Raw genomic sequence first — 57,671 nt, forward strand, 5'->3', positions numbered from 1 at the left:
CATTATAGAAGTGCGCACTTCATCTATGGCAGAATGAAGGGATACGGCCAATTTGAATTTCACCTCGTCATCGGCCATTTTTTTAATCATTTTAGGCACACCAGAAGTGGATACGGTAATTCGTCTTGGAGACATACCCAATCCTTCTGGAGAAGTGATTTTATCAATTGCCTTAAGCACGTTATTGTAGTTCATGAGTGGTTCTCCCATGCCCATAAATACAATATTGCTCAAAGGCCTATCAAAGTAAAGCTTGCTTTCATTATCAATGGCCACCACCTGATCGAAAATTTCATCAGGATTCAAGTTACGCATACGTTTTAACCTTGCGGTAGCACAAAACCTGCAATCCAAACTACACCCTACCTGGGAAGACACGCAAGCCGTGGTTCTGGTTGCCGTTGGAATCAACACCGACTCTACCACCAAACTGTCATGCAGTCTTACTGCATTTTTTATGGTCCCATCCGAACTACGTTGCATTTGGTCTACCTTCACATGGTTGATCACAAAATTTTCATGCAGCATGGCTCGGGTATCCTTGGCAATATTGGTCATGTCTTCAAACGTATGGGCGCCTTTATTCCACAGCCACTCATACACTTGGTTTCCTCTAAATGCCTTATCGCCCTGCTCCACAAAAAAATCACGTAATTGTTCTTTGGTGAGCGCTCGTATGTCTTTCTTCTTTACTTCCATAGATGCTGCAAAAATAGTGAAAGGAATATCGATTTACGATTTTTCGATTTAGTTTTATAGAATTCTTAGGATTTCCAAAAAAATAAAGCCTTGTAAATTACAAGGCTTTATTCGTATTATATTATTTGGATTTACTTTTTTGATTACAAAATCAACATAGCATCTCCATAAGTATAGAACTTGTATTCTTCTTTTACCGCTTCTTCATAAGCTCTTTTGATGAAATCGTGACCAGCAAAGGCAGATACCATCATCAATAAAGTAGATTTTGGCGTGTGGAAGTTCGTAATCATACAGTTGGCAATACTAAAATCGTATGGAGGGAAAATGAACTTATTGGTCCATCCAGCGAACTCATTCAAGGTACCATTGGAAGACACGGAACTTTCAATAGCTCTCATAGAGGTTGTTCCAACTGCACAAACGCGTCTCTTATTCATAATACCTTTGTTGATTACATCAACAGCCGCCTTATCGATAATGACCTCTTCACTGTCCATTTTGTGTTTAGACAAATCTTCAACCTCAACTGGATTAAAAGTTCCCAAACCAACGTGAAGTGTAATTTCCGGCAATTCTATACCTTTAATTTCCAAACGCTTTAATAAGTGCTTAGAGAAGTGCAATCCGGCAGTTGGAGCTGCCACGGCACCTTCATTTTTCGCAAAAATGGTTTGGTAACGCTCTTCATCTTCAGGCTCCACGTCTCTTTTGATGTATTTAGGAAGTGGTGTTTCTCCCAATTCGGTAAGCTTGTTTCTAAATTCGGCATATGATCCATCATAAAGGAAACGCAAAGTTCTTCCTCTTGAAGTGGTGTTGTCAATAACTTCTGCTACTAACGTTTCGTCATCACCAAAATACAGCTTGTTACCAATTCTTATTTTTCTTGCAGGATCTACCAAAACATCCCAAAGACGTTGCTCTTCATTCAATTCCCTTAAAAGGAATACTTCAATTCTTGCTCCTGTTTTTTCTTTATTTCCATACAATCTAGCAGGGAACACTTTGGTATTGTTAAGGATCATTACATCTCCTTCATCGAAGTAATCAATAACATCCTTAAACAATTTGTGCTCGATGGTTTGCTCTTTTCTGTTCAAAACCATCAATCGCGCTTCGTCTCTAATGTCCGAAGGACGGTCTGCCAATAATTCGTCTGGAAGTTTAAAGTTAAAATTTGATAATTTCATTTGTTATATTTTATGGGAAGTGGCAAATATACAATCTCAAGATAGGGGTTGTCAAGTAAATGGCAGATTATTATTGGTTTATTTGAAATCCAATAGCCGCCAAGTCCTCCCAAAACGTTGGAAAGGATTTTGAAACCACCATAGCATCGGCTACCTGCAGCTCTGTTTTTAGAGCTAAAGGCGCAAAGGCCATAGCCATTCTATGATCATTATAAGTAGCCACTGGAGGATTTGATTTTAAATTTGACACTGGAAACAATTTTAAAGAATCATTAGTGATGTGAACCTCTGCTCCAAATTTCTCCATTTCATTTTTTAATGCCACCAATCTATCGGTTTCCTTAATTTTCAAGGTGTGAAGTCCTGACAGCTCACACCCAATTCCCAAACCTAGACAGGTAACGGCAATAGTTTGTGCAATATCGGGTGCATTGACTAGATTGAATTGTTTTGGTTCTAGGTTTTCAGATTCCTTCCTTAGAATAATCTCGTTTACTTTATAGGTCGTAGTTACTCCAAATTGCGAATAAATCTCAGCAAGAACAGAATCCCCTTGTAGAGAATGTTCTTTATAGGAAGACAACTTGATTTCTGTACCAATGGTACTCAAAGCTACAATGCTGTAAAAATATGACGCCGAAGACCAATCGGATTCCACAGTCAAGTTTGTTGTATTTAAAGGGGATGTTTTTGGAGCGACTGTAATAAGGTTTCCTTCAAATTTGGTATCTACCCCAATTTGATTTAGTAAATCCAAAGTCATTTTAATGTAAGGCACCGAAGTAATCGTACCTTCTAATGTCAACTCCAAACCGTTTTCCAATTTTGGCGCTACAAGTAACAAGGCTGAAATATATTGACTGCTTACATTGGCCTTTAAACTCACTTTGGATTTGGTTAGCTTTTGTCCTTTGATTTTTAAAGGAGGGCAACCTTCTGTTTCTAAATAATTAATATCGGCACCTAAGATATTCAAAGCATCTACCAACACCTGAATGGGCCGCTCCTTCATTCTTTCAGATCCCGTCAACACAACGTCGATTCCTTCTTTGGTTGCAAAATAAGCCGTAAGAAAACGCATAGCTGTCCCAGCGTGATGGATATCGATGAGATTGGAATGAGATTCCAAGGCTTTTTGCATCACCTTGGAATCATCAGATTCTGATAAATTTTCTATTGATATTTCAGGAAATAAGGCCTGCAATAATAACAGCCTATTGGATTCGCTCTTAGACCCTGTAATGGTAACACTCGACGTTTGTTCAACAACCGATTTACGGAGTTGGATATTCATAGCAATGATTTGTAAATTACTTATTTGAGCAATTTACTTTAATTTTTCATTATTATGGTGCCTATCGTGGTCGCGTTTGGTTTTTTTGTCCATTTTTTTATCGAATGCCGCCTGCAAGTCAATACCTGTTTGATTAGCTAAACACAGCACCACGAACACCACATCGGCCAACTCTTCACCCAAATCTTTGTCCTTGTCACTTTCCTTTTCACTCTGCTCCCCATAACGTCTGGCAATAATGCGGGCCACTTCCCCAACTTCCTCTGTAAGCTGCGCCATATTGGTCAGCTCATTAAAATATCTTACCCCGTGCTCTTGGATCCAATTATCAACTACTTTTTGGGCATTTTCAATATTCATTATATTATTTTTTTAAGTACTACCTTTTCATTATGCTTTTCTATACTAGATTTAAAAAAGCCTTTAAAATACTCATAATCTTCTGGAAGCACTAAAGTAGTATTTAAATCAAGATTTACAAGTAACTGAAGATATTTACCACTTTTCTTTACGACATAAGTTAATTTTGCTCCTCCATTATTAAAATCTACAGCACTGCTTTCCGGAAGTGTTTCAACCTCATACCCTTCAGGGATCATAACATTTACCATATACTTTGTTGAAACTGGAAAATCCATGGTTATAGGGTAATTCCTCTTAATTTGTTTAAAAGGATTTTCAGATGTTGCCAAAAATAACATTGGTGTAAAATAAAGTTTCCCTGCTATCTCTTCAACTGCATCATTCGATTGAAATTCATAGGTAATTTGCAGTGGTTTCTCAACATCTTTTACATTATTAATTTCTAGATTTTCGATAACAATCTCACCTTTGTTTTTTTCGAATATCTTAATCAAATCATCAGGGCTTACATTGGCATATCTATTTCGATGCTGCATAGCCATATAATTGGTATAATTTTCACGTACTTTCCCTCCCACCGTTAAATCAGTATTAATTGCAATGTTTAAAAGCACTGTCTCCTCTGATTTAACCTTAGGTTGTAAATCAATCCACGCAGAACTTCCATTTTCCCTAATGACTCTTCCTTGCCAATTCAAAGCTCTTGTTGGTAATATATCTACAGTACTATAGTCATTTGTAGCATCCAATAAAACATTAAAATTCACATCTTCTATCATGCAAATAACATAGTTAAAGCCGTCCCTGGTAGGAAAGAGAGGTATTCCATTATTTTTAGTGCTTATCAAAACAGGATTTGCTTTAACACCTGCACTTCTAAGCATAGATACCAATATTAAATTTATATCTCCAACATTGCCTGTTCCCTCTTTATAAGCTTTACGTACGCCATTATCTGTTCGGTACCCATAATACCCATTCCACTTCACTTTTGATTTTACATGATTATAAATTAAGGTTATCTTATTTGAAACATTAGTCTCTCCTGCAATTAGGTACTCGAGATCCTCTTCATAATACCCTGTTTTATCCAACTGAATACCAAACTCATCACTATCATAAATCGTTTTGGTTACTTTCTCCCAACTAGAAGAAAAAGACTCCAAAGGTTTATTAGGATATTTAATAGCCGTTAATTCCAAAATTAGTTTTGCCCTGTAATTATCTATATTATCAACCAATGGTTCATCTTTTAATGCTGGAATATTTACCTCATTTATGGTTATAACGTTATCCATATAATCAGTCTTAGATTGGCTAAACTCAGTTTTAGTCGCAGTCAATCCCCCCGTAGTTGATCTTGCTTTACTATTGATAGTAAAACTATTATGTTCTTTTGTTAAATTGAGTTTTGGAATGTAACTAGATTTAGGGTTGAGTAATTTATTATAAATATAATATTCTGGAGTACTTATCTTTAAATCGTATTTCAGAATTGGAATGTTATATTGAAAATTAATATCATCAATTTGCAAATAAGGTGATTTAATTCGGTAGGCATATTCTATTACACAGCCATCTTTTACATTTGGCATCGTAAAAGACTCAAACTTCCAATACTTATTGGCCTCTTCTTCAAATATACTCTCCTTTTTCAACTTCTCTTTTTCTATCTTACCATCAATAAGGCTGAAAGTATACCCCTTTAAAGAAGATAAATTTTCTGAATTTGATGCTGAGCTATTATACAGTCTAATCTTTTTTGTTGCCCAATGAAAACCCTCTTTATTATAGATTTTAATACGTTCATGAACTTCCCTATTCTGCATAAATCCTTCACCTTGAACATACTCAAAACTTATTTTTTCATTCTTATATAACACTACAGCATTAGCTGAAGAGTCTTGAGGACAGATTTTCTCTTCAAGTTCTTGTTTTGAAACTTTTCCAAAATCATAATCTTGAGCATATTGCACATAGCCCAAGAATAAAATCAATAATGTTGTAAGAGCCTTTTTCATTACTTTTTAGAGTTTTAAAGTTAATGCTAGTTTAGCTTTATCATTTTTTGCCACAGAGGCCACAAAGTCTCTAAACCTGGCATATTCTTCTTTAGGATAATTTCCTTTATTTAAGCTATAAGTTCGCTTGTAAAGTATTTCATGCTCATTAAGCACCGTTATTGAAAATTGATAGAAACCATACTTAGTATCAATGCTTACCGCATCTGGTAACGCATCAAAACTTAGGGATTCGTCAATTTCAATTATAAACTCATCAGTATCAACAAAACCCCTTTCAATTTCAAAACCTAAAGTTCTATTGCTATATCGTGTAGGTATGTGAGTTACCCTATTGAATATATTAGGACTAACCAATAAAAGATTACCTGTTTTTGACGCATAATTCTGTGCGGAAACCTTAATGTTTTCAGTAAAAAGAATACTTTCTTTATCATTCTCAAACTCCATTTCGGTTATTGATAAATTATTGACATAATCCCAATAGTTTTTAAAATGTAAGTCCTGATTTCTGGGTTCTTCATTCTGAATTCCCTCATGCAGAGCATACTGATATCCTTGGGTTTTAATGGTTACTTCCCCATTTAACGATCCATCATTAAGCAGTTTTACTCTAGCTTTTGTAACCTGAGTGCTTTTCTCTTTAGGATATGTCGTTGTGTGGATTATTTCACCTCCTTCAGGTGTCACTATCAAAGCATCTCTATCATCTGTAAAACCTGCAATAAAACCAAAAGGATTTGTTTGACTCGTACATTCCAACCACACACCATTCTCCTGATTTGGAAGATATAACACTACATGATTTCCTTGTGTAGAAGAAAATTCTTTATCTATACTTCTTATATTTCTCCCCCCATAAATAACGGCATAATTAGCATCAACTCCTACCTCTTTCAGCAAAGCATAAGTGTAATTAGACAGGCCTTTACAATCTCCATAGCCCAAGCGATCAACATCGGTTGCCAACATAGGCTTCCAACCACCAATACCAACTTGTACACTTATATAGCGAGTTTTATCTTGCACATACTTATAGACAATTTTTGCCTTTTCCAAATCATTTGAACTATCTTTTGTCAATTCTTTTATCTCTTGTTTTACTTGATCTGGCAATTGATCAGTTCCATTTAATAAGTCCTCAAACATCCATTTACCAAAATCTGACCAATTATTATTAACACCTTTCACCCCAACCATATCAAACTCAACTAAAGCTGCCTTTAAAACAGGAGCGTAGGTTTTAAAAGGAGGACTATAAGCTTCTGGCTTTAATGAGCTTAAATCATTTGCTTTGTAATGAAAATTATTAAACTTTGTAATATTATAGTTTTCAAAATTTTGAGTCTTAATTTTAACTTCAACTTCAGAAGAATTTATAATTTCATACTCGCTATTTTCCGTACTTACATAAAAACCTTCAATGGGTCTCCAACCAGGCAAAAATGCTGTGGAATTATATTTTATTTCAGCATCCAACAGTACCGTATAGGGATAACTTATAGGAGTGTAGTCCAAATACTTAACCCGACTATCGGAATACAAAGTCCCTCCACTAACAGCACTTACATCCTGAAAATCCTTCTCCTTAATTTTTTTCAACTCTTTTCCATAAGCATCAAAAATCTTCACTTCCAAATTTTTAATATCAATCCCCCTTCCATAATGAAATACAGCATCAACATCAGAATTCCCTGCTTTACTTAAAACCGTCACAATTCTTTTTTGAGTAACCAAAATTTCATTATAGGCTTTAATTTCAATTTTTTGATCATTATATCTTACAACAGCATTTGCCTTATATTTCAATTCCGAGGGAATAGTCGCTGCTGAAAAAAGTTCTTCTTGAGAATACACAATAGAGGAAATGAAGAACACCCCTAAAAAGGATAATATTTTGGTAGTCATGGGTTGGTTTTTGGTCTTTAAATCTAATAAAATTCTCCAAATTAAAGGAGAAATCTATAAAGATTACGCCTGTTTATTCTTTAACCAATTGAACATCAAAACAATAAAACACGGCACAAAAATGTAAAGCAACTCACTCATTATCACTTTAGCACCCCATTCTGAAAAAAAGCGTTCCACACCAATTGGTGACACTTGGATAACCTTCCAAGAAAAAAAATATCGATGATTGTTGAATGGGATAAAAAAGCCCACACCTTTGCCGCCAGTAGTTAAAGCATCCAAAACACCATGAGACAAAGTGCTCAATAAAATTACAATGGCATAAATAGGCTTCTGCTTTTTACCAAAAGCCAAAGTCAAAAACATGGTCCAAATAATTGCAAATACAATGGAATGTGTAAAACCCCGGTGTCCCCAAGGGGACTCATATGGAACCCCCAATATAAATCCCAACACATCAGCGTCTGGAATTATGGCTGACAAAACTGCTAGAAATATTAAAGATTTTGACACTTTTTTGGAGGCAACTTTACCAATAGTAAAGGCTAGCATCCCATGGCCAAAGAGTGAAGCCATTACACTTTATCTTTTGTATCGATAATAATAGTTACGGGCCCATCATTTACCAAGGCGACTTTCATATCGGCACCAAACTCTCCCGTTCCAACGGTTTTACCTAAATCGGCTTCAAATTTAGACACAAAAGCTTCGTACAAAGGAATGGCAACATCTGGTTTCGCAGCATTAATATAACTAGGACGGTTTCCTTTTTTTGTACTGGCATGCAAAGTAAACTGGCTTACAACAATGGCATCCCCATCTACATCAATCAAAGATTTGTTCATCACCTCATTCTCATCTGGAAAAATGCGAAGGTTGGCAATCTTCTTGGAAAGCCAGTCTATGTCCTCTCGAGTATCCTCATCTACAATTCCCAATAATATCAAAAGGCCAGTTTTAATATTGGCTACTTGCTCACCTTCAATAGTGACACTGGATTGCGATACTCTTTGAATGACTGCTTTCATTGTCGTGCAAAATATTATTCTTTTGAGTAATTGTCGGTACGGTAAGATTCGTCTTCGCCTTCCAAAATTTGAAGGTAACTTCTATATCGTGAATAGGCAATTTCATCATTTTCCAAAGCTTCCTTCACAGCACACTTGGGCTCATCCACATGGATACAATTATTGAATTTGCAGTGTTGCTTTAGTTCAAAAAACTCAGGAAAATAGTCTCCCACTTCTTCTTTGTCCATATCTACCACCCCAAACCCTTTGATTCCTGGGGTATCAATAATTTTGGCACCAAACTCCAAATCGAACATTTCGGCAAAAGTTGTGGTATGTTGTCCCTGCATGTGCTGCATGGAAATTTCCTTGGTCTTTAAATCTAAAGTCGGCTCTATAGCGTTTACCAAAGTAGATTTCCCCACTCCTGAATGGCCTGCAAACATGCACACTTTGTCCTTCATTAATGACTTTACCTTATCGATATTTTTCCCAGTCGCTGCCGAAATACCAATACATTCGTACCCAATTTTTCTGTACACATGGGCCAAAAACCGTACCTCGTTCAATGTATCTTCATCGTAAGTATCAATTTTATTGAACAGAAGAACCGTAGGAACCGAATATGCTTCGGCAGTCACCAAAAAGCGATCGATAAATGTTGTGAAAGTTGGCGGATTATCAATGGTCACCAATAAGAATACCACATCAATATTGGCAGCAATTACGTGTGTTTGTTTTGAAAGGTTTACCGATTTCCTAACAATATAGTTTTTGCGATCCTTGATATGATGAATAACCCCTGTAGTTTCATCGTTGTTGGTCTCCAATTCAAAGTCCACCACATCACCCACGGCAATAGGGTTGGTACTCTTAATTCCCTTAATTCTAAACTTCCCTTTCATCCTACATTGATAGGATGCACCGAGCTCTGTTTTAACGGTGTACCAACTTCCTGTAGATTTATATACGATTCCTGTCATGCGGTACAAAGATGTGAATTATTCGCTTGTCAAACAACAAAAAGACCACCAAAGGCGGTCTTTCTAATTCATAATAAAAGGAATAATTCTATTCAAAAACTACTAAGAATTGATAATCTTCTCTTGATGGTTAATGGACTCTTGGTGAATGGCTTTAAATACACGCAAAATAAATTCTTCGCTTAAATTTTTCTCCTCACCTTGAAGAATCATTTTACCTAAAATCTCATTCCATCGTTTAGACTGTAATACAGCCACGTTTTTAGACTTCTTAAGTGCTCCAATATCATCGGCTATTTTCATGCGTTTACCCAAAATTTCAATCAATTGATGGTCAATAAGGTCAATTTGCGTACGCATCATATTAATTTTATTATTGAACTCAGCAGCATCGTCAAACTCCTTTCTTATCTTCAAATCTTTGGTAATTTGAATCAAGGTCTTTGGCGTGATTTGTTGCGCTGCATCGCTCCAAGCATTATCCGGATCGTAATGGGTTTCTATCATCAAACCATCATAATTTAAATCCAAGGCAGTCTGGCAAAGATCAAAAATGATGTCTCGCCTTCCTGCAATGTGCGAAGGATCTAAAATAAGTGGCAAATCTGGAAAACGGTTTTGCAAATCAACAGCAATTTGCCATTCAGGGTTGTTTCTATAATTTGTCTTTTCATAGGTTGAAAATCCTCTGTGGATTACCCCTAAGTTTTTAATATCGGCCGTATAGAATCGTTCAACAGCTCCCAACCACAAAGACAAGTCTGGGTTTACGGGGTTTTTTACCAACACCGTTTTATCCGTTCCCTTAAGGGCATCGGCAATATCCTGAACTATAAACGGGCTTACCGTAGTTCTGGCTCCAATCCATAAAATGTCTACATCATGCTCCAAGGCCAAATCTACGTGATGGGCATTGGCAACCTCGGTGGTGGTTAACATTCCTGTTTCTTCCTTTGCCTTTTGCAACCATTTAAGCCCTAAAGCTCCCACACCTTCAAAGTTGCCAGGTCTTGTTCTTGGCTTCCAAATTCCCGCTCGCAATACCGTAGCATCACTATCTTTTAATTCATGCGCAATTTTCAACAACTGCTCCTCTGTTTCCGCACTACATGGCCCTGCAATTACCAACGGATGCTCCAATCCGAAGTTGTCTAACCACGATCTAAGTTCTTTCTTGTTTTCCATAATGCTTGTTTTAAACGATTCCTTTTAATATGTCTTTAATATGGTTGGTACTTTTCATTTCATTGTAAATTTCATCAAACTCATCGGCCTTCATAAACTCTTTAAATCTTGTAAGATTCTCAATATACTCTTCTAAGGTTTCGATGACGTTAACTTTATTCTGTTTAAAAATTGGGGTCCACATCTCGGGTGAACTTTTAGCCAAACGCACCGTACTCTCAAATCCACTTCCTGCCAAGTCAAAAATATCCCGCTCGTTTTTTTCCTTTTCAATTACGGTTTTTCCCAACATAAAGGAACTGATATGCGACAAATGCGAAACATAAGCAATGTGTTTGTCGTGCGCCTCTGGATTCATATACCGAATCCTCATGCCCATAATTTTGAAAATATTTAATGCTAACTCCTGTAGTTTGAAGGCCGTTTTTTCCACCTCACAAATAATATTGGTTTTCCCAACAAACAAGCCTTCAATAGCAGCCGAAGGCCCAGAAAACTCAGTTCCCGCAATGGGATGGGTTGCCAAAAAATTTCTTCGTTTTGGATGATTTTCCACCACTTTACAAATGTCATTTTTGGTAGAACCGGCATCAATTACCAAGGCATCGTCATGTACCAAATCCAAGACTTCAGGCAAAAGTTTTACGGTCGCATCCACAGGGACAGTCACTATAACAATATCTGCTTTAGACAATGTTTCCATGGTGGACTTTTCATCTATAATTCCCAATTCCCTGGCCTGTTCCAAATGTTTTGGATTATGGTCAATACCATAAATCACCGAATCCGGAGTCAAACGCTTAATATCTTTGGCAATGCTTCCGCCAATCAATCCAATTCCTATGATGTAAATATTTTTCATACTACTTAACTCTAGCTATCGCTTCTTCTATATCTTCAATCGAGGCACACAATGAAAACCGAATATAGCCTTCTCCATTGGTTCCAAAAACAGTGCCTGGGGCAATAAAAATGGAATTGTTCTTCAACAATACATCTATAAATTCTTCGGCCTTTACAAAATCGGGCAACTTTGCCCAAACGAACATTCCTGTGGCAGTTCTATCAAATGTACAGTTAAGGGCTTCTGCCAATTTCCAAACCAGCTCCCTACGCTTTTCATAGACACTGTTAAGGCTTACATACCACATTTCAGAACATTTTAAGGCTTCAATGGCACCTTTCTGAATGCCGTAAAACATACCAGAATCCATATTGCTTTTCACCTTAACAATGGCATTAATGTAATCTGATTTTCCCAAAACCATTCCCACACGCCAACCGGCCATGTTAAAGGTTTTACTCAACGAATTCAATTCCAAACAGCAATCCTTCGCGCCTTTATATTTCAAGATGCTTCTAGGATGTTCATTCAAAATAAAACTATACGGATTGTCATTCACCAATAAAATGTTGTTGCGTTTGGCAAAAGCAATCACATCATCATAAAACTTGTTTGGCGCTACAGCTCCAGTTGGCATGTGCGGATAGCTTAGCCACATCAACTTCACCTTACTCAAATCCTGCTTTTCCAGTTCGATCAAGTCCGGCAACCATTTACCCTCTTCATTTAAATCGTAGAACACAGGCACAGCACCTACCAATTTGGTTACCGACGTATAGGTTGGATATCCCGGATTGGGAATCAACACCTCATCGCCTTCATTTAAAAAAGCCATGGAAATATGCATGATTCCTTCCTTACTTCCCATAAGCGGCAACACTTCTGTTGTCGGGCTTAAAGCCACTTCAAACCTCTCTCGGTAAAATACCGTAATGGCTTCCCGCAGCTCTGGCAAACCATAGTAGCTTTGATATTTATGCGCCGAAGGATCAGACAGACTATCTGTAATAGCTGCCAACACTTTCATGGGCGGCTCCAAATCTGGGCTTCCAATGCCTAAATTGATAATAGGCTTGCCATGTGCCTTTAGCAATGCCACTTCCTTCAGTTTTTTCGAGAAATAATATTCCTCCACTGTATGTAACCTGTCAGCTACTGTAATCATAGTTTAGCGTTTTTATATTCGCCCAATATTTTTAGGTCCTGAGACATGATTTTTAGAATGGATTTTGCCTTGTCATAATCGGCATAAGCTTCAAAAGTGACATCTACAAAAAAGGCATACTTCCAAGGGGTCTCAATTTTTGGCAAGGACTGTATCTTGGTTAAGTTCAATTTACAATCACTCATCACATTAAGCACTGTAGCTAAGCTACCACGTTTATGGTCCAATTCAAACTTTAAAGACGCTTTATTGATTTCCTCTTTAGGAATTTCAGAATTTTGCTTTTTCACAATCACAAAACGGGTCTCGTTATGAGAAATGGTTTGGATACTTTCCGCCAAGATTTGAAGCTCGAATAATTCCGCCGCCAACCTACTGGCAATAGCCGCCACATTTTTAAGCCCTTTGGTTTTGATTCGCTCAGCTACCTCTGCTGTATCCTTGTCTTCAATCAACTTGATGTGCGGATGTGTTTTAAAAAACTCCTTACACTGCAGCAAGGCCATAGGATGTGAATACACTTCGTGAATCTCCTCGATGGACTGATTTGGCAAGGCCATTAAATGATGCTGAATATCTAAATAATGTTCACCGATAACATGCAAGTTATGAGTATCAATCAAGGCGTAATTAGGAATAATAGAACCCGCTATGGAGTTTTCTATGGCCATAATCACGGCATCACTTTTACCGGTAAGCAAACTGTTTACCGCTGTATCAAAAGACAAACATTCATCAATGATGACATCATCATCAAAATACTGTTGGCAGACAATATGATGAAAAGAGCCCTTTATTCCCTGTATTGCAACTGACTTTATCATGTAAAAAAAAAGTCCCGATTTTCATCGAGACTTATATATTAAATTTATGGCTATAAATTATACATACAGAGTCTCGTTTCTTTTGCTAAAAAAGAAATAAAACCAGTTAAAATATGTATAATTATTTGTGTTCATTGTATTTACGAATTGCTAAAGTAATTAATATTTCCACAAATCAAAGTACTCGCCTCTATTTTTTTATTCATTTCCATTTTTTTTCACGAATTTACTTCCATAGAAGGTTTAAACTATATAATTACTATTTTTGGACAAACAATTCTCTATATGTCAATAGCAGTTGCCCACATATCCAAGGTTTACGGCACCCAAAAGGCCCTGAACGATGTTTCTTTCCAAGTGAAAAAAGGTGAAATTGTTGGTTTTTTAGGGCCCAATGGCGCTGGAAAATCAACCATGATGAAAATCTTGACCACATATATCGAAGCAAGCAGCGGCGAAGCTAAAGTGTGTGATTTTGATGTGAACTCCGCGTCTAAAGAGGTACAGAAACATGTAGGCTATTTACCGGAGCACAATCCACTTTATTTGGAAATGTATGTGAAGGAATATCTCCATTTTAATGCAGGAGTCTATAATGTAGCCAAAGAGCGAATTGCCGAAGTCATTGAACTTACGGGATTGACACCCGAAGCCCACAAAAAAATCGGTCAGCTCTCAAAGGGATATCGCCAACGTGTTGGATTGGCAAATGCACTCCTTCACAACCCAGATGTGTTGATTTTGGACGAGCCTACCACAGGATTGGATCCCAACCAATTGGTAGACATCAGGCAATTGATTAAAAATGTTGGAAAGGAAAAAACTGTGTTTCTATCTACGCATATCATGCAAGAAGTGGAAGCCATGTGCGACCGAGTAATCATTATCAACAAGGGTGAAATTGTAGCAGACAAAAGCCTTTCTGAACTTAGGGAAGGGAAAGACCAAACCGTGATTGTTGAATTTGATTATCGCGTGGAAGAAGCCTTTTTACAAAAATTGCCTCATGTGAAATCGGTAGTTAATGTTCATGATTTTGTGTATGAAATCACGTTTTCCACAACGAAGGACATGCGTTCTCATGTGTTTGATTTTGCCCATGACAATGAACTCAAAATCCTTCAACTGAACCAAAAGAATGAAAGTTTGGAAAGTCTGTTCAGGGAATTGACGAATAAATAAAGGAATGCTCTTCTAGTTCTGAAAAATCAAATTTCCAGTATATAGGGTTTCCAAAGTAACTTCTGAAGGTTGGTTTAGAGAAATCACATCTCCAGGACCAAGAATTTTTCCTGATAATGACTGTTGGGGATTTACAATCATATCATTGCTCCCTCGGTGATAAATATCCACATGTTGAGCAAGCAGGGCTTCACCTTCAAAACGTCCTGCTCCAGCATAAAAACCAATAAATAAATTTTCGGTTTGCCCTGTAATGTAGAAAGACGCCATGTTGTTGGCTACAATTTTCACTTCAGAAGCATTGACATCCAACCTAAAATCTCCTGTAGTAAAACTGTCAGGCGCATTGTAATCTTCAGACAGCAATTGTAAACTTGGGAAATTCAAGGTCCCTTCCGAAGAAATATCGTATTGGGTAGAACTTCTGATGGTATTAATATTCGGTGCCGTAACATACATCTTGGTCACACCATAGTCCCGCACATAGTTACAAGTATTATTGTCGGCTAATTGCAACTCTCCATCTACTACTTTTACAGATACATCATTGATAAGGTTCTCCCCTGTTTCAACCAAAACCTGAAAATCACCTTCGGCCAGAATCACTTCTATATCCCTGTTCACCAAAATCCGCTCAAATTGAAACACTTCAAATTCCTGCTGAATGATGCTTCCTGAAGTTTGAAAACAATCATTGGCATTTTCACTGTCGCAAGCAACCATCAATAATAAAACGAAAATGTAAATTAGCTTTCTCATACCTATAATCGAATTCCAACTCCTAGTTCCACGGCTTCTGCTTTGGCTCCATGCGACTTTAATGTTAAAGCGGCAAAAACTTTATCTCCAAAATAACGTTTTAAACCTACTCTAAAATAGGTGCGCCCCTCAAAATCGAAAGGATAATACACATAGTATCCTACTTGGGTTACCACCGACATTTTATTGATGAACAATTCATGTCCTGCAAAAATCCCCACCCGTTTCCAATCTTCATCTCCAGATACATTTTCCTCTGGAAATGCCACCGATTGGTAATAAATCAATTCCTTTAGGAACTTTGAGAAAAATGCATCAGCTCCCAACTGAATGGCACTTTTATACCCCAAACGTTTATCGGCATAGGCAGACAACACATAAAATGGAAATCTTCCACTGTCTATGACGTCGCTTTCATTGATTCCTGTTCGAAACACCACATTATATTTGATGGGTTCAGTAAATTTCTCCTTTGTTAAATTGTCGACATACTCAGAATCACTTTCCTCCAAACTGTAAACCACCCCTACATTTAACGTCATGGAATTCACGCTAGTATTGGGCGCCTTTACATTGGCATTGGAATAATGAATCAAACTCAAACCTCCCTGAATTCCAAATCTATCAAAAATTCGTTCTTTTTTATAATTCAGCATCAAATAAGTACTGCTCAACACATGCGACCCAAAGGCCACATTTTTAAAGTTATCATACTTATCATAAGGATTAGTAGCATAAGCCAATCCTTGACCAATACGCAACATTAAATTCCGCTTAAAAAAGTAAAAGTTATAATGGGCATACAAGGAATAGTTGTTCCCTAATACATCATTCTTTAAATTTTGATAGGCAAAGGACACACCATAATCTGGATAATTATAGCGCTGTTCCCAATCGTTGAACCCAAAGGTTTTCTTGTTCCAACTGACAATAAAACCCTCGGGATGTCCCTTGATTAAATGTAGAATGCTGTTGTTATGAAGCGTTATGTTCCCTTTAAAATAATTGACCTCTACAGTAGAAGACTTGGAATCAGTTTCTTGAGAAAAAAGAACTCCGATCCATAAAAAAAATAGGCAGGAAAATAGATGCTTCATAGGCTGGATTATGGGGCAAAAATAGCAGAATAATTAAAACAAGTGTTCTGCAATAGCCTTTATATTGTCACTTTTCCCCATAGAATAATAGTGCAACACAGGTACTCCTGCTTCCAATAATTCTCTGGATTGTTGAATGGCCCATTCTATTCCAACTTGACGTACCGCCTTATTGTCCTTACTGTTTTCGACTGCTGAAATCAGTTCTTCTGGCAAATCAATTTTAAACACATGTGGCAACAACTGTAAATGGCGCTTCACCGCAATAGGTTTAATCCCCGGAATGATTGGCACATCAATCCCTGCTTCTTTAGCAGCTTTCACAAATTCGAAATAACGCTTGTTATCGAAGAACATTTGCGTCACTACATAATCCGCACCGGCATCCACCTTTTCCTTTAAACGCTTCAAATCGGTTTGAAGGGATGGTGCTTCAATGTGCTTTTCTGGGTATCCCGCTACACCAATACAAAAATCAGCTCTATCGTCGGCTTCAATAACATCATGAAGGTATTTCCCCTCATTCAAATCCTGAATCTGTTTTACCAATTCACTGGCATAGGTATGTCCACCTTGGGCAGGCTCAAAATACTTTTGGTGACTCATCGCATCACCACGTAACGCCATCACATTTTCAATCCCCAGATAATGACAATCTACCAATACATATTCGGTTTCTTCCTTTGTAAACCCACCGCATAATACGTGAGGCACGGTATCTACATTGTACTTATGTTTTATCGATGCACAGATTCCAACTGTCCCCGGACGCATTCTTGTAATCTTTCTATCCAACAAGCCATTTCTATCAATATACACGTACTCTTCACGAGACGTCGTAACATCAATAAATGGCGGTTTAAACTCCATTAAAGGATCAATATTGTTATATAGCTCCTGAATATTGCTCCCCTTTTTTGGAGGTATGATTTCAAATGAAAACAATGTTTTGCCCTTGGCCTGCTTGATATGATCTGTTACTTTCATAATATTTCCCTCAGTTGGAAAAGTGTTTAATTACTATCTTTTTTTATTTAGTGTGGCTTCTAAATTAATCAGCCAAATTTGGATTCAGCCATTTTTCGGCCTCATCATTTGAAATCCCTCTACGCTTCGCATAATCCTTCAATTGGTCTTCGGTTATTTTACCCAACCCAAAATATTTGGCGTCTTTGTTGGCAAAATAATAACCACTTACACTAGCCGCTGGCCACATGGCCAAACTATCGGTTAATTCAACCCCGATGTTTTCCTTCACCTGTAACAATTTCCAAATGGTTTTCTTCTCCAAGTGGTCTGGACAGGCAGGGTATCCCGGCGCTGGACGAATGCCTTTATAGTTTTCTTTGATCAATTCTTCATTGGATAAATTCTCGCCTTGTGCATAGCCCCAAATATCCGTTCTAACTTCCTTATGCAAATATTCAGCGTAAGCTTCTGCCAAACGATCAGCAAGGGCTTTGATCATGATAGAACTATAATCGTCATGGTTATCCTCAAATTGTTTCGCTAATTCAGCCGTTCCAAAACCAGTACTCACACAAAAACAACCTATATAATCCTGTTTTCCTGTCTCTTTAGTTGCCACGAAATCCGACAAGGCAAAATTTGCCACGCCTTCACGCTTATCCAATTGCTGACGTAAGGTTAGGAATGTCGCCTTTACAGCACCAGATTCATCATACACTTCAATATCATCGTCATTCACCGTATTGGCAGGGAACAATCCAAAAACTGCTTTGGCCCCCAATAACTTCTCATCAAAAATGCGTTTTAGCAATACCTGTGCATCGGCATACAATTCGGACGCATGCTGTCCAACCACTTCATCTTTCAAGATTTCTGGGTATTTTCCATGCAAATCCCAACTTCTAAAAAATGGACTCCAATCTATATAGGCTTCCAATTTGGTGATATCGAAATCTTCTACTACCTGAACTCCCAGTTGCTTTGGCTTTACAATTTCAGCAGCATTCCAATCAATTTTGAATTTGCGCTTTCTAGCTTCTTCTATGTCGATATAATCCTTCTTTTTCCCGCGCTTTAAAAACTGTTCACGGAATTTTTCATACTCCTCACGAATTTGTTCTTTGTAGACCGCATTGTCCTTCTGCAATAAATTCCCAACCACAGTTACCGCTCTGGAGGCATCATTCACATGTACCACAGCATGAGTGTAATTAGGGGCAATTTTCACAGCGGAATGCGCTCTAGATGTAGTTGCTCCTCCAATAAGCAATGGAATGGTAAATTTCTGTTTTTCCATCTCTTTAGACAGATACACCATTTCATCTAAAGAAGGAGTAATCAATCCACTCAAACCAATAGCATCCACCTTTTCGGCTTTTGCCGTTTCTATAATTTTTTCTGGTGGTACCATTACTCCAAGGTCTACAATTTCATAATTGTTACACCCCAATACCACGCTAACAATATTTTTACCTATATCGTGGACATCCCCTTTTACGGTCGCCATCAAAATCTTTCCGGCATACTCTTGCTTTCCATCCTTTTCGGCTTCAATAAATGGTTGCAAATAGGCCACGGCCTTCTTCATCACCCTAGCCGATTTCACCACCTGAGGCAAGAACATTTTTCCGCTTCCGAACAAATCTCCAACCACATTCATCCCAATCATTAAGTGGCCTTCAATAACCTCTATAGGTCTTTCGACCGTCAATCTTGCTTCCTCAACATCCTCGATGATAAAGGTATCAATTCCCTTCACCAAACTATGAGTGATACGGTCTTGCAAGCTATCACTTCGCCATTCCAAAACTTTGGCTACATCTTCCTTTTTATCACCTTTTACGGTTTCTGCGAAATCCAATAAACGCTCCGTAGCATCATCTCTTCTATCCAACAACACATCTTCGACGTGCTCCAATAAATCCTTTGGGATTTCGTCATATACCTCCAACATCGTTGGGTTAACAATACCCAAATTCATTCCGTGCTTGATGGCATGAAACAAAAATGCTGAATTGATAGCTTCACGCACTACATTATTTCCTCTGAAAGAGAATGACACGTTACTCACCCCTCCCGAAACATTAGCATAAGGCAAGTTTTCACGAATCCATTTTGTGGCATTGAAAAAATCCAACGCATTTAACCTGTGCTCTTCCATTCCAGTTGCCACTGGAAAAATATTAGGATCGAAAATGATATCTTCTGGCGGGAAATTCACCTCATTCACCAAAATATCATAAGAACGCTTACAGATATCGATACGTCTTTGGTAAGTATCAGCCTGCCCTTCCTCATCAAATGCCATCACAATCACCGCAGCTCCGTAACGTTTTACCAATTTGGCATGATTCACGAAAGTTTCTTTTCCTTCTTTTAAACTGATGGAATTCACCACAGATTTCCCTTGTACCACCTGCAAGCCCGCTTCGATAATTTCCCATTTGGAACTATCGATCATAATTGGCACTCGTGCAATATCCGGCTCCGAAGCAATTAAATTCAAGAAAGTTACCATAGCTTCTTTACCATCCAACATTCCTTCATCCATATTCACATCGATGATTTGGGCTCCACCTTCCACCTGGTCTCTGGCCACATCTAGAGCCTCCTCGAATTTCTCTTCCTTTATCAACCTTAAAAACTTGCGAGACCCGGTTACATTGGTTCGCTCCCCTACATTGATAAAATTACTTTCAGGAGTGACTATTAAAGGTTCTAAACCTGAAAGCTTTAAATATTTTGTATGTTTTTCTGACATTGTAATTCTTTTCAAAAACTGTCCCTATTCAGACACTTCAATTTTGCGTGGTTTATATTTGGAAGCCACCTCAGCAATTGCCGTAATATGCTCTGGAGTTGTTCCACAACAGCCTCCAATAATATTGATTAAACCATCTTTAAGATAGTTTTCAATTAGTACTTGCATTTGCGCCGGAGTTTGGTCATATTCCCCAAAGGCATTTGGAAGTCCTGCATTTGGATGGGCAGAGGTAAAAAATTCGGTTTCATTTGCCAAACGTCTCAAATAAGGTTGCAACTGATCGGCTCCAAGCGCACAATTAAACCCAACACTTAGCAATGGAATATGCGAAATGGAAGTTAAAAATGCTTCCACAGTTTGCCCAGAAAGGGTTCTTCCTGAAGCATCCGTAATCGTTCCAGACACCATGACCGGAATATCGATACCTCTCTCCTCTTTTACTTCTTCAATAGCAAATAATGCCGCCTTGGCATTCAAAGTGTCAAATACAGTTTCCACCAACAATAAATCTACGCCACCATCAATTAAAGCCTCTACCTGTTGCTTATAAGCAACACGCAATTCCTCAAAAGTTACGGCTCGAAATTCGGGACGGTTCACATCTGGAGATAAGCTGGCTGTTCTGTTAGTCGGCCCAATACTTCCAGCAATAAAACGGGGTTTATCAGGATTGGCAGCTGTAAATTCATCAGCTACTTTTTTTGCAATTTTAGCTGATTCAAAATTCAGTTCATACACCAAATCTTCCATATCATAATCAGCCATACCAATAGTAGTTCCCGAAAACGTATTGGTCTCCACGATATCGGCACCAGCTTCGAAGTATTTACGATGTACTTCGGCAATGGCTTGGGGCTGCGTAAGCGACAACAAGTCGTTGTTCCCCTTTAACGGAGACGGATAATCTTTAAAACGCTCCCCACGAAAATCCTCTTCAGAAAAATTATACCGTTGCAGCATGGTCCCCATGGCCCCATCCAGAACTAAAATTCGGTCTTGTAAAACCTGATTAATATTTGACATTTTATTGTGTTTATATTAAAATGTCATCAAGAAAGTAAAAGAAATTACTCGAGGTTATCTGTCCAATTGAGTAGTATTCAACTAGTAGAATTTAGCACCTTCTTTAAAGTTAAAGGGTTGCTAAGGCTTCAACGGGTCTATTCCCTCTGCCTTTCGTGATAACATTTTATATGTTTATGAACTAGGCTGCGAAATTACAGGATAAATAGTTTATAACCAATTTTTATTGAAACAAATCTGAAGAAAGGTAACGATCTCCTATATCGCAAATTACGGCGACGATAAGTCCTTCTTCAATTTCATCGGCTATTTTTAATGCGGTAGCAACACTTCCGCCACTGCTCATACCACAAAACACCCCTTCTTCTTTGGCCAATCTGTTAGCTACAGTTCGAGCATCTTCTTCGCTTACCTCTATAATTCGATCTACTTTGGAGCGATCGAAAATCTTTGGCAAATAGGCCTCTGGCCATTTTCTAATCCCCGGGATTTTAGCGTCATCGGTTGGTTGAGCACCCACAATGGTTACTGCTTCATTCTGTTCTTTCAGATAAGTGGATACTCCCATGATGGTCCCTGTAGTGCCCATTGCCGAAACAAAATGCGTCAATTGCCCATCGGTATCTTTCCAAATTTCCGGACCTGTGGTTTTGTAGTGGGCTTTCCAGTTGTCATCATTGGCAAATTGATTGAGCATGTAATAGCCTTTTTCCTTTTGAAGTTTTTCAGCCAGATCACGCGAACCTTCTATGCCATCAGCAGCAGGTGTCAGAATCAATTCCGCTCCATAGGCACGCATGGTTTTGATACGTTCTTCCGTAGAATTTTCAGGCATGATCAATACTATGTTCAACCCTAATAACTGAGCTATAAAAGCCAAGGCAATACCCGTATTTCCACTAGTAGCTTCAACCAAAGTGTCTCCCTCCGAAATATCACCGCGTTTCAATGCCTCGGAAATCATATTGAAAGCGGCACGATCCTTCACACTGCCTCCTGGGTTCTTCCCCTCCAACTTCAAAAACAGCCGTACGTTTGGTTTGGAAATGATTCGTTTGACTTCAATAAGTGGCGTATTCCCGATTAAATCGGTTATGGATTTACTTTGAATCATTTGTTGCGTGTACTGATTTTAATTTCTGACTGATAGGTCACCAATGAATTTTCCGGAACCGATTGGGTAATCCAAACATTGGCACCAATAATGCTGTTGGCACCAATCACGATGTCTCCCCCCAAAATTGTGGCATTGGCATAAATGGTGACATTATCCTCAATGGTCGGGTGACGTTTGGTATTGGACAAACTCTTCTTCACCTGAATCCCTCCAAGTGTTACCCCTTGATAAATCTTTACATTTTTTTTTATGATAGAAGTTTCCCCAATCACAATTCCTGTTCCGTGGTCTATAAAAAAGGAGTCTCCAATAGTGGCTCCCGGATGGATATCAATGCCTGTTTTACCATGCACACACTCACTCATCATTCTTGCAACTACAGGTACATTCAACTTAAAAAGCTCGTGACTCAAACGATGAATGGCAATAGCATGGAATCCTGGATACGCCAAATAAATCTCTTCCAAACTTTTACAAGCCGGATCGTTTTTCTCGGTAGCTAAAGCATCCAATTCAATGCGTTTTTTAATGGATGGAATCTTGTTTGAAAAGGCGTCCCAAATTTCATTTCCATTTTGAACATTCAGTTGCGATACCACATCCAAAAAGACCTGCTTTAAAACTTTCAATTCTTTTTGCTGAACATCTTCCTCATCAAATAATGCATAGAAGAGTCGTTTTGTAAAAGTCGCGATATCGTCCTTTAAGCGAAGTTTATATGCCATAGTTGTTATTTCGAGCATCTAAATTTAGGGATTACAATTTAAACTGTATTCTAAATAACCGTTAATTTATAGCCTGCACTACTGCTTTTGGAGCTTCTTTTCTCGTGCCGTCAAAACCATCAACACCACTTACGGTAGTATATTTCAGCACATACTTTTTACCCGGATTGATGATTTTATAAGCAGATTGACACATTAAAGTCGCCTCATGAAACCCACAAAGTATCAACTTCAATTTGCCTTCGTAAGTGTTTACATCGCCAATGGCAAAGATTCCAGGAATATTGGTTTGGTAATCCAAGGTATCTACTTTGATGGCATTTTTTTCAATTCCCAAACCCCAATCGCCTATAGGCCCTAATTTTGGAGACAAACCAAACAAAGGAATAAAATGATCCGCCTCATGCAATATTTTTTCACCGTCCTTGATAATCGTTACGCCCTCTAATTTGGAATTGCCATGCAAGGCAGTCACCTCTGCTGGAGTCACCAAATTGATTTTCCCTAATAACTTTAACTCTTGTACTTTTTCTACGGAATCCAAGGCACCACGAAATTCATTTCGTCTATGAACCAAAGTGACCTCTTCGGCTACATCTGCCAAGAAAATACTCCAATCCAAAGCAGAATCTCCCCCTCCTGAAATCACCACTTTTTTGTTGCGGTACACTTCTGGATCCTTGATAAAATACTCCACACCTTTATCTTCGTAATAAGAAATGTTTTCAATCAAGGGTTTTCTAGGCTCAAACGATCCCAAACCTCCCGCAATAGCAACCACAGGAGCATGGTGTTTAGTCCCCTTATTGGTGGTTACAATGAAACTACCGTCATCCAGCTTTTCAATGGTTTCTGCGCGTTCTCCCAATGTAAACCCAGGTTCAAATTGTTTGCCCTGTTCCAATAAATTATTGGTTAAATCTCCGGCCAATATCTCCGGAAATCCCGGAATATCGTAGATTGGTTTTTTAGGATATATCTCCGAGCATTGTCCTCCCGGTTGGGGCAACGCATCAATTAAATGACACTTCAATTTCAATAATCCGGCTTCAAAAACTGTGAATAACCCCGTTGGTCCTGCTCCAATAATCAATATATCTGTTTTTATCATGGTCTCTAATTTTAGTCGATTTTGGATATAGCTATCCCGTAAAATCAATAATTTTTAAAAAATTTTGTTTCTATTTATTCTCTGAAAACTGTTGAATTTCTTGGCGTATCGAAGTCAAATGCACTCGGTCGTTGACCACTTCACCCACTATAATTATGGCTGGATTGGATAACTGTTCTTGCTCAACGACCTCACAAATGGAAGCAACTGTACCAATGCCTATTCTTTCATCTTTTGTAGTTCCATTTTGAATGATTGCTACCGGTGTTTCAGCTTTCCCTTCCTTTTGAAAAGCTTCCATGATTTGAGGCAGCTTGCTCATCCCCATCAAAATAACTACTGTAGCCGTAGATTTGGCCGCAATAGGAATATCATTGGACATTTTATGATCTTTGGTTGTTCCCGTAATCACCCAAAAACTTTCGGAACTCCCTCGCTTCGTCAAAGGAATGCCTTGGTAAGCTGGCACTGCAATAGCCGATGAAATCCCTGGCACCACATTGCCTTCCACACCAAACCTCTGGGCATATTCCAATTCTTCGGCTCCTCTACCAAATACAAATGGATCGCCTCCCTTTAACCGCACAACATGGCCGTGACTTTTAGCCCTTGCCACAATCAATTCATTGATTTGCTCCTGTTGATAGGCATAGCAACCTTTTCGTTTTCCCACAAAAATGAGTTCAGCTTCTGGTGATGCATATTCCAACAAAGCCTCATTAATTAAGGCATCATATAAAATTACTTGAGCCGAACCAATGGCCTTTACCGCCTTTAGGGTGATTAATTCCGGATCTCCCGGACCTGCTCCCACAACTGTCAATCTTGGAGTTGTTTTTTTCATACCTTTTGATTTGAACAATTAACTGGCCACTTTCTGCTCTTCTGCCCTAAATACTCTTACTGTAGACAAAAATGCTTTGGCACTTTGAATATAATTCGCTGCAAATTCCTTCGTTGGGGCGTTGTGTTTTATTTGATAAACCAAATCTGAAAATGAATTTTCAAGATTTAGTCGATTTAAATCTACAAAAAGTGAATCAAATTGGGAAATGATTCCCGCATGGGTGTTCACTGAAATATCTTCGGAAATCAAAATGGCTTTTGCCGAGTTCACCATGGAACCATAAGCGTGATACACCGCCGCCGAATACACTTTATCCTCAAAGGACTGTTCTGCCAATTCAATTTTTTCCTCACTTTCCAAAAACAGTGTCGATACCAAATCGATGACCACACCAGCACATTCTCCAACCCCAATGGCTTTCACATACTTTTCATTCGTTCCCCAATCAATAAAATCTTCTTGGGTTAGGTTGGAAACATCAGACAAATCAGTCAAGAAATCGTAGAAATACTTCTGTCCCTGCTCCAAATAATAGTCCACAAAAGGCTTTCCTTTAGCATTGGCTTCATAGTCATTCAAAATTCTACGCAAGGCCTCAGGCCCTCGTCTACTCGGAACTTTTACCACTTTATCAGCGAAAATCCCATTCCCGTTTCCTTTGTTACCACCTCCTAACAATACTTGCAATGCCGGTGCCACCAATTTATCAGGCGTACGAATGGACATTCCCTGAAATCCTATATTGGCCATAGTGTGCTGTCCACAAGCATTCATACAACCACTAATTTTGATAATCAAATCTTCATTATCCAAATATTGCGGATATTCGGCCTTAATGACACGCTCCAACTCTTCGGCAATTCCAGTACTGCTAGCAATTCCTAAATTACAGGTGTCTGTTCCTGGACATGCGGTGATATCCACTGCTTTATTATAACCAAGTTCGGTAAAGCCCAACTTGCTCAACTCTTGATAAAAGAAAGGCAACAATTCTTCCTTGACAAAAGGAATCAAGATATTCTGACGCAAGGTCAACCTAATTTCACCAGCAGCATAGGTTTCCACCAAATCTGCCAACAATCTGGCTTTATCCGTATAAAAATCACCTAATAACACTTTAATACCAATAGCCACATAACCTTCCTGTTTTTGAGGAACAATGTTAGTAGCCTTCCATTTATTAAAGGTCTCCACATCAACCAATTCTACATTCGGAACTGTAACCTTAACAGGCACTGATATTGGATACGAATCTGCATCAATAGGAACAGATTTGTATTCTATAGCCGCTTGCTCCTCATCCACCAATTGTCTGAAAGCCTCCAAGCCAATATCCTTTACTAAGAATTTGACACGTGCCTTGGCGCGACTTTTACGTTCTCCATGGCGATCAAAAATTCTCAAAACACCTTCCATCACTGGAATAATTTTATCTGAAGGCAAGAACTCATACAGTACATCGGCATGACGTGGTTGGGAACCCAAACCACCTGCAAGCATTACCTTAAAACCTCTAGTGCCATTTTGAATTTTTGCAATAAAGCCCAAATCGTGCATATAAGACAAGCCTGTATCCGCATCGGAAGCCGAAAATGACACCTTAAACTTGCGCCCCATTTCCTGACAGATAGGATTTCTCAAAAAGAATTTGAACACAGCATCAGCATAAGGAGATACATCGAAAGGTTCATCAATGTCAATTCCCGCTGTTTCACTTGCAGTGACATTTCTTACTGTATTTCCACAAGCTTCACGTAAGGTGACCTCATCACGCTCCAATTCGGCCCAAAGCTCTGGGGTTCTGTCCAAATCTACATAATGGATCTGGATATCCTGACGCGTAGTAATGTGCAATCTCCCTCTAGAATATTCATCCGACACATCTGCAATTCTTCGCAACTGCTTGCTCAATACTTTTCCGTAAGGCAATTTGATGCGAATCATTTGCACTCCGTGTTGACGTTGCCCATAAACTCCACGAGCCAAACGCAGGCTTCGGAATTTCTCCTCATCGATCTTACCATTATGAAACAGCTCAATTTTATTGGCCAATTCAATAATGTCCCTCTCTACAACTGGATTTTCTATTTCTGTTCTAAAACTTTGCATAATGCCTGTTTGCTGTTATTGCAAGTGTATACCACACTCTCTGTTTTTCAATGCCTTTATAGGATCGAAATAATCATGATTTTTGGGCAGTCCGTGAACTTCCAAATAATTGTCTAAGTCTGCATCGGTCCAATAATAAAAGGGGCTTACCTTTAAAATACCGTCCTTACTCAAACTCAAAATATCCTTCTTGCTTCTAAGTTCTGTCTGCCGCACTCTAATGTTTGTAAACCATAAATCGGGCTGATGTTCTTTAAGCGCTCTTCTGAACGGCTCCAATTTCACAACTTCCGAAAATTCAGCATGATTATCATCTTCCAATCCAGGTAAACCAATAGTGGCATCAATTTCAGCCTTGCTTTTTAGGGACTGATACCTATAGATATTCAAATTGTATTGTCTAATCAAATTTGAGGCATGCTCATACGTACTGTTTTCATTATAAAGGGTATCACACCAAATCACCTTAATGCCCTTATCCTTCCTGACCATGGTGCTCAACAATACTGAAGAATACACTCCAAAACTAGTAGTGACAATTCGGTTTTCTGATACAGTTAAAGCCCAGTCAATAATTTCATCTGGTGTTTTGTCTCGCAACACTTGATTCCAATATGCGATATCAATGGTATGTCCAATCATAATTTAAATTTTAACTCCTATTATCCTATCGGAATAGTAGGATTTAAAAACAAAAGTATACAAAATAATTTAAAGCGCTGTAAATTTTAATGTTAAATAATCAAATTATGTCCGCCAAGGACTTATTGTTGAAGATATTAAGCGTGCTATCCCTTACTTCCATCATCAATTTGTGAACAGAGCACGTTTTTTCATTCGGGCAGTCTTCACACTTCTCATAGAAGTTCAAACTTACGCAAGGCACCATGGCAATGGGACCTTCCAAAATACGCATTACGGCAGACATTTTGATATCCTTGGGATCCCTAAGCAGGTAATAGCCTCCGCCCTTACCTTTCTTGGATCCCAAGAAACCATTTTTCCGCAATGTTAATAGAATACTCTCCAAAAACTTTTGGGAAATATTTTCATGTTGGGAAATCACTCCTATTTGTACTGGACTAAAATTCTCCTGTCTGGCCAAGAATGTTAGTGCCTTTAGACCGTATTTGGTTTTCTTTGAAAGCATTGCTCAAATATAACCAAATTCTTATATCAATCTAACGCCTGTCCTAAATCGGCAATAATATCCTCGAAATGCTCCAAACCTACAGAAACCCTTACCAATCCATCGGTAATCCCAACTTCCAATCTATCAGCTTCACTTAATTTACTGTGTGTTGTTGAGGCCGGGTGCGTTACAATAGTTCTCGTGTCTCCCAAATTGGCAGAAAGCGAAGCCATTTTAAGAGCATCCAAAAACTTACGCCCAGCTTCTACTCCTCCTTTAATTTCAAAAGCTACAATATTCCCTCCTTGTTTCATTTGCTTTTTGGCAATTTCATACTGCGGGTGCGATTTTAAAAATGGATATTTCACAAAATTGACATTGTCATGGCTTTCTAAAAATTCTGCCACCTTCAAGGCATTTTCGCAATGTCTATCCACGCGAACAGGCAAGGTTTCTAAGCTTTTGGATAACACCCAAGCATTAAATGGCGACAAAGACGGCCCTGTATTTCTTGAGAACAAATAAATCTCTCTAATCAACTTCTTACTTCCAACAGTCACTCCCCCTAACACACGACCTTGTCCATCGATTAACTTAGTTGCGGAATGAATTACCAAATCGGCACCAAACTTAATTGGGTTTTGCAAATAGGGCGTCGCGAAGCAATTATCAATCACCAATAGGATGTTATGTTTCTTGGCAATCTTCCCTAACAATTCCAAATCCAAAATATCTACCGCTGGGTTGGTAGGTGTTTCGGCATATAGAATTTTGGTGTTAGGTTGAATCAATTCTTCAATTTTATCAACTTCACTCTCCTTAAAATAGGTGGTTTCAATATTCCACTTTGGAAGATAGGTGGTAAACAACGCATGAGTAGAACCAAATACACTTCGACACGAAACCACATGGTCTCCTGCATTCAACAAAGCCGCGAAGGTTGAAAACACTGCCGACATTCCCGTAGCATAGGCATAACCAGCTTCAGCTCCCTCCAATTTGCAGATTTTCTCCACAAACTCCGAAGTATTTGGGTTGGTAAAACGGCTGTAAATATTGCGTTCCTTTTCCTCTGCAAAGGAGGCACGCATGTCCTCGGCATCATCAAATTTAAAACTTGAGGTGAGATACAAAGGCGCTGAATGCTCTGAATATTGCGAACGCTCCAACTGTGTTCTGATAGCTTCGGTTTCGAAATGTTTTTGACTCATGACAATAGGTATTTTGTGTTCCAAATTGAATTTTGGAATTGTGTTTTCTTATTAGTTAATGTGTTTAGACAATCGTAAAATATCACCAAAGACACCTCTGGCGGTTACTTCGGCTCCTGCACCGGCCCCTTGGATTACGATTGGCTGTTCTCCATAAGATTCTGTAAAAATTTCAAAAATGGCATCGGAACCTTTTACATGTCCCAAAGTGCTGTCTTCTGGAATAGAAACCAATTTTACTTCCAAATTCCCTTTCTCCTGCGACAGGTCACCAAACAAATCTCCAACATATCTCAACACATGGCCCGGTTCCTGCTGTTCTTTGATTTTTTGGAATTCCTCATCAAGCACATCCAATTGCCCCAAAAATTCCTGAACTGAAATATTTCTATAAGCTTCAGGGATTAAATTTTGAACAGAAACATCCTCAAATTCGTTATGCAAATCCAACTCGCGAGCCAAGATCAATAATTTACGTGCTACATCATTCCCAGAGAAATCCTCTCTTGGATCTGGCTCCGTAAATCCTTTATCGATAGTTTCCTGAACAATGGCGCTGAACGGTTTGTCCTGAACAGAAAAGTTATTAAACAAATAACTCAACGTCCCAGAAAACACCCCTCTAATTCTAGTAATATTTTCACCAGATTCGTGCAATAACTTGATGGTGTCAATTAATGGCAATCCAGCACCCACCGTAGTTTCGTAAAGGTATTGTTTGTTGTGATCTTTTAAGTGCTCTCTTAAATCGGTGTAAAAATCGTGGGAAATGGTGTTGGCAATTTTATTGGACGACACCAAATCAAATCCCGCTTCCACCAATGGCTTGTAATTTTCATGGAACACCCCGCTTGCAGTATTATCCACAGCGATCAAGTTTTCCAAATGGTGTTTTTTGGCGAAATCCACTATATCCTGAAGTTGATATCCTGAAGTTTCAGCTTTCAAGGCTTCCTTCCAATTTTCATCAACGCCGTTTTTATCTAAAATCACTTGTTTTGAATTGGCTATTGCGAATACATTCAAGCTGATTCCCTTGCGCTTTTCAATTTCATCTTTCGATTTCAAAATCTGATTGATCAAAGCACCTCCAACCAATCCATGGCCAAAAATGGCAATGTTGATTTTCTTGGAAATTCCAAAAATCTCCCCATGAATAACATTGACAGCCTTGTGTAACTGATTCTTTTTCACCACCAAACTCACATTTCTACCAGTTACCGTATTATTGAATAATAGTGGTGTAATTTGGTTTTTGATCAAGGCATTGAATGGCTTGTGGAACGAGCTCAACTCAATCCCAATAATAGAAATTACCGACACATCATCTACCACGCCAATTTTGTTAACGTCTTGAGTGTAAAAATCATTTTCAAATTCACGCTCCAATGCCACCACAGCTTGCGTTGCTTTTGAAGCATCAATGATCAAGCCAATTCCTCTTTCCGAAGATCCTTGCGACACAATACTCACACTGATATTTTGGTCACTCAAGGCTTTAAAAATTCGGGCATCCACCCCAACTTTTCCTAAAAGACCTCTTCCTTCAAAATTCAAAAGGGCTACATTATCCAAAACCGACAATGAGGTTACTTCCTTATTGCTTGGTTTGGCCGTAATCAAGGTACCTTCCCCATCGGAATTGAAGGTGTTCAAGATTCTTAAATTAATATTTTTTTCCACCAATGGAATGATGGTTTTAGCATGCAGTACACTGGTTCCAAAGTTTGCCAATTCATTCGCTTCGCTAAAGGACAGCTCTCTAATTTTTTGAGCATCGGCTACCAAATCAGGATTCGCTGTGTAAATACCATTTACATGCGTATAATTTTGCAATTCTTCTGCATCCAAGAAATTGGCCAACAAAGAAGCAGAATAATTACTTCCGTTGCGTCCCAAAGTCGTTGTTTCTCCATCCAAATTAGATGCGATGAACCCCGTAACAATATGCACTGTAGAGCCATTGAATTTCTTAAAATGTTCCACAACTTTCTCCTTGGAAATCTTTTGAATAGGTTGCGAATTTCCAAAATCACCTTCAGTTTTTATCAAGGTTCTAGAGTCCGTTGCATTAGCATTAATGCCTTTTCCTTTTAATATTTCGGAAATAATTTTGGCTGACAATAATTCCCCGAAAGCCAATACCTGACTTTTGATTTTTTCACTGTAATCCCCAAGCAAAGCCACCCCTTCGAAAATATTTTCCAAAGCCGAAAACTCACCTGTAAAATCAATACTTGACAATGGCTCTACCTGATAGGCTTTGAAAGCTTCAAAATCGGGTTTGTACACTTCCTTCTTAGAAGCTTTTTCAAGCAAAGCTTCCAATTCGTCTGTGGCATTCCCTCTAGCCGATACAACCACTGCTATTTTTTCGCCATCATTAACCTTTTTCTCTATGATTTCAAGGGCTCTTGTAAGACCTTCTCCATTTCCTAAAGACTTCCCGCCAAACTTCAATATTTTCATTCTCTTGTGTTTTGTATCTGGGCTAAAAATGCCCTCTATAATTTTTTCTAACTGTTCAAATTCTATTAAAAATGCATCGTGACCATGATCTGAATGGATTTCGTGATAGGTCACATTTGGATGCGTTGCGGCCATTTGTTTTTGGGTTTCCCTGTTTTCTTCCGCAGTAAAAAACAAATCGGAGTCCACACCTACGATGGCAATTTTGGAACTGATGATGTCCAATATATTTTCGTTGGCTTCTCTTCCTTTGGTAACGTCGATGGTTTTCAGCAACTGATTCATCAATTTGTAAGCCGACAACTGAAAACGTTCCTGCAACTTATTACCATGATGTAACAACCAACTCTCTACATTAAAAATTTCCAATTCATTGTTAATACTTCTTTGGAAACGTTCCTTAAACGACTTAGGCGTTCTATAACACAACATGGCGTGCATTCGGGCATCATGTACTGGGTTGTTGGAATTCACCAAAAACTGCTCTTGAATTTGGCAATTGGCAATCAACCAATCGGTCGATTTCCAGTCGGTTGCCACCGGGATTAAATACTCGGCTAGATTAGGTTTCAAAACGGCCATTTCCCAAGCAATCCCACCTCCTAGCGAACCGCCTATCAAGGCAAACACCTGTTGAATGTTTAGTTCTTCCAAACCTTTTAAAAACAATTTGGCAACATCACGCGCTACAAAATCCTTATAGTTTTCAATTAGGAATCCGTCGTACCCATTACCTGGAATATTAAAGGCTAGCACCGTGAATTTTTTGGTATCGATAATTTTATCGTCTCCAATCAAGCTTCCCCACCAGCCATCGTCTCCGGCAACATTACTGTTTCCTGTAAGAGCATGATTTACCACTACTATTGGGGCTTCATGAAGCGGTAGCCCAAATGTTTGATAAGATAATTGTATTGGCAATTCTACTCCGCTTTCAAGAGTAAAATTATCCAGTTGTATGAATTTAAGTGCTTTCATTTCAAAATTAAAAATTTAAAAACAAAAAGCTCGAGCCCAATTGGGCATACCTAAATAGAATATGTTACAAAGAATTTATAGAAAATTACAGACTGTAATTCTCGTTGGGTTATCTATCCAAAAACACGTTGCTTTTAGTAGAATGTAGCACCTTCTTTATTGCTAAAGGGTTGCTAAGGTTTCGTTGGGTCTAATCCCTCCACCTTTCTTGATAACATTTTCAATAAGTGAGTGAACTTTGTGAGTGCAAATATTCAGTTAGAAAAACTTAAAATCCAAATTTATTCTCCACTTTTTGAATTTTTTATGATTTTATCATGAAAATTCTGCCAAATACTTTTCTCTGATAATTTGCGCTACAGGCTTGTTGTAGATTTTGCTTTCCAACCAAGAAATAATGTCCAAATACAAGAACGCTCGTCTTTCGTAAGGATCGTTTTCGTAGGTTTTAAAGGTTTTATGAAGTTCAATAAATGCCTTTTTAATATCCTGTGGATACACATCCTGAAGCCCTTTAATGAACTTGATCATTTCTTTTTGGACTTCGTAAAGATCGTTGATCTTCAACAGGAATTTATAGGTGCTCCTCAAGAGCTTTTCAATATGGTAATCATACCCGCCTTCGTAGTGGGCAACTAGGTTCAATACTCTTGAAAAACAGAGCAGATCTTCTCGCATGGATAGGGATTTATTGGAAATAATTTTATCCAAATATGCAATACATTCCTTGTTGTTTCCTGCTCCAAAATGCAAACTGGCAAACTTGTAATAAAACACCATGGTGTGGTGTTCATCAATACGATCTTTATACTCTTGCAGGTCCTTTTCGATAATTGGAATTAGATACAAACCTTCCTGAAAGCTTCCATCTATGAAGTAATAATTAAGCCTATTGACATTTAAATACAAAAACGTAAGCGCTTCAACATTTTCATCTTTAGGAAAGGATTTTGCGGCAACAATAGTCTCAAACTTTCGTAAATAATGCTCGAATTTTCGTTTGTTTTTAGTGTAGAACAGAGCCTCCAAAAGGTAATTGTTCCCCTTGATGAAAAACACAGGATTAAGGTTGATCATGTCAGGATGTTTATCAAAAAGCTTGACCCAACGAAGGGCATATTTATAACAATTCAAAAAATCCTGAAGCAAAAAACTGTACCATAAATTGGCCTTGTAAAGCCAAAGGCGTTCCCTAAAACCCAGTTCGTTGATATCGTATTTTGGAAGGCGGGCCTGGAAATAGTCCCTTATTTGCTTAGCTTCGGCTTCATTTTTAACGTAACCTATCTTGAGAAACAAACCGTAAAGTTGCAGTGACAAGTTGGAAAGTTTACTGGCTATAACATTGGCCTTGCTCAATTCTTTGGCTTGAATTGTCAACTCATCGGCACGCCCACTGATACTTCTAGTAATGTATTGCGATTCGATGATTTTTTCAAGTTCTACGATTTCAAAAGCCAAATTCTTCTCTTCACTCTGAATTGCCAATTCCTTGGACTTGTCTAAAATTTTCAAGGCCTGCTTATAAAGTCCTTTATGGTATAAAATTGAAGCAAAATCCAATTGTTCCCGCAATTGCGACCTTGTGTTTTGATGTGAAGGATTCAAACGGAGACTAATCAGGATTTGCTTGTACAAATGCGCCTTGACATTGGCCAATTGTTGTTTTTTGACCACCCCACTTTTCAGGATAATGGCCTCATCATACACCGAGAGTCTATCCATAATATTGAACAGATTCAGAAACTTAGAATCCTCATTAACTCCCAACCGTCCCACATACAGCTTAAACTGGCGTTTTTCCGATTTAGTCATGGATTTCACCAACACAAACAAATTGTCTTTCACGTCCTTAGTCATCAAACAAAAATAAACTTTAAAATACTGATTTCAAGCGTTTTACTTATCAAAAACAAGTTTGAACATCGTAATACTTTCTAAAAACCAAAGTGAAATGAATAACCAAAGTATAAATTCGTAAGACAATACAAAAATATATTTCTATAAATGTCTAAAGAGCACGTACAAATTTTTGACACCACCTTAAGAGATGGTGAACAGGTTCCTGGGTGTAAGCTAAATACAACCCAAAAGTTGATTATTGCCAAAAAGTTGGACCACCTAGGAGTAGATGTTATTGAGGCAGGATTTCCAGTTTCTAGCCCTGGCGACTTTGAATCTGTTGAGGCCATTTCCAAATTAGTAAAGAATGCAACAGTTTGTGGTTTGACCAGAGCTGTTGAAAACGATATAAAAGTTGCAGCCGAAGCCTTGAAGTATGCTAAACGCCCTAGAATCCATACAGGTATTGGAACTTCCGACTCCCATATAAAATTTAAATTCAACTCTACCAGAGAACAAGTTTTGGTACGTGCCTACGAAGCCGTAAAATATGCCAAATCCTTTGTGGAAGAAGTGGAATTTTATGCCGAAGATGCCGGAAGAACAGACAATGAGTATTTGGCGCGTGTTTGCGAAATGGCTATTAAAGCAGGTGCAACCGTTTTAAATATTCCAGATACTACAGGTTATTGTTTGCCTAGTGAATATGGAGCAAAAATCAAATACTTAAAAGAAAACGTAAAAGGTATTGAAAAGGCCATCTTGTCTTGCCATTGCCATAACGACTTAGGATTAGCCACGGCCAATTCCATAGAAGGTGTTATTAACGGTGCTCGCCAAATTGAATGTACCATCAACGGTATTGGCGAACGTGCCGGAAATACTGCGTTGGAAGAAGTCGTCATGATTTTAAAACAGCACCCTTACCTAAACTTGGATACCAATATTAAAACTCCAGAGTTATACGGCATCAGCCAATTGGTATCTGAGCAAATGGGCGTTTACACCCAACCTAACAAAGCCATCGTAGGCTCCAATGCCTTTGCCCACAGCTCAGGAATTCACCAAGATGGCGTCATTAAAAACAGAGAAACTTACGAAATCATCGATCCAAAAGATGTCGGCATCACCGAATCGGCCATCGTATTAACGGCCAGAAGTGGGAGAGCTGCCCTAGCTTACAGGGCCAAAAACATCGGGTACGAATTGACCAAACTGCAATTGGACGAGATCTATGCCAGTTTCTTGAATTTTGCAGATAATAAAAAAGAAGTTGATGATAGTGACATCCACCGCATCATCGAGACTAGTAACCTATATCAACAAATAATTAGCGCGTAATGGGAAAGACCTTATTTGATAAAGTTTGGGATGCGCACGTTGTGGACTCCATTCAAAACGGACCACAAATATTATATATTGACAAACACTTAATTCACGAAGTTACCAGCCCACAAGCTTTTAACGAACTTGAAGAACGAGATATTCCAATATTTAGGCCAAACCAAATTGTGGCCACCGCAGACCATAACACCCCTACAAAAAATCAACACCTACCAGTTAAAGATGAGCTGTCCAGAAATCAGTTAAAACAACTCGCCGAAAACTGTCACAAAAATAATATTACACTCTACGATTTAGGACATCAATACAATGGCATCGTCCATGTTATGGCTCCTGAACTGGGCATCACCCAACCAGGCATGACCATGGTTTGTGGTGATTCGCATACCTCTACCCATGGTGCTTTTGGAGCAATTGCCTTTGGTATTGGGACCAGTCAGGTAGCACAGGTATTTGCAAGTCAATGTTTGTTATTGACAAAGCCTAAAAGTTTACGTGTAACGGTTAATGGCAAGTTAAAGAATGGCGTCCTACCCAAAGATGTCATTCTTTATATCATTTCAAAATTGGGCACCAATTCAGGAACCGGCTATTTCTGCGAATATGCTGGAGACGTGTTTGAAAACATGAGTATGGAAGGCCGAATGACTGTTTGCAATATGAGCATTGAAATGGGTGCTCGAGGTGGCATGATTGCCCCAGACCAAACCACTTTTGAATACATAAAAGACAGAGAATTTGCACCTAAAGATGAGGAATTCGAAAACAAAGTCGCCTATTGGAAAACATTGCCCACGGATGCTGACGCGACCTTTGACAAAGAATACGTTTTTGATGCCCAAGATATTGAACCTATGATTACCTACGGAACCAATCCTGGTATGGGCATTAAAATTTCAGAACATATCCCTGTTTTGAATGATGCCTCCTTTGAAAAATCCTTGGAATACATGGATTTCCAAAAAGGAGAATCCTTAGTAGATAAACCTATCAACTATGTATTTATTGGTAGCTGCACCAATTCTAGAATTGAAGATTTTAGAGTGGCTGCCAACTACATTAAAGGCAAACATAAGGCCGATAACGTAACTGCATGGTTAGTTCCTGGAAGTAAGCAAGTAGAAGCCCAAATTATAGACGAAGGCTTAAAAGACATTTTTGAAACTGCCGGTTTTGAATTGCGACAACCAGGTTGTTCTGCGTGTTTGGCCATGAACGATGATAAAATCCCGCAAGGAGAATACTGCGTTTCTACTTCCAACAGAAATTTCGAAGGACGACAAGGCCAGGGTGCCAGAACCATTTTGGCTAGTCCATTAGTGGCGGCCGCAACAGCAGTTGCAGGAAAAATAGTAGATGTATCAAAAGCTTTTGAAAATGCTTTTGAAAAAGAATTAATGAGCTAAACCTTTCAACGGAAAGGAAACAAATATGGAAAAGTTTACAACGTTACAATCAAGAGCCATTCCGTTGGCCATTGAAAATATAGATACCGATCAAATCATCCCTGCGCGTTTTTTAAAAGCTACAGACAAGCAAGGATTTGGCGACAATGCCTTTAGGGATTGGCGCTTCGACAAACGTGGAAATCTCAATACAGACTTCCCTTTAAACGATCCAAAATATACAGGAAGCATTTTGGTCGCCGGGGATAATTTTGGATGTGGCTCCAGTCGTGAACATGCCGCATGGGCTTTGGTAGGTTATGGTTTTAAAGTAATCGTTTCAAGTTTTTTTGCTGATATCTTTAAAGGAAATGCCTTGAACAACGGGCTATTGCCGGTTCAAGTGAGCGAGGCCTATCTAGAAACCTTGTTGAATACCATCAAGGCAAATCCAGAAACCGAACTCATCGTTGATTTAGAAAATCAAACCATTGGCATTAAAGGTAGCGACCAACAGGAAAGTTTTGAGATTGACGCTTACAAAAAAACCTGTATGATCAATGGGTATGATGATATTGATTATTTATTAAGTAAAAAAGAAGCCATTGAGGCTTTTGAATTAAGTAGAACAAACTAAGAAGTAGAGAAGGCTACAAATGGTCCTTCACATAAAGAAATGAAATTAGATATTGCTGTTTTATCAGGAGATGGAATTGGTCCAGAAGTGACCGATCAGGCAATTAAGGTGTTAAAGGCCATCGCACAGGAATTCAACCATAGCTTTAGGTTCAAGTCGGCTCTTGTTGGAGCCATTGCCATAGACGAAACGGGGAATCCTTTACCAGATGCCACTTTAGACATTTGCAAACATAGTGATGCTGTGTTATTTGGAGCCATTGGCGACCCTAAATACGACAATGATCCTTCGGCAAAAGTACGTCCAGAACAAGGATTGCTTAAGCTAAGAAAAGAACTTGGGTTGTTTGCCAATATTAGACCGGTAAAAGCTTATGATAGCCTTGTTGGAGCCTCCCCTTTAAAAGATGAAAAAATTAAAGGAACAGACATTAGTATTTACCGAGAATTGACTGGAGGTATTTATTTTGGAGACAAATATTTAAGTGATGATGGCAACACTGCTTCTGACCTTTGTTTGTATACACGTGAAGAAATTGAACGCATTGCCCATTTGGCATTTAAGGCTGCCCAAACTAGAAGCAAGAAACTCACCTTGGTAGACAAGGCCAATGTTTTGGAATCTTCCCGTTTATGGAGAAAAGTAGTGACCGAGCTTTCCACCTCTTACCCTGATGTAACTTTAGATTTCTTGTTCGTAGATAATGCTGCCATGCAAATGATTCTCAATCCAAAACAGTTTGATGTTATTTTAACCGAGAACATGTTTGGCGACATCATCAGTGATGAAGCCAGTGTTATTGGAGGGTCTATTGGGCTTTTGGCCTCGGCTTCTGTAGGTAAAAAATATGCCATGTTTGAGCCAATCCACGGTTCCTATCCTCAAGCTAAAGGAAAAAACATTGCGAACCCAGTTGCATCTATTTTGTCCGCTGCCATGTTATTGGATCATTTTGGTTTGAATGACGAAGCCGATATGGTTAGAAATGCTGTAGAAAAATCGATACAATTAGAAATAATGACCCCAGATTTGAACAGAAAATATAACAACATTACAACGTCTAAGGTTGGTGATTTTGTTGAAGATTTCATCAACAATCCTAAAGACAGTAATATTAATTTCACTAACATCCATTTGGGTCAGTCTACAATAATTTAAAAACGTTTACCTTCTTTAGGATTTAAAGGCACTCAATTCTTGAGTGCTTTTTTGTTTCTAAAAATTGATATAAAAAATCAATTTCACTTAATTATGACACCATTTTGACGAGGGGTTTTCTAATAGATTTAGTAATTTTAAGCATTCAGAAAATTTAATTCTATGGAAATTCTAGGAATCGATGTCGGCGGATCGGGCATGAAAGGAGCATTAGTGAATACCATCACAGGAGAACTTATCACCAAAAGATATAGAATACCAACACCCCTTTCCCGAAAACCCGAAGAAATGGCCAAAGTGTTTGCCCAAATTGTTAAGCATTTTAATTACTCTGGACCTATTGGCTGCGGATTTCCTAGTATTATAAAACATGGTATTTGTAAGGCTTCTGGAAACCTCCATGAAGAATGGGACCACATCAATGTAGAAGAATTATTTTCTAAAGAAGTACACTTACCCGTAACAGTCATCAACGATGCAGATGCAGCCGGATATGCCGTTATGAATTATGGCATTGGACAAGGTAAACCAGGATTTGTACTTACCATTACCATAGGTACCGGCTTGGGAAGTGGCGCCTTTTACGAAGGAAAATTGATTCCTAATTTTGAATTGGGGCAAATCCCTTACAAGAAGTACGAAAAAATTGAGCAATGGGCCGCTGCCTCTTCAAAAAAAGATCAAAACCTAAGTTTCAAAAAATGGGGCAAACGCTTCAACACCTTTCTAGGCTTGGTTGAAACTCTGGTATGCCCCGATTTGATTATTCTTGGAGGTGGGACTTCCGATGAATTTGATAAATTCAAAGATTACATTACCATTGAAACCCCCGTGGTTCCTGCCCATTTAGGCAACCATGCGGGCATTATTGGGGCTGCTTGCGCAGCTACCCACCAAATCCCGAAATCGTATTGATTTATTTGGCGAATTTAGCCTTGATATCCTCCAAACGTAAGTTCCCCATACTTCCTACATGGGTATGTTGTTTGGATGTGTCGGGCTTATAAGTTCCCTCCTGTACCTGCTTACCAATAACCTGATATGCTTCTCTAAAACTCATCCCGTTTTCAACCAAGGTATTCATATTGTCTACCGTAAAAAGGTAGCGATATTTGGCATCATCCAAATCGATATCCTTTACCTCCACTTGATTGATGGCATAGTTGAAAATATCCAACAAATCCTTTACATCCTCTATTCCTGCTATAATAGATTCCTTCAACAATTGATAGTCTCTATGGTAACCGCTTGGAAGGTTATTGGTTATCAAGGTCATCTCGGTTTGGAGCGCTTGAATTTTGTTGCATTTGCCACGAAGTAATTCAAAAACATCAGGGTTTTTCTTATGAGGCATAATGCTACTTCCCGTGGTCAATTCATCTGGGAATGAAATAAAACCAAAATTCTGGCTCATATACAAACAAATATCCATTGCAAAACGCGCCATGGTGTTACATAAACCACCTAAAGCAGCCGCGATGGTTCTTTCACTCTTACCACGACTCATTTGGGCAGCAACAACATTGTACTTTAAAGTTTCAAATTGAAGCTCTTTGGTGGTAAATTCCCTGTCAATTGCAAAGGAACTTCCATAACCAGCAGCCGAGCCCAACGGATTTTGATCCACCGTTTTTAAGGTCGCCTGCAACATATAACTGTCATCAGCCAAAATCTCGGCATAGGCAGAAAACCACAATCCAAACGAAGATGGCATCGCCACCTGTAAATGTGTGTAGCCAGGCAACAGTTTATCCTTATGGGTATAGGCCAAGTCCAAAAGTGACAAAAAGAACGTTTCTGTTTTTGATAGAATTTCTTGAATATTTTCCTTGTAATATAACTGTAAGGCCACTAAAACTTGATCGTTTCTAGAACGTGCTGTATGGATTTTTTTTCCAACTTGGCCATAAGTTTTGGTCAGTTCAAATTCTATTTTAGAATGAACATCTTCAAACTGGTCTTCAATTACAAATGTTCCCGCTTCTATTTGTTCCTTCAAATGTTGCAATCCTTCTTCCAACTGGCCAAGCTCTACTTCATTTAAAATCCCAATATGTTGTAACATTTTTGCATGGGCCAGAGATGCCTGAACATCATATTTTGCAATATGCAAATCTATTTCTCTATCGTTTCCTACAGTAAACTGTTCTATTTTTTTATCAATGGCCAAGCCTTTATCCCAGAGCTTCATAATACGTTGTTTAGCAATTCAATATAAATCTTAATTCCTTCTTCAATTTCGTGCAGATAAATAAATTCATCGGCAGAATGCGAGCGCGTACTGTCTCCAGGTCCCAATTTTAAGGACGGGCAAGACAGCACAGCTTGGTCAGACAGCGTAGGTGACCCATAGGTTTCCCTTCCCAAAGCGATTCCAGCTTTCACCAAAGGATGCTCCACTGGAATGGAAGAGGAATTCAATCGTAAACTTCTCGGAACAATGCTATCGCATGGTGCTTCCTTCATCAAAATATCTGCAACTTCTTGATTGGTGTATTGGTCATTCACCCTCACATCCACCACTAAATCCACATTCGCAGGAATGGCATTGTGTTGTTTCCCTCCATTAATTTGAGAGACAGTTAATTTCACCTCTCCTAAAGTTTCGGAAACTTTTTCAAATTGAAACTTTTGGAACCACTCCAATACCTTAATGGTATTGTATATAGCGTTATCGTTATTAGGGTGCGCCGCATGACTTGGAGTCCCCTTTACTACGGCATCAAATACCACCAAACCCTTTTCTGCAATAGCTAAATTCATAAGTGTTGGTTCTCCTACAATTGCAACATCCACCTCCGGAATGATCTCCAGCATACTATTCAAACCATTAGGTCCACTACTTTCTTCTTCCGCAGAAGCCACAATCACCAAGTTATATTTTAAATCTTCTTTGGCATAGAAATATGTAAAGGTTGCCAAAAGTGACACCAAACAACCTCCAGCATCATTGCTTCCCAAACCGAAAAGCTTCCCATCCTCCACAATGGCTTCAAAAGGATTTTTGGTATAGCCGTTATTAGGTTTTACGGTATCGTGATGGGAATTAAGCAATAAGGTTGGTTTGCTCTCATCAAAATATTTATTGATAGACCATACGTTGTTGTTATATCGTCTATAAGGAATATCATGCCCTTTGAACCAATTCTCTATATGCGCTGCCGTTTGGTCCTCTTCCGAAGAAAAAGAAGGCATGGCAATGAGCTGTTTCAACAAATTTATGGCATGCTGTGTCAGTTCTTGAATCATTTGGTAATTGTTGTAAATTTTGTGGTAGGTTGGGTTAACATGTTTGGTTTACCAATGCAAACCTTGGTTACATTCTTGTTAATTGCATGAAAACAATTATTTAATTTAGGTAGCATTCCATCGGCAATAATCCCTTCGGAAAGCAAGTTTTGATAAATTGGTTCGGTGATGGTTTCAATTACAGAATCCTCATCATTCACATCACGCAGCACGCCATTTTTTTCAAAACAGTAATACAGTTCTACATTGTACTTTTCAGCAAAGCCTATGGCCAATTCCGAAGCAATAGTATCGGCATTGGTGTTGAGTAAATTCCCCTTCGCGTCATGAGTAATGGCACAAAATATTGAAGCGATATCTTGACCCATCAACAACTCCAAAATTTCAGTATTTACGATTTCAACATCGCCTACAAATCCGTAGTCGATATCTTTTACAGGACGTTTTACAGACACAATAGTATTTCCATCAGCACCTGTAAAACCAATGGCATTACATTGAAGTGCCTGTAGTTTTGCAACAATATTTTTATTGATTTTCCCTCCGTATACCATCGTAATGATGTCCAATGTTTCAGCATCCGTAATACGTCTGCCTTGCACCATTTTCACTTCCACCTCCATCTTTTGAGCCAATTGGGAAGCTAATTTCCCACCGCCATGAACCAATAATTTTGGTGACTCCATAACTGAAAATTGCTCTAAAAATGTATCTAAAGCCTTAGAATCGTCTATAATGTTCCCTCCTATTTTTACAATTTTAAGCGTTTTCATTATTTCAGGTTTTCTAAAATTTGCTTCAATACTATCTGTGCGGCAAAAGTTCTGTTATTGGCCTGCTGCATCACGATGGATTGACCACCATCCAAAACTGCATCTTCAACCACCATATTTCTACGTACAGGTAGACAGTGCATAAACTTGGCCTTACCAAGTTTTTCTGCAGTCATCATCCAATTAGGGTCTGTATTTAGCACTTTCCCGTAGTCATTAAAATTGCTCCAGTTTTTTACATATACAAAATCGGCATCGGCTAAGGCTTCTTCCTGATTATAGATAATTGGCACATCTTTAGTAATGTTGGGATCCAATTCATAACCTTCTGGATGCGTGATTTGAAAATCAACATCCATTCGCTGCATCATAGATGCAAATGAATTGGCCACCGCTTGAGGCAATGCCTTAGGGTGCGGCCCCCAGGATAAAACCACCTTGGGACGTTTTGTTTCTGTAAATTCCGAAATAGTCACGGCATCGGCCAAAGCCTGCAAGGGATGTGCCGTGGCGCTCTCCATATTGACAATTGGCACCGTGGCATATTTTTCAAAACTTTTTAAGATATACTCCGACTGATCCTTGGCTTTATTGGTCAGACTTGGAAATGCTCTCACGGCAATGATATCAGCGTATTGTGAAATCACTTGTGCCGCTTCCTTAACATGCTCTGAAGTATTGGCATCCATTACCGTTCCGTCCTCAAACTCCAACTGCCAAGCCTCATTAACATTAAGTGACATCACTTCCATTCCCAAATTCCTAGCCGCTTTTTCTGTACTTAAACGCGTTCGCAAACTTGCATTAAAAAAGAGCATCACCAAGGTCTTGTGCTTTCCCAAACCATGATATTCGAAAGGTGTCATTTTCAACAAAATGGTTTCTCTTATCAAACTATCAAGATCAGTAATATCGCTTATGTCGGTATACTTTTTCATCTATAATTCGCTTTTCAAAGCAGTTAAAAACTGGTCAATATGTTGTTTTTGCACCGTTAGTGGTGGCAAAATCCTGATCAAGTTTGGATTATTGGCACTTCCAGTGAAAATTTTATGTTTATGAATCAACTGTTTACGCAAATCGGCCACTTTAAAATCGAACTCCAAGCCAAGCATCAAACCTCTTCCTTTGATATTCTTTAGACCTTTTAAAGATTGTGCCTGTTCAATAAAATAGTCTGAAACTTCCTTTACATTGGCCATCAAATTTTCAGACTCCAATACCTTTAATACTGCCAAAGAAGCCGCGCAAGCTAAGTGATTTCCACCAAAAGTGGTTCCCAACATTCCGAAAGACGCTTCAAATTTTGGATGGATCAAAATGCCCCCAACAGGGAAACCATTCCCCATTCCTTTCGCCAATGAAATGACATCCGGAGTTATCCCGTGTTTTTGGAACGCGAAGAAATCGCCTGTTCTTCCATAGCCACTTTGCACCTCATCGGCAATAAAAAGCGTATTGTATTGTTGACACAAACTTTCAAGTCCTAGGTAAAACTCAGTGGTGCTTTCGTCCAATCCCCCAACACCCTGAATGCATTCAACAATCACAGCACAGGTTTCATTTTTAGCTAGGATAGCTTCTACAGCTTCCAAATCTCCCAACTCGACAAAATCCACTTGCTGTTGCGCATTTAATGGCGCTACAATTTTAGGATTGTCTGTTGCTGCAACCGCTGCCGAAGTTCTTCCGTGGAAGGAATTTCTAAAAGCTAAAATTCGTTCTTTGCCGTTATGGAAAGACGCCAACTTCAAAGCATTTTCATTAGCCTCTGCCCCTGAATTGCACATGAACAATTGGTAATCTGAACATCCAGACATCCTTGCTAATGTTTCCGCCAAATCCTCCTGTAATGGATTTTGAATGGCATTGCTATAAAAGCCCAATTGTGCCACTTGATTTGAAATAGCCGATACGTATTCGGGGTGAGAATGCCCTATGGAAATCACGGCGTGACCACCATAGAGATCTAAATATTCGGTGCCGTTGTCATCATATACAAGGACATCTTTCGCCTTAACTGGCGTGATATCAAACAACGGATATACCTTAAACAAACTCATATTTGTTCTTTTTTAATATTGTTAATTTTGTTAAATGAGGCGACCATACCTTGAATTAAAGAGGAGCTCAAGCCTTTGTGTTCCATCTCGTTCAAGCCTTCAATAGTACAACCTCTTGGGGTGGTTACTTTGTCGATTTCTTCCTCTGGATGATGTCCGTTGTTAATCAACAAACTCGCCGCTCCTTCTGAGGTAAACATGGCCAACTCCTGAGCCTCTTCTGCATCAAATCCTAATTGAATGGCTGCTTGGGTAGTAGCGCGTATCAAACGCATCCAAAAGGCAATTCCACTGGCACAAACCACGGTGGCCGCCTGCATTTGGGTTTCTGGAATGATCAAAGTATGTCCCAATCTTTTAAAGATGGCTTCGGCCACTTTAATACGCTTGGCACCTTGCTCGTTACTACACAAACAGGTCATGGATTTCCCAACAGCAATAGCAGTATTAGGCATGGCTCTAATAATAAATTGATTCTCTCCTACAATAGCTTCAATCCTAGAAATGGTGTATCCTGTGATGGTTGAAATTAACACATGTTTTTCAGTCAGGTAGGGAGCTACTTCTTTCAAAATTGCTTCCAAATGGGAGGGTTGCACTGCAAAAATGAGAATATCGGAATTCTTCACTGCCAACACATTGTCGTTGGTGGTGGTAACCCCTTTGTATCCTTCAAATTCTGAAATGGCTTCTACATGCCTTCTTGTTAAATACAAAGTTGTAACGGCATTGGTAGTGATTAAACCCTTGGCAATAGATTGCCCTAAATTACCTGATCCAATAACGGCTAATTTCATAGACTTATATGTTTAAAAATAATTGGCTTTTAAATTCAATCCTTCGGTCTCAAAAAATCCATGCATCAAATTCATATTCTGAATTGCCTGACCCGAAGCGCCTTTCAGCAAATTATCAATGACACTTGTTATCAACAACATTCCATCGTGCTTGTGCAAATGCACAAAACAATTATTGGTATTTACTACCTGCTTTAGGTGCAATGGATTTTGGGATACGAAAGTAAAGGCATCATCCTTATAACAGGCTTCATACAGCTCCTTGGCTTCTTCCAAATCACCATCAAATTTGGTATAGGCCGTAGCGAAAATTCCTCTTGAAAAATTCCCTCTGTTAGGCATAAACAAAATATTGGAATCAAAACTGGATTGCAACTGTTTTACCGACTGGTTGATTTCCCCCAAATGTTGATGGGTAAAAGGTTTATAATATGAAAAGTTGTTATCTCTCCATGAAAAATGCGTGGTATCGGACAATGAAGTTCCTGCTCCAGTTGCCCCTGTTACGGCATTTACATGCACATCATCATGCAATTTCCCTGCACTAGCCAAAGGCAATAATGCCAATTGAATAGCGGTAGCAAAACATCCCGGATTAGCAATATAATCAGCTTTTCTAATGTCTGCTTTATTTAATTCTGGAAGTCCATACACAAAGGTTTTCCCTTGAAAGGTCTTGTCGGCTTCCAATCTAAAATCATTACTTAAATCAATAATCTTTGTATGATCAGCAAACTGATTGTTTTCCAAAAATGCCTTAGAATTCCCATGACCCAAACACAAGAACAACACATCTACTTCAGAATTGATAGTGCTTGAAAACTTCAAATCCGTGGTGCCCAACAAATCTTGGTGAACGGCACTAACAGGGTTACCTGCGTTGGATGTACTATAAATAAAATCGATTTTGGTTTCCGAATGGTTCAACAGCAATCTTATGAGTTCTCCTGCTGTATACCCTGCGCCACCAATAATTCCGGTTCTAATCATGATTCTGAATTTACTTGGTGATAGATTTTGTTCTGGTTACCAAAGATTTTGATAAATCCTTTGGCATCATCTGCAGTCCATCCCTTGTTCATTTCTCCATAGCTTCCAAACTTGGCATTCATTAAATCATGAGCAGATTCAATACCGTCCAAGGTAAAGTGATATGGTTTCAAACTTACAGTAACATCTCCAGAAACTTGCTCTTGACTACTTTCCAAGAAAGCTTCAATGTTTCTCATCACCGGGTCTAAATATTGGCCTTCATGCAAATGCATCCCATAAAAACTTGCCAAATACTCTTTGTGTTGCAACTGCCATTTGGTCAAAGTGTGCTTTTCCAACAAATGATGCGCCTTAATGGTAATTAAAGCTGCTGCAGCCTCAAAGCCTACACGCCCCTTGATCCCCACAATGGTATCTCCAACATGAATGTCTCTTCCTATAGCAAAAGGCGCTGCCAAATCATTCAATATTTGAATATTCTTTTCTGGCGTATTTTCTTTTCCATTTACAGCAGTCAATTCCCCTTTTGTAAACGTCAAGACTACCTTTTGTTCACCTTCTTTTTGCAATTGTGAAGGATAAGCATGTTCCGGCAATGGCTTGGCTGAAGTCAAGGTTTCCTCGCCTCCAACACTGGTTCCCCAAAGTCCTTTATTCACCGAATATTTAGCCTTTTCCCAAGACATTTCAATACCATTACTTTTCAGGTAATCGATTTCTTCCTGTCTTGATAGTTTTTGGTCCCTGATAGGTGTAATGATTTCAATTTCTGGAGCCAATGTTTGGAAGATCATGTCAAAACGCACTTGGTCATTTCCAGCACCAGTACTTCCATGGGCAATATATTTAGCTCCTATGGATTTGGCATATTCGATAATTTCAATAGCCTGAATAATTCTTTCTGCACTCACAGAAAGCGGGTAGCTATTGTTTTTTAATACATTTCCAAATACAAGGTATTTTACAACCTTGTTATAAAAGGTGGCAACAGCATCAATATTTTTATAAGTAGATACTCCCATTTTATAGGCATTGGCTTCAATATGCTCAATTTCCTGTTTTGTAAAACCTCCCGTATTCACACTTACGGCATGCACATCATAGCCCGCCTTTGATAAACTTACCGCACAGTAGGATGTGTCCAACCCACCGCTGTACGCAATTACTAACTTCTTACTCATTATTTCTCCTTTTTTAAAAACAGGTTCTCCTTAATGCTCTTTAACCTTTTATACACCTTTGTTTTGATCTGCTTTTTTTCCTCTACTTGTTTTTTAGGATCATAGAGCATTCCTGTACACAAGCACATTTTTTGCTCAGTTCGCTGTAAAACATCATAGTTCTTACAGGTTTGGCAACCATTCCAAAAAGTTTGGTCATCTGTTAATTCCGAAAAGGTCACAGGTTTATACCCGAGTTCACTGTTCATTTTCATGACAGCCAAACCAGTGGTTATACTAAATACTTTTGCGTCTGGGAATTTGGTTCTGGAATGCTCAAAAATCTTTGCTTTAATTTTTTTGGCCATCCCCAAACCTCTATAATCTGGGTGGACAATCAAACCGGAATTCGCTACAAATTTACCGTGGCCCCAGGCCTCGATATAGCAAAAACCAACAAATTTATCGCCGTCCAAAGCAATAACGGCATTACCATTTTCCATTTTGGTAATGATATATTCTGGGGTACGTTTAGCAATACCAGTACCTCTAACTTTTGCTGATTCTGAAATGGTTTCGCATATTAATGGCGCGTAAACCGCATGAGATTTATCTGCTATAACAATCTTCATTGCCTTTCTTTTTATTAAAAATATTAAATAAATGTTTTGAAAGCGGAATCGGACTCACCTAAAATTCCAAGAATAGGACACACACCCCTACGGGCGGCGGTTAAAAACAACACGTAGCCTAGCATTGCTATTGAAAGCAATAATAGAATTTGTAAAGGATGTTATTTGTGCTGTTTTTTTCAATTTAAAAAATAATTAATGAGTGAATACTTAGTCTATAGAATGAAGAAAATACTAAACACGGCGGGGTTTGCTATAGGGCAAACACCTACCAATCACACCATTATTATTTTTTAATTTTTGCATGGTCCAAATTTAAAACATTATTCAATACCGTATTCATTTGCCCCTTAATTTTTAAGAATTATTATGATTTTTTTGATTAAAAGGGGCAAACATTACGAAGATTCCATCCCAAAGGGACAGAATCTTTTTTTCAAAGCATTAAAGAATATAGTCTGTGCTCACAAAGTTGGAAGCTTTGGAGTCCAATAAATTGTTCAATATCGCATTGTTATAGTCGTTATCCTTTGAGGCTACAAAAGTCCTGATGGAAAACGAACGGAGTGCATCGTGCACACTCAAAGTGGCTACCGCCGAATCCTTTCTACCTGTAAATGGATATACATCTGGTCCTCTTTGGCAAGAACTATTCAAATTCACACGGCATACCAAATTCACCAAGGTATCGATAAGTGGCGCTAGGGTTTTCACATCACTTCCAAACAAACTTACCTGCTGCCCATAATTGGAATCGGCAATATCACTCATTGGCTCTTCAATATCCTTGAAAGATAACACCGGAATTACGGGACCAAATTGTTCTTCTTCAAATACCCGCATCTCTTTATTCACAGGATACAGCACCGCTGGAAAAATATAATTTGGAGTGGTTTCCCCTCCTTTAGCATTCACGATTTCCGCACCTTTCTCAAGCGCATCGTCTATCAATTCTTGGATGTATTGTGGTTTTTCAGGCTCAGGAAGCGGCGTTAACTGCGCGCCTTTATCCCATGGGTTTCCAAAATTGAGGGCATCCACCTTTTTAGAAAATCGCTTATTGAATTCTTCCACGATATCTTCGTGTACATATAGAACTTTCAAGGCCGTACAACGTTGCCCATTAAACGACAAAGTACCTGAAATACATTCTGAAATGGCTAAATCCAAATCGGCATCCTTCAAAATAATTGCTGGGTTTTTAGCCTCTAAACCCAATACCAATCGTAATCTGTTTTGTCTTGGGTGATGACTTTGCAACGCATTCGCGGATTTACTGTTGCCTATCAAGGCCAAGACATCAATTCGGCCTGTTTCCATAATTGGAGTAGCCACAGTACGGCCACGCCCATAAATAATATTTACCACCCCTTTCGGAAAACTATTTTGAAAAGCCTCCAACAGCGGCGACAACAACAAAACTCCATGCTTGGCCGGTTTAAATATGGTGGTATTTCCCATCATGATTGCGGGAATCAACAAGGCAAACGTTTCATTCAAAGGATAATTATACGGACCTAGACACAGTACTATACCCAAAGGCCCCCGACGAATATGCGCATGAACGCCATCGTGCTTTTCAAATTTAGCACTATCCCGATCCATTTGCTTGTAGTCTTCAATAGTGTCATAGATATACTCCACGGTTCTATCAAATTCCTTTTGGGAATCCGGTAAATTCTTTCCAATCTCCCACATCAATAGTTTAACCACCTCATCGCGCTTGGTTTTCATTTGCTCAACAAACTTTTCCATACAAGCAATACGATTGGCTACTTTCATAGTAGGCCACAGCCCCTGCCCTTTTCCATAGGCATCGCAAGCTGCGTCAAAAGCTTCCAAAGCCTCCGTTTTCCCTAAGGTTGGAATGCTCCCCAATAAGGTAGGTTGATAATCTTCGGTGGAAGAAATGGTAGAATACACATTTGACGTTTCACCATTCCATTTTTTTAACTCGCCCCCTACCAAATATGTGTTTTGATGTACGAGATTTTTAATTTGATATTGTTCTGGAATTTCTGTAAACGTAGACGTCATAATACAATAGTTTTTTAATGAAGAATGCTTTGCATAAAGATACAACAAAGTACACTTCCAAGCATTACTTAAAAGTTATTAAGCTATACTAAAAACTGAAATAAATCCGGCTTGTTATTGAGGTAATCGCCATAAAATTTATGTAGTTTCATTTTGGTAATCAAGGGCTCCAAATCCTGTGGTGATTTCAACTCAATTCCCACGACTGCCGAACCATTATCACGATTGGATTTTTTTGTGTATTCAAAGTGCGTAATGTCATCGCCAGGTCCTAAAATATCTACCACAAATTCCTTAAGCGCTCCTGCCCTTTGAGGGAATTTCACTATGAAATAATGCTTCAAATTTGAATATAACAAAGCGCGCTCCTTAATTTCAGCCATACGGGTGATATCGTTATTACTTCCACTCACCACGCATACGACATTTTTACCTTTTATTTTATCGGCATAAAAACTGAGAGCAGCAATACTCAAGGCGCCTGCAGGTTCCACTACAATGGCTTCTTTATTGTAGAGTTCCAAAATGGTTTGACAAATTTTCCCCTCCGGAACTGTGATAACATCATCCAAATTCTGCCGACAGATTTCAAAAGTTTTATCACCTACCTTTTTAACAGCGGCCCCGTCCACAAAATTCTCAATATGTTTAAGTTTGGTATTTTTGTTGTTCCGCAATGAAACCGACATGGAAGGCGCGCCTTCTGGCTCTACACCAATGATTTTGGTTTTTGGTGACAATTCCTTAAAAACGCTTGACAAACCAGACGCCAATCCACCGCCACCAATAGGCACAAACACATAGTCTATGGGTTCTTTTGCCTGCCGAATGATTTCCAAACCAACGGTTGCCTGTCCTTCAATGACTTTTTCATCATCAAAAGGATGGATAAAAGTTTTATTCGACTGCTCCTGTTCTTGGATTGCCGCAGCGTAGGCATCATCAAAAGTATCGCCTTCCAACACCACTTCAATATAATCTTCACCAAACATTTTAACCTGATCGATTTTCTGCTTTGGTGTAGGGGCAGGCATAAAAATGCTCCCTTTAATTTTCAACAATCTGCAGGACAAGGCGACTCCTTGAGCATGGTTACCCGCACTTGCACAAACCACCCCGTTTTCAATTTCAGAATCCTTAAGCTGCGCCATTTTATTGTAAGCTCCCCTAATTTTATAGGAACGTACCAACTGTAAATCCTCTCTTTTGAATAATATATCGCTCCTGAATTCCCTTGAATAAAACATATTGGAGGTAAGCGGCGTGTGATGGACGACAGATTGCAATTTATCTGCCGCCTCTTTTACCGCTTCCAATGTTGGGAAATAGGTTGTGGTTGTATTTTCCATACTTTTAATTTCTGCTTACTTTCTACTTAAGACAACACTGCTTCATTGACTTCTGCTGTCTTTATCACTTTCATGGCCGTCATGGCACTTCTCAACCTTTTACCAACCATTTCGATCGGATGATTTCTTATCGCGTCATTAACCGCAATAAGCTCTAAATTATCAACCGCATTGGATTTTGAAAATGGCTTCCCTACCGTATTCACTGAAACTGTATCCATAAACCCTTTCAACAAAGGTTTTGCTGCATGGTCAAACAAGTAACAACCATATTCTGCAGTATCAGAAATCACACGGTTCATTTCATACAATTTCTTTCTTGCAATGGTATTGGCAATCAATGGCAATTCATGCAAAGACTCGTAATACGCAGAATCTGCAATAATACCCGCACTCACCATAGTTTCATAGGCCAACTCAACCCCAGACTTTACAAAAGCCACCATTAGGGTTCCATGATCAAAATATTCTTGTTCAGCAATATGGTTAGGCGTTAATGGTGTTTTCTCAAAATTTGTTTCAGCTGTGGCCGCTCTCCATTTCAAAAGATTAACGTCATCATTAGCCCAATCTTCCATCATGGTTTTCGAGAATTCGCCAGAAATGATATCATCCATATGCTTTTCAAACAAAGGCTTCATGATGGTTTTCAATTCTTCAGACAACCTGTAAGCTTCAATTTTTGCGGGGTTGGAAAGGCGATCCATCATATTGGTAATTCCACCGTGTTTCAATGCTTCCGTAATGGTTTCCCAACCATACTGAATCAATTTTGCGGCATATTCCGCATCAACGCCTTCCTCAACCATTTTATCAAAACATAAAATAGAACCTGTTTGCAGTACGCCACACAATATGGTTTGCTCTCCCATTAAATCACTCTTTACCTCAGCAACAAATGACGATTCCAAAACCCCAGCACGATGCCCTCCAGTTGCCACGGCATAAGCTTTTGCCTGGGCCAAGCCTTTTCCTTCAGGGTCATTTTCAGGATGTACTGCGATAAGTGTCGGCACACCAAATCCTCTTTTGTATTCCTCACGAACTTCAGTTCCTGGACATTTTGGTGCCACCATAATTACGGTAAGATCTTTACGCACCTGAGTCCCTTCTTCCACAATATTAAACCCATGTGAATACGACAACGTCGCCCCTTGTTTCATCATTGGCATCACAGCATTCACCACATTGGTATGCTGTTTATCCGGTGTTAGGTTCAAGACCAAATCGGCATCTGGAATAAGCTCTTCATAAGTTCCTACGGTAAATCCGTTTTCCACAGCTTGTTTATACGAAGCACGCTTTTCAGCAATCGCTTGCGGTCTTAGGGCATAAGAAATATCCAACCCGGAATCTCTCATGTTCAATCCTTGATTCAATCCTTGAGCTCCACAGCCCACAATCACTACTTTTTTATCTTTTAAAACGTTTATGCCATCCTCAAATTCAGAGGCGTCCATAAAACGACATTTTCCTAATTGCTCTAATTGTTTTCTTAATGAAAGTGTGTTAAAATAATTTGACATTGCTTTGTATGTTTTAATTGCTGAATGCTGCTAGCATTTCTGATATTTTCATTTCGTCTTTGGTTACGGCAATCCTTCCTGAACGGACAAATTGCATGATTCCAAAAGGAATTAATTGATTGTATATTTCCTCAATTTCATTGCGCCTTCCAGATTTTTCAAGTACAAAAAATTTCTTGTTTACGGTCACAATATTGGCGCCGCTGTCCTTGATAATATTTTGGATTTCTCGCTCTTCAAATAGCAAATCCGATTTGATTTTGAACAAACAGGATTCCTGATAAATGGTATCCTCGTCCTTATGGTAATAGGCCTTGATAACCTCTACCTGCTTTTCAATTTGCCCAACAATTTTCTTGATTTGTTCTTCTGAAACTTTGACCACAATGGTCCACCGAGACACCCCTTTGATTTCAGAAACCGAAGAGACAATACTTTCAATATTGACATGTCTTCGTTGAAAAATGGCCGAAATCCTGTTGAGCAAGCCAATATTGTTTTCGGTATAAATTGAAACTGTATATGTATGAATTGTTTTTTCCATAATTAACTTAATCTTACGTCCGACACTGAAGCTCCCGTAGGAATCATTGGGAATACATTATCCTCTTTTTCCACACAAACCTCCAAGAAATAAGGCCCTGCGTTACCCATCATTTCAGCAACTGCATCCTTTAACTCTTCCCGTTTAGTGACTTTTTTAGCTTCTATATAATAGCCTTTTGCAATAGAGACAAAATCGGGGTTGATCATCTCCGTGGAAGCATAGCGCTTATCAAAAAACAATTGCTGCCACTGTCTTACCATTCCTAAAAACTCATTGTTCAATACCACAATTTTTACAGGTAAACGCTGCTGAAATATGGTTCCCAGCTCCTGAATGGTCATTTGAAAGCCTCCATCTCCAATAATGGCCACCACTTCCCTTTCGGGTGCCGCCATTTTAGCACCAATAGCAGCAGGAAGCGCAAACCCCATTGTGCCCAAACCGCCAGAAGTAATATTGCTTTTGGATTTATTGAATTTCGCATAACGACAGGCAATCATTTGATGCTGCCCAACATCACTTACTATTGCAGCATCTCCTTTACTCTGCTCATTAATTTCTTTCAACACTTCCCCCATCGTCAAACCTTCCTTTGTAGGATACAAATCTTTTTTTATCACCTTTTCAAACTCCACAACATGAAGCTTTCTGAATTCATCATGCCACTGCTCATGATTCTTTTGATCCAATAAAGGAAGTAAAGCCGCCAAAGTTTCTTTGGCATTTCCCAAAACAGCAATATCTGTTTTAACGTTCTTGTCCACTTCGGCAGGATCGATTTCAAAATGAATGACTTTGGCTTGTTTGGCATAGGTAGCCAAGTTACCAGTAACGCGATCATCGAAACGCATCCCTATTGCAATCAGTACATCACATTCATTGGTTAATTTATTGGGCGCATAATTGCCATGCATTCCCACCATGCCCACATTTAACGGATGGTCTGTAGGAATGGCCGAAGCCCCCAAAATAGTCCACGCCGAAGGAATACCAGATTTTTCAACAACGGCCTTAAACTCCTCTTCCGCTTGACCAAGGATTACCCCTTGCCCCCAAACAATCATTGGTTTTTTGGCTGAATTGATCAATTCCGCGGCAGCTTTCACCTTTTCCAAATCCATTTTTGGGATTGGTGTATAACTTCTTATTCCAGTACATTTTTTATACTTAAAATCAAATTCTGCGAATTGTGCATCTTTGGTAATGTCAATCAATACAGGTCCTGGACGCCCGCTTCTAGCAATATAAAAGGCTTTGGCCAAAACCTCAGGAATGTCTTCCGCCCTTGTTACCTGATGGTTCCATTTAGTGACAGGGGTAGAAATCCCAATGATATCAGTTTCCTGAAAGGCATCACTTCCCAACAAATGCGAGGCTACCTGCCCTGTAATGCACACCATAGGGGTAGAATCAATTTGAGCATCGGCAATTCCTGTAATCAAGTTAGTTGCACCGGGACCAGAGGTCGCCATGGCAACACCAACTTTTCCTGAAATACGCGCATAACCTTGTGCCGCATGGGCAGCACCCTGCTCGTGCCTAGTCAAGACATGATGAAGTTGCTCTCTGTATTTATATAATTCGTCATACACAGGCATGATTGCCCCCCCAGGATATCCATAAATGGTATCCACACCTTCCTCCAACAAACAGCGCACAATGGCTTCACAGCCAGAAATACGCTCCGTAGTTGCTACGGTTACTTTTTGTTCTTTCAATGTTTCTGTATTCATAGTCTCAACTTATGTTAAAAAAGACCCGTCTGGAAACTAAAATTCATCGGTCACACATCCTTTGGAAGCAGACGATACGGTTCTTGCATATTTATACAGCACCCCTCTATCAAATTTTAACTTAGGTGCCTTCCATTGTTTTCTTCTTTCCTGTAATTCTTCTTCCGAAACCTCCAACATAATGGCATTGGTTTCGGCATCTATCGTAATTAAATCGCCATCCTTAACCAAAGCGATATTCCCCCCCTCCTGGGCTTCAGGGGTGATATGTCCCACTACAAAACCGTGGGTTCCACCTGAAAATCTTCCATCGGTAATCAACGCTACATCTTTCCCCAATCCAGCACCAATAATAGCAGCTGTCGGTTTCAACATTTCGGGCATACCAGGCCCTCCCTTAGGACCTTCATAACGAATCACCACCACATCACCTTTTTCAACTTTACCATCCCGAATCCCATCATTGGCAGCATATTCTCCATCAAACACCTTAGCTTTCCCAACAAAACTCAAGCCTTCTTTCCCTGTAATTTTTGCCACACTTCCCTCTAAAGCCAAATTGCCATAAAGCATACGTAGGTGTCCTGAAACTTTTATAGGACTTTCTAAAGGCTTGATGACATCCTGATCGGGAGATAAATCTGGTACGTCCAAAAGATTTTCTGCAAGTGTTTTTCCGGTTACCGTCAAACAATCCCCATGCAACAATCCTTTTTTCAATAAATATTTTAGTACGGCCGGGATACCTCCCACAGCATGCACATCTTCCATCAGATATTTTCCACTGGGCTTCAAATCGGCCAAAAAGGGCGTATTATCACTAATTTTCTGAAAATCCTCTAGCGTGAATTCTATCTGGGCCGCTCTAGCAATTGCCAAGAAATGCAGCACCGCATTAGTGGAACCTCCAAGAATGGTCACCAACCTTATGGCATTTTCAAGAGACTTTTTGGTAATGATATCCGAAGGTTTAATATCCTTTTCCAACAGCAAACGCATAGCCTCACCTGCTCTAACTGATTCATCTTTTTTCTCCTGGCTCAATGCTGGGTTGGAAGAATTATATGGAAGCGTCATCCCCAAAGCTTCAATAGCCGAAGCCATGGTGTTGGCTGTATACATACCTCCACAAGCACCAGCTCCCGGGCACGCCTTTTCCACAATACTTTGATAGTCTGTTTCGGTCATGGTTCCCGCCACTTTACTTCCCCAAGCCTCAAAAGCAGAGACTACATCCAACTTCTTACCATTATGACACCCAGAATCAATAGTTCCCCCATAAACCAAAATGGAAGGACGATTCAATCTAATCATGGCCATTAAGGCTCCGGGCATATTTTTATCACAACCTACAACTGTCACCAATCCATCATAACTCATCGCCTGAACTACTGTTTCCATAGAATCGGCAATGATATCTCTTGAAGGCAAAGAATATCTCATTCCCGGAGTTCCCATTGA

At 39.0% G+C, this 57,671-nt stretch carries 49 protein-coding genes and 2 riboswitches (2 of these 51 cut by a window edge); of the genes, 6 read left to right on the plus strand and 43 right to left on the minus strand.

All coding sequences use genetic code 11. The features are described 5' to 3' along the window. The 13 genes from rlmN to ZA06_RS15770 form a co-directional block, all read right to left on the minus strand. Positions 1-699, minus strand: partial view of a 23S rRNA (adenine(2503)-C(2))-methyltransferase RlmN gene (rlmN, locus tag ZA06_RS15710; protein WP_053978451.1) — the 5' portion only. It extends 342 nt beyond the left edge of the window; the window shows 699 of its 1,041 coding nt (coding positions 1-699); the start codon lies at positions 697-699; the stop codon falls past the left edge of the window. Positions 700-842: 143 nt separating this feature from the next. Next, entirely contained in the window at positions 843-1,892 is a 1,050-nt protein-coding gene (queA, locus tag ZA06_RS15715; protein ID WP_053978452.1) for a tRNA preQ1(34) S-adenosylmethionine ribosyltransferase-isomerase QueA, read from the minus strand. A gap of 70 nt (positions 1,893-1,962) precedes the next feature. Next, positions 1,963-3,186, minus strand: a complete 1,224-nt coding sequence (locus tag ZA06_RS15720; RefSeq protein ID WP_053978453.1) for a 3-phosphoshikimate 1-carboxyvinyltransferase — start codon at positions 3,184-3,186, stop codon at positions 1,963-1,965. A 33-nt stretch (positions 3,187-3,219) separates the two neighbouring features. After that, positions 3,220-3,546 carry a nucleotide pyrophosphohydrolase gene (locus ZA06_RS15725; RefSeq protein WP_053978454.1) on the minus strand — a complete coding sequence of 109 codons (327 nt, stop codon included), beginning with the start codon at positions 3,544-3,546 and terminating at the stop codon, positions 3,220-3,222. After that, entirely contained in the window at positions 3,546-5,570 is a 2,025-nt protein-coding gene (locus ZA06_RS15730) for a DUF3857 domain-containing protein (RefSeq protein ID WP_053978455.1), read from the minus strand. Before ZA06_RS15730 ends, ZA06_RS15725 begins: the two co-directional genes overlap by 1 nt. 6 nt (positions 5,571-5,576) lie before the next feature. Beyond that, on the minus strand, positions 5,577-7,427 hold the full coding sequence (locus ZA06_RS15735; RefSeq protein WP_240472322.1) for a DUF3857 domain-containing protein: 1,851 nt from the start codon (positions 7,425-7,427) through the stop codon (positions 5,577-5,579). A gap of 114 nt (positions 7,428-7,541) precedes the next feature. Then, entirely contained in the window at positions 7,542-8,057 is a 516-nt protein-coding gene (locus tag ZA06_RS15740) for a metal-dependent hydrolase (RefSeq protein ID WP_053978456.1), read from the minus strand. Beyond that, positions 8,057-8,509 (minus strand): D-aminoacyl-tRNA deacylase, encoded by a 453-nt coding sequence (gene dtd / locus ZA06_RS15745; RefSeq protein ID WP_053978457.1) that lies wholly within the window; start codon positions 8,507-8,509, stop codon positions 8,057-8,059. The genes ZA06_RS15740 and dtd overlap by 1 nt, the downstream gene beginning before the upstream one ends. Positions 8,510-8,523: 14 nt before the next feature. Further along, positions 8,524-9,474, minus strand: coding sequence for a ribosome small subunit-dependent GTPase A (gene rsgA / locus ZA06_RS15750; RefSeq protein WP_053978458.1), 951 nt, complete (start codon positions 9,472-9,474; stop codon positions 8,524-8,526). Positions 9,475-9,576: 102 nt separating this feature from the next. Next, the gene (locus ZA06_RS15755) at positions 9,577-10,659 is read right to left on the minus strand and encodes a bifunctional 3-deoxy-7-phosphoheptulonate synthase/chorismate mutase type II (RefSeq protein WP_053978459.1); all 1,083 of its coding nucleotides are present in this window, start codon (positions 10,657-10,659) and stop codon (positions 9,577-9,579) included. 10 nt (positions 10,660-10,669) lie between these two features. Then, positions 10,670-11,521, minus strand: coding sequence for a prephenate dehydrogenase (locus ZA06_RS15760; RefSeq protein WP_053978460.1), 852 nt, complete (start codon positions 11,519-11,521; stop codon positions 10,670-10,672). 1 nt (position 11,522) lies between these two features. Further along, positions 11,523-12,668: a pyridoxal phosphate-dependent aminotransferase gene (locus ZA06_RS15765; RefSeq protein WP_053978461.1), complete on the minus strand. Its 1,146-nt coding sequence runs from the start codon at positions 12,666-12,668 to the stop codon at positions 11,523-11,525. After that, positions 12,665-13,492: a prephenate dehydratase gene (locus ZA06_RS15770; protein WP_053978462.1), complete on the minus strand. Its 828-nt coding sequence runs from the start codon at positions 13,490-13,492 to the stop codon at positions 12,665-12,667. Before ZA06_RS15770 ends, ZA06_RS15765 begins: the two co-directional genes overlap by 4 nt. Before the next feature lie 285 nt (positions 13,493-13,777). On the opposite strand from ZA06_RS15770, the gene gldA reads away from it, so the two are divergent. Then, entirely contained in the window at positions 13,778-14,674 is an 897-nt protein-coding gene (gldA, locus tag ZA06_RS15775) for a gliding motility-associated ABC transporter ATP-binding subunit GldA (RefSeq protein WP_053978463.1), read from the plus strand. Positions 14,675-14,686: 12 nt separating this feature from the next. On the opposite strand, the gene ZA06_RS15780 is transcribed toward gldA, so the two are convergent. The 15 genes from ZA06_RS15780 to ZA06_RS15850 form a co-directional block, all read right to left on the minus strand. Further along, positions 14,687-15,433 carry a head GIN domain-containing protein gene (locus tag ZA06_RS15780; RefSeq protein WP_053978464.1) on the minus strand — a complete coding sequence of 249 codons (747 nt, stop codon included), beginning with the start codon at positions 15,431-15,433 and terminating at the stop codon, positions 14,687-14,689. A 2-nt stretch (positions 15,434-15,435) separates the two neighbouring features. Beyond that, entirely contained in the window at positions 15,436-16,530 is a 1,095-nt protein-coding gene (locus tag ZA06_RS15785) for an acyloxyacyl hydrolase (protein ID WP_053978465.1), read from the minus strand. Positions 16,531-16,563: 33 nt separating this feature from the next. Continuing rightward, positions 16,564-17,517: a methylenetetrahydrofolate reductase [NAD(P)H] gene (metF, locus tag ZA06_RS15790; RefSeq protein WP_053978466.1), complete on the minus strand. Its 954-nt coding sequence runs from the start codon at positions 17,515-17,517 to the stop codon at positions 16,564-16,566. Positions 17,518-17,581: 64 nt separating this feature from the next. Further along, entirely contained in the window at positions 17,582-20,260 is a 2,679-nt protein-coding gene (gene metH, locus ZA06_RS15795) for a methionine synthase (RefSeq protein ID WP_053978467.1), read from the minus strand. A gap of 24 nt (positions 20,261-20,284) precedes the next feature. Next, positions 20,285-21,286, minus strand: a complete 1,002-nt coding sequence (locus tag ZA06_RS15800) for a homocysteine S-methyltransferase family protein (protein WP_053978468.1) — start codon at positions 21,284-21,286, stop codon at positions 20,285-20,287. Positions 21,287-21,337: 51 nt separating this feature from the next. Beyond that, positions 21,338-21,451, minus strand: a riboswitch (SAM riboswitch). A 58-nt stretch (positions 21,452-21,509) separates the two neighbouring features. Beyond that, a complete protein-coding gene (gene cysM / locus ZA06_RS15805) occupies positions 21,510-22,400 on the minus strand; it encodes a cysteine synthase CysM (RefSeq protein WP_394332255.1) in 891 nt (296 codons plus the stop codon). Further along, positions 22,397-23,128, minus strand: coding sequence for a serine O-acetyltransferase EpsC (gene epsC, locus ZA06_RS15810; protein ID WP_240472323.1), 732 nt, complete (start codon positions 23,126-23,128; stop codon positions 22,397-22,399). The genes cysM and epsC overlap by 4 nt, the downstream gene beginning before the upstream one ends. A gap of 61 nt (positions 23,129-23,189) precedes the next feature. After that, on the minus strand, positions 23,190-24,239 hold the full coding sequence (locus ZA06_RS15815; RefSeq protein ID WP_053978470.1) for an NAD(P)/FAD-dependent oxidoreductase: 1,050 nt from the start codon (positions 24,237-24,239) through the stop codon (positions 23,190-23,192). A gap of 70 nt (positions 24,240-24,309) precedes the next feature. After that, complete coding sequence (gene cobA / locus ZA06_RS15820; RefSeq protein ID WP_053978533.1) at positions 24,310-25,083, minus strand: uroporphyrinogen-III C-methyltransferase; 774 nt, start codon at positions 25,081-25,083, stop codon at positions 24,310-24,312. A gap of 18 nt (positions 25,084-25,101) precedes the next feature. Continuing rightward, positions 25,102-27,195, minus strand: coding sequence for a HEPN domain-containing protein (locus ZA06_RS15825; RefSeq protein ID WP_053978471.1), 2,094 nt, complete (start codon positions 27,193-27,195; stop codon positions 25,102-25,104). Between the two features lie 15 nt (positions 27,196-27,210). Next, the gene (locus tag ZA06_RS15830) at positions 27,211-27,837 is read right to left on the minus strand and encodes a phosphoadenosine phosphosulfate reductase domain-containing protein (protein WP_053978472.1); all 627 of its coding nucleotides are present in this window, start codon (positions 27,835-27,837) and stop codon (positions 27,211-27,213) included. A 100-nt stretch (positions 27,838-27,937) separates the two neighbouring features. Next, positions 27,938-28,345: an RrF2 family transcriptional regulator gene (locus ZA06_RS15835; RefSeq protein WP_053978473.1), complete on the minus strand. Its 408-nt coding sequence runs from the start codon at positions 28,343-28,345 to the stop codon at positions 27,938-27,940. Positions 28,346-28,371: 26 nt separating this feature from the next. Beyond that, positions 28,372-29,538, minus strand: a complete 1,167-nt coding sequence (locus ZA06_RS15840; RefSeq protein ID WP_053978474.1) for an O-succinylhomoserine sulfhydrylase — start codon at positions 29,536-29,538, stop codon at positions 28,372-28,374. 51 nt (positions 29,539-29,589) lie between these two features. Next, positions 29,590-32,985, minus strand: coding sequence for a bifunctional aspartate kinase/homoserine dehydrogenase I (gene thrA, locus ZA06_RS15845; protein WP_053978475.1), 3,396 nt, complete (start codon positions 32,983-32,985; stop codon positions 29,590-29,592). A gap of 106 nt (positions 32,986-33,091) precedes the next feature. Further along, a riboswitch (SAM riboswitch) is annotated at positions 33,092-33,203 on the minus strand. A gap of 97 nt (positions 33,204-33,300) precedes the next feature. Then, positions 33,301-34,845, minus strand: a complete 1,545-nt coding sequence (locus ZA06_RS15850; RefSeq protein WP_053978476.1) for a hypothetical protein — start codon at positions 34,843-34,845, stop codon at positions 33,301-33,303. A gap of 147 nt (positions 34,846-34,992) precedes the next feature. Between ZA06_RS15850 and ZA06_RS15855 the strand changes: the two genes are divergently transcribed. The 5 genes from ZA06_RS15855 (at position 34,993) to ppgK (ending at position 40,266) form a co-directional block, all read left to right on the plus strand. After that, positions 34,993-36,168 carry a 2-isopropylmalate synthase gene (locus tag ZA06_RS15855; protein WP_082332058.1) on the plus strand — a complete coding sequence of 392 codons (1,176 nt, stop codon included), beginning with the start codon at positions 34,993-34,995 and terminating at the stop codon, positions 36,166-36,168. Continuing rightward, entirely contained in the window at positions 36,168-37,577 is a 1,410-nt protein-coding gene (gene leuC, locus ZA06_RS15860; protein WP_053978477.1) for a 3-isopropylmalate dehydratase large subunit, read from the plus strand. Before ZA06_RS15855 ends, leuC begins: the two co-directional genes overlap by 1 nt. A 25-nt stretch (positions 37,578-37,602) precedes the next feature. Beyond that, positions 37,603-38,193, plus strand: a complete 591-nt coding sequence (gene leuD, locus ZA06_RS15865) for a 3-isopropylmalate dehydratase small subunit (RefSeq protein WP_053978478.1) — start codon at positions 37,603-37,605, stop codon at positions 38,191-38,193. 39 nt (positions 38,194-38,232) lie between these two features. Then, the gene (gene leuB / locus ZA06_RS15870; protein ID WP_053978479.1) at positions 38,233-39,351 is read left to right on the plus strand and encodes a 3-isopropylmalate dehydrogenase; all 1,119 of its coding nucleotides are present in this window, start codon (positions 38,233-38,235) and stop codon (positions 39,349-39,351) included. Between the two features lie 162 nt (positions 39,352-39,513). Then, complete coding sequence (gene ppgK, locus ZA06_RS15875) at positions 39,514-40,266, plus strand: polyphosphate--glucose phosphotransferase (protein WP_053978480.1); 753 nt, start codon at positions 39,514-39,516, stop codon at positions 40,264-40,266. A gap of 1 nt (position 40,267) precedes the next feature. On the opposite strand, the gene argH is transcribed toward ppgK, so the two are convergent. The 15 genes from argH to ilvD all read right to left on the minus strand — a co-directional run. After that, a complete protein-coding gene (gene argH, locus ZA06_RS15880; protein ID WP_053978481.1) occupies positions 40,268-41,542 on the minus strand; it encodes an argininosuccinate lyase in 1,275 nt (424 codons plus the stop codon). Continuing rightward, complete coding sequence (locus ZA06_RS15885; RefSeq protein ID WP_053978482.1) at positions 41,539-42,600, minus strand: M20 family metallo-hydrolase; 1,062 nt, start codon at positions 42,598-42,600, stop codon at positions 41,539-41,541. The genes argH and ZA06_RS15885 overlap by 4 nt, the downstream gene beginning before the upstream one ends. Continuing rightward, positions 42,597-43,373 carry an acetylglutamate kinase gene (gene argB / locus ZA06_RS15890; RefSeq protein ID WP_053978483.1) on the minus strand — a complete coding sequence of 259 codons (777 nt, stop codon included), beginning with the start codon at positions 43,371-43,373 and terminating at the stop codon, positions 42,597-42,599. The genes ZA06_RS15885 and argB overlap by 4 nt, the downstream gene beginning before the upstream one ends. Beyond that, entirely contained in the window at positions 43,373-44,311 is a 939-nt protein-coding gene (locus tag ZA06_RS15895; protein ID WP_053978484.1) for a Rossmann-fold NAD(P)-binding domain-containing protein, read from the minus strand. The genes argB and ZA06_RS15895 overlap by 1 nt, the downstream gene beginning before the upstream one ends. Next, positions 44,312-45,436 (minus strand): aspartate aminotransferase family protein, encoded by a 1,125-nt coding sequence (locus ZA06_RS15900; RefSeq protein ID WP_053978485.1) that lies wholly within the window; start codon positions 45,434-45,436, stop codon positions 44,312-44,314. It lies immediately after the preceding gene. Beyond that, positions 45,433-46,233, minus strand: coding sequence for a pyrroline-5-carboxylate reductase (gene proC, locus ZA06_RS15905; RefSeq protein ID WP_053978486.1), 801 nt, complete (start codon positions 46,231-46,233; stop codon positions 45,433-45,435). The genes ZA06_RS15900 and proC overlap by 4 nt, the downstream gene beginning before the upstream one ends. A 12-nt stretch (positions 46,234-46,245) precedes the next feature. Further along, positions 46,246-47,223, minus strand: a complete 978-nt coding sequence (gene argC / locus ZA06_RS15910) for an N-acetyl-gamma-glutamyl-phosphate reductase (protein ID WP_053978487.1) — start codon at positions 47,221-47,223, stop codon at positions 46,246-46,248. Continuing rightward, the gene (locus ZA06_RS15915) at positions 47,220-48,407 is read right to left on the minus strand and encodes an argininosuccinate synthase (RefSeq protein ID WP_053978488.1); all 1,188 of its coding nucleotides are present in this window, start codon (positions 48,405-48,407) and stop codon (positions 47,220-47,222) included. The genes argC and ZA06_RS15915 overlap by 4 nt, the downstream gene beginning before the upstream one ends. Beyond that, on the minus strand, positions 48,407-49,018 hold the full coding sequence (locus ZA06_RS15920) for a GNAT family N-acetyltransferase (protein ID WP_053978489.1): 612 nt from the start codon (positions 49,016-49,018) through the stop codon (positions 48,407-48,409). The genes ZA06_RS15915 and ZA06_RS15920 overlap by 1 nt, the downstream gene beginning before the upstream one ends. Positions 49,019-49,462: 444 nt before the next feature. Further along, positions 49,463-51,055 carry an NADP-dependent glyceraldehyde-3-phosphate dehydrogenase gene (locus ZA06_RS15925; RefSeq protein WP_053978490.1) on the minus strand — a complete coding sequence of 531 codons (1,593 nt, stop codon included), beginning with the start codon at positions 51,053-51,055 and terminating at the stop codon, positions 49,463-49,465. A gap of 83 nt (positions 51,056-51,138) precedes the next feature. Continuing rightward, positions 51,139-52,404 carry a threonine ammonia-lyase IlvA gene (gene ilvA, locus ZA06_RS15930; protein WP_053978491.1) on the minus strand — a complete coding sequence of 422 codons (1,266 nt, stop codon included), beginning with the start codon at positions 52,402-52,404 and terminating at the stop codon, positions 51,139-51,141. A 26-nt stretch (positions 52,405-52,430) separates the two neighbouring features. Next, positions 52,431-53,930 (minus strand): ketol-acid reductoisomerase, encoded by a 1,500-nt coding sequence (gene ilvC / locus ZA06_RS15935; RefSeq protein WP_053978492.1) that lies wholly within the window; start codon positions 53,928-53,930, stop codon positions 52,431-52,433. Positions 53,931-53,943: 13 nt separating this feature from the next. Beyond that, positions 53,944-54,474 (minus strand): acetolactate synthase small subunit, encoded by a 531-nt coding sequence (ilvN, locus tag ZA06_RS15940; protein WP_053978493.1) that lies wholly within the window; start codon positions 54,472-54,474, stop codon positions 53,944-53,946. A gap of 2 nt (positions 54,475-54,476) precedes the next feature. Further along, positions 54,477-56,210, minus strand: a complete 1,734-nt coding sequence (gene ilvB, locus ZA06_RS15945) for a biosynthetic-type acetolactate synthase large subunit (protein ID WP_053978494.1) — start codon at positions 56,208-56,210, stop codon at positions 54,477-54,479. 36 nt (positions 56,211-56,246) lie between these two features. After that, a protein-coding gene (gene ilvD / locus ZA06_RS15950; protein ID WP_053978495.1) for a dihydroxy-acid dehydratase crosses the window boundary here: on the minus strand, positions 56,247-57,671 show its 3' portion. 255 nt of this gene lie beyond the right edge of the window; the window shows 1,425 of its 1,680 coding nt (coding positions 256-1,680); the start codon falls outside the window, past its right edge; its stop codon occupies positions 56,247-56,249.

It is taken from the genome of Mangrovimonas xylaniphaga, from assembly GCF_001280435.1.
Lineage (GTDB): Bacteria > Bacteroidota > Bacteroidia > Flavobacteriales > Flavobacteriaceae > Mangrovimonas_A > Mangrovimonas_A xylaniphaga.

Bases quoted from the DNA above. Each gene is read 5' to 3' on its own strand.
- leuB (WP_053978479.1), top strand. From the start codon at position 38,233: ATGAAATTAGATATTGCTGTTTTATCAGGAGATGGAATTGGTCCAGAA.
- ZA06_RS15785 (WP_053978465.1), bottom strand. From the start codon at position 16,530: ATGAAGCATCTATTTTCCTGCCTATTTTTTTTATGGATCGGAGTTCTT.
- cysM (WP_394332255.1), bottom strand. From the start codon at position 22,400: ATGATTCAAAGTAAATCCATAACCGATTTAATCGGGAATACGCCACTT.
- queA (WP_053978452.1), bottom strand. From the start codon at position 1,892: ATGAAATTATCAAATTTTAACTTTAAACTTCCAGACGAATTATTGGCA.
- ZA06_RS15855 (WP_082332058.1), top strand. From the start codon at position 34,993: ATGTCTAAAGAGCACGTACAAATTTTTGACACCACCTTAAGAGATGGT.
- dtd (WP_053978457.1), bottom strand. From the start codon at position 8,509: ATGAAAGCAGTCATTCAAAGAGTATCGCAATCCAGTGTCACTATTGAA.
- ZA06_RS15885 (WP_053978482.1), bottom strand. From the start codon at position 42,600: ATGATTCAAGAACTGACACAGCATGCCATAAATTTGTTGAAACAGCTC.
- gldA (WP_053978463.1), top strand. From the start codon at position 13,778: ATGTCAATAGCAGTTGCCCACATATCCAAGGTTTACGGCACCCAAAAG.
- argB (WP_053978483.1), bottom strand. From the start codon at position 43,373: ATGAAAACGCTTAAAATTGTAAAAATAGGAGGGAACATTATAGACGAT.
- ZA06_RS15840 (WP_053978474.1), bottom strand. From the start codon at position 29,538: ATGAGTCAAAAACATTTCGAAACCGAAGCTATCAGAACACAGTTGGAG.
- proC (WP_053978486.1), bottom strand. From the start codon at position 46,233: ATGAAATTAGCCGTTATTGGATCAGGTAATTTAGGGCAATCTATTGCC.
- ZA06_RS15915 (WP_053978488.1), bottom strand. From the start codon at position 48,407: ATGAGTAAGAAGTTAGTAATTGCGTACAGCGGTGGGTTGGACACATCC.
- ZA06_RS15850 (WP_053978476.1), bottom strand. From the start codon at position 34,845: ATGACTAAGGACGTGAAAGACAATTTGTTTGTGTTGGTGAAATCCATG.
- ZA06_RS15725 (WP_053978454.1), bottom strand. From the start codon at position 3,546: ATGAATATTGAAAATGCCCAAAAAGTAGTTGATAATTGGATCCAAGAG.
- thrA (WP_053978475.1), bottom strand. From the start codon at position 32,985: ATGAAAGCACTTAAATTCATACAACTGGATAATTTTACTCTTGAAAGC.
- ZA06_RS15780 (WP_053978464.1), bottom strand. From the start codon at position 15,433: ATGAGAAAGCTAATTTACATTTTCGTTTTATTATTGATGGTTGCTTGC.
- ZA06_RS15765 (WP_053978461.1), bottom strand. From the start codon at position 12,668: ATGATTACAGTAGCTGACAGGTTACATACAGTGGAGGAATATTATTTC.
- cobA (WP_053978533.1), bottom strand. From the start codon at position 25,083: ATGAAAAAAACAACTCCAAGATTGACAGTTGTGGGAGCAGGTCCGGGA.
- ZA06_RS15830 (WP_053978472.1), bottom strand. From the start codon at position 27,837: ATGATTGGACATACCATTGATATCGCATATTGGAATCAAGTGTTGCGA.
- ZA06_RS15800 (WP_053978468.1), bottom strand. From the start codon at position 21,286: ATGTCAAATATTAATCAGGTTTTACAAGACCGAATTTTAGTTCTGGAT.
- argH (WP_053978481.1), bottom strand. From the start codon at position 41,542: ATGAAGCTCTGGGATAAAGGCTTGGCCATTGATAAAAAAATAGAACAG.
- ppgK (WP_053978480.1), top strand. From the start codon at position 39,514: ATGGAAATTCTAGGAATCGATGTCGGCGGATCGGGCATGAAAGGAGCA.
- ZA06_RS15900 (WP_053978485.1), bottom strand. From the start codon at position 45,436: ATGAGTTTGTTTAAGGTATATCCGTTGTTTGATATCACGCCAGTTAAG.
- argC (WP_053978487.1), bottom strand. From the start codon at position 47,223: ATGATTAGAACCGGAATTATTGGTGGCGCAGGGTATACAGCAGGAGAA.
- leuD (WP_053978478.1), top strand. From the start codon at position 37,603: ATGGAAAAGTTTACAACGTTACAATCAAGAGCCATTCCGTTGGCCATT.
- epsC (WP_240472323.1), bottom strand. From the start codon at position 23,128: ATGGCATATAAACTTCGCTTAAAGGACGATATCGCGACTTTTACAAAA.
- ilvC (WP_053978492.1), bottom strand. From the start codon at position 53,930: ATGTCAAATTATTTTAACACACTTTCATTAAGAAAACAATTAGAGCAA.
- ZA06_RS15925 (WP_053978490.1), bottom strand. From the start codon at position 51,055: ATGACGTCTACGTTTACAGAAATTCCAGAACAATATCAAATTAAAAAT.
- ZA06_RS15755 (WP_053978459.1), bottom strand. From the start codon at position 10,659: ATGGAAAACAAGAAAGAACTTAGATCGTGGTTAGACAACTTCGGATTG.
- ilvB (WP_053978494.1), bottom strand. From the start codon at position 56,210: ATGAATACAGAAACATTGAAAGAACAAAAAGTAACCGTAGCAACTACG.
- ZA06_RS15720 (WP_053978453.1), bottom strand. From the start codon at position 3,186: ATGAATATCCAACTCCGTAAATCGGTTGTTGAACAAACGTCGAGTGTT.
- rsgA (WP_053978458.1), bottom strand. From the start codon at position 9,474: ATGACAGGAATCGTATATAAATCTACAGGAAGTTGGTACACCGTTAAA.
- ZA06_RS15895 (WP_053978484.1), bottom strand. From the start codon at position 44,311: ATGAAAAAGTATACCGACATAAGCGATATTACTGATCTTGATAGTTTG.
- ZA06_RS15760 (WP_053978460.1), bottom strand. From the start codon at position 11,521: ATGAAAAATATTTACATCATAGGAATTGGATTGATTGGCGGAAGCATT.
- ZA06_RS15730 (WP_053978455.1), bottom strand. From the start codon at position 5,570: ATGAAAAAGGCTCTTACAACATTATTGATTTTATTCTTGGGCTATGTG.
- ZA06_RS15770 (WP_053978462.1), bottom strand. From the start codon at position 13,492: ATGATAAAGTCAGTTGCAATACAGGGAATAAAGGGCTCTTTTCATCAT.
- ZA06_RS15835 (WP_053978473.1), bottom strand. From the start codon at position 28,345: ATGCTTTCAAAGAAAACCAAATACGGTCTAAAGGCACTAACATTCTTG.
- ilvN (WP_053978493.1), bottom strand. From the start codon at position 54,474: ATGGAAAAAACAATTCATACATATACAGTTTCAATTTATACCGAAAAC.
- leuC (WP_053978477.1), top strand. From the start codon at position 36,168: ATGGGAAAGACCTTATTTGATAAAGTTTGGGATGCGCACGTTGTGGAC.
- ilvA (WP_053978491.1), bottom strand. From the start codon at position 52,404: ATGGAAAATACAACCACAACCTATTTCCCAACATTGGAAGCGGTAAAA.
- metH (WP_053978467.1), bottom strand. From the start codon at position 20,260: ATGTCAGAAAAACATACAAAATATTTAAAGCTTTCAGGTTTAGAACCT.
- ZA06_RS15825 (WP_053978471.1), bottom strand. From the start codon at position 27,195: ATGCAAAGTTTTAGAACAGAAATAGAAAATCCAGTTGTAGAGAGGGAC.
- metF (WP_053978466.1), bottom strand. From the start codon at position 17,517: ATGAAAGTAACAGATCATATCAAGCAGGCCAAGGGCAAAACATTGTTT.
- ZA06_RS15920 (WP_053978489.1), bottom strand. From the start codon at position 49,018: ATGAAGATTGTTATAGCAGATAAATCTCATGCGGTTTACGCGCCATTA.
- ZA06_RS15815 (WP_053978470.1), bottom strand. From the start codon at position 24,239: ATGATAAAAACAGATATATTGATTATTGGAGCAGGACCAACGGGGTTA.
- ZA06_RS15740 (WP_053978456.1), bottom strand. From the start codon at position 8,057: ATGGCTTCACTCTTTGGCCATGGGATGCTAGCCTTTACTATTGGTAAA.